We start from the raw sequence: 57,671 nt of genomic DNA on the forward strand, positions 1-57,671 counted from the left end.
GATGGGCCGACGCGCCAGTTCGAGCTTGCTCCGAACAAGGACGTGCCTCCCGGTTATGCCTTCGATTATATCAACCCCGAGGCTCTTCTCGACAAACTGTCGGTGCGCGACGGTAAGATCGTCACCCAGACGGGCATGCAATATCAGGTGCTTTACATCCCTCAAACCGTTCATCGGCTGTCCTTGCCGGTCGTCGAGAAGCTTGGCGCGCTGGTGCGTGCCGGGGCGACTTTGGTTGCGATGCGTCCGAAGGGCGGCATCGGCCTGAACGACGAAGGTGCCGCTTATTGGAAGGGAGTAGATCTGCTTTGGGGACATGATGGGGAGGTTCGCCAGCTCGGTCAGGGTATGGTCTATGCCCAAAGCTCTCTGGCCGATGTCCTGCGAACCAGGCGGATAGCACCTGATGTGGACGATAACGGCGCGCAGCTGTTGTTCCTGCACAGGCGTGCGTCAGACAGCGACATCTATTTCCTGTCGAACCAGTCCTCGGCAGACATCAATCCGCAGGTCGCGTTTCGTGTAGATGGCCGGATCCCGCAATGGTGGTCTCCCGAGGATGGCAAGGCCCGGGATCTGTCGTTCAGGCGGTCCGGAGGCAAAACGGTCGTCGATCTGAAGCTCGACCCCCAACAGGCGGGATTTGTCGTCTTCAAAGGTCGGACGGACAAGCTGTCCCGGACCGTCGCCGGCCCGCGCGTCGCGGCAACGATGACGCTCGACCGCGGCTGGAGCATCCGGTTCGAGAATGGCTGGGGTGGGCCGCCGGGACGTCAATCCTTCAAATTGGGTGACTGGTCCAAATCCACCGAACCGTCGATACGCTATTTCTCGGGCGTGGCGGCCTATGACACGATGATCGACGTGCCGGGCAAGATGATCGGTACAGGGCGCCATATGGTTCTCGATCTCGGCAACGTCCGGGATCTTGCTCAGGTTGAAATCAACGGCCGCGCCGTAAGTATCAGTTGGCATGCCCCTTATCGCGTGGACGTGACGGGCTTCCTGAAGGCGGGGTCCAACCGGATCGTCGTCAGGGTTGCCAACCTCTGGGTCAACCGCCTGATCGGCGACAAGCAACCGGGTGCCAAGCCCTTTGCTTATGCGCCCGCGTCAACGTACCGGGCCGACAGCAAACTTCTTCCATCGGGGCTCATCGGTCCTGTCCGCCTTACAGCCATGGACCCGGCGGACTGAGGTGATTGGCTATCGCTCCTCAGAGCCCCTTCTGCATCATGGAATATTATAGGTGTGCAAATGAAAAGCGTCAGATTCGGGCTCGTTGCAGCGCTGCTTTCCGGAATAGCGCCCTGCTTTCCGGCAACTGCGCAGGATCCGGCAGACGCCAAGGCCGCGGCGACCGAGGCCAAGATGACCGACGTCGAGCGCTTCCAGCTTCTCCATGGCATCATGCCGATCGCAATTCCCGGTTTGCCGCCGATCCCCCCGGGTCTCAAATCCACCGCAGGGTTTGTTCGCGGCATACCCCGCCTGGGCATTCCCGATATCTATGAAAGCGATGCCAGCCTGGGTGTCGTGAACCCGTTCCAGTCTCGCAAGGGCGATATATCGACTGCCCTGCCGTCCAGTCTCTTGCTGGCAGCGACATTCTCCCCCGATCTCGCTTTTGCGAGTGGCGCGCTGGCCGGCAATGAAGCGCGGTCCAAGGGTTTCAACGTGCTCCTTGCCGGCGGGGTTAATCTGGCGCGCGATCCACGCAACGGCCGCAACTTCGAATATGCGGGTGAAGATCCGTTGCTCGCCGGCACCATCGCCGGCGCTTCGATCAGCGGCGTACAGAGCGAGCATGTCGTCTCGACCGTCAAGCATTTCGCGTTGAACGACCAGGAGACGTTACGTCAATCTATCGACGCGAGGATCGAGGAGAAATCGTTTCGGGAAAGCGATCTGCTCGCCTTCGAGATCGCTATCGATCGGGGTCATCCGGGCGCTGTGATGTGCGCGTACAATCAGGTCAACGGCGCCTATGCGTGCGGAAGCGATTTCCTCTTGAACAAGGTCCTGAAGGCGGACTGGAAATATCCGGGATGGGTCATGTCGGATTGGGGAGCGGTTCACGACGTCAGCTATTTCGCAAAGGGGCTCGATCAGCAGTCGGGTGCGCAACTGGACAAGGAAACATATTTCGACAAGCCGCTGCAGGATGAAGTGGCAGCCGGGCGCGTGCCAAAGGCACGGGTGTCCGACGCGGTGCGTCGCATCCTGCGATCGCTCTATGCGGTCGGTGCCGATGCGCCGCTTCGGGAAAGGCCGATCGACTTTGCCGCCCACGCGAACGCCGTGCGGAAAATTGCCGATGCCGGTATCGTCCTGCTCAAGAACGAAGGCGGCATACTGCCTCTTGCTGCCAACGCAAAGTCGATCGCGGTCATTGGAGGCCATGCCGACGTGGGCGTGATCTCCGGAGGCGGATCGAGCCAGGTCACGCCGGCCGGGCAGGTCTTGCTGCTGCCGCTCGGCGGACGCGGGATAATGAGCAACTGGTCGAAGATCCTCTACATGCCGTCGTCGCCGCTCAAGGCGCTCCAGGCCGCACTGCCCCGGACGAACATCGAGTTCGACAGCGGCTACGTGCCCGAGGAAGCAGCGGCATTTGCCGCACACTCGGATCTGGCGATCGTTTTTGCGACCCAATGGCAGTCCGAAGGCGTGGATGGGAGCCTGACGCTGCCCGAAGGGCAGGATGCGCTGATCGATGCGGTGGCGACCGCCAATCCGAATACGATCGTCGTGCTCGAGACCGGGAATCCCGTCAAAATGCCGTGGCTGGGAAAGGTGAAGGGCGTCCTCGAGGCCTGGTATCCGGGGCAGGGGGGAGGCGAGGCGATCGCCGACGTTCTGACGGGCGCCGTCAATCCTGGAGGCAGGCTGCCCATCAGTTTCCCAGCAGACGAAAGCGATCTTCCACGGCGGACGATTCCCGGTCTCGGATTGCCTGAGAAGACGGCCCTCCCGATCGACTATGATGAAGGCGCGAACGTCGGTTATAAATGGTATGCGGCCAAGGGCGTGAAGCCGCTCTTCGCTTTCGGTGAAGGTTTGAGCTACACCAGATTTGCGCATTCCGGCCTGAAGATATCGGGCGGCTCCGATCCCAGTGTGACGCTCACGGTCAAGAATATCGGCGAGCGTAGCGGCTTTGACGTGCCCCAGGCCTATTTGGTGTCGATTAACGGCAAGCCCGTGCGACGACTGATCGGTTTCTCGCGCGTCGAACTGGCGCCGGGGCAAAGCCGCACCGTAACGATGAAGGTCGATCGCCGTCTCCTTGCCGACTGGACCGACAAGGGCTGGGCCATCGCTGGGGGCCAATACGACATCGCGACAGGGCAATCTGCACTTGATCTGGATGAGGTCATGAGCGTCAAACTCGCTGCGCAGATGGTTTCTCGCTGATAGCTCTATGATCCCGAGGCACCAGGAGCCTCATGGTCTTCATCTTGGACATCGCAAAAGCCGGGAATGGCTGAGAAGAGCAGGGGGCAGATTTTCGATCAGGGGACCCGACCGGCTGCCCGTGTCGCGACCGGCCGTTCAACCAGTGATGCGTGAATGGCCGGCTCTGGTCCGCTTTCGAGCGTGCTTCCTCCGGGCTATCGTGGCCCGAGGAGAAGTGTCATGGGATTATCGGAATTTGATCCCGCTGCACGCGAGCGAGTATCATGGAACGCGGGATGCAAAGTCGGTGCGAAACGCGCGCTAGAGCCCCGTCAGATATGGGCAATCCGCTTCTTTCTTGATCAGCATGGGTAAACCCTGGACCGGTGCTTTTTGACCTTGCCATCGACAGCGAACTTCGCGGCTGTGACCTGGTGAAGATCAAGATCGGCGACATCCTTTGTGACCGAAAAGTTCGGACGCGGGCGATTGTCGTTCAGCAAAAAGCCGGGCGTCCTGTTCAGTTCGAATTGATGGACGATGCTCGCGCCAGCCTGCTCCGGTGGTTGGAGTTGCGGGGCGGATCACTGGAGGATTATGCCTTCCCGAGCCGCACTGATCATTCGGCCCACATGGGTAGCCCATGGGACAGGCGGAGCCTTCGGTCATTTTACCTTGCCGTCCTCCGCCGCCTTCAGCACGCGCAGCACATTGCCGGACCAGATTTTCTGGATATCCGCCTCCGAATAGCCCGCCTTCAGTAAGGCGTTGGTGATCTTCGGCAGGTCTACCACATCCTCAAGGCCGACCACCCCGCCGCCGCCGTCCCAATCGAGGCCGATGCCGACATGGTCCGGTCCCACCACCTTGAGCGCATGGAGCATATGCGCCATGAAATCATCGAAGGTCGCCTTATCCTTTTCAGGATAGAGCCGGTCGATCTCCTGCCGCTTGGACAGCAATTCGGCGCGCTTTTCGGGCGAGAGTTTCGCGTCTTCGCGCATCTGACCCATCAGCGCGGCCATCGCCTTCTGTCGTTCGGGATTGGGCTTGGATGCGCGCAGATAGGCGCCATAGGCGTTCATCTGGATGACCCCGCCCTGCGCCGCCAGCGCTTTCAGATGCGCGTCATCGATGTTGCGCGGATGATCGTAGATCGCCTTGCAGCCCGAGTGAGTCAGCAGCACCGGCGTCTTGGACAGGGCCAACAGATCGTCCAGTACCTGATCCGAACTGTGCGACGCGTCGGGCACGATGCCGAGCCGGTTCATCTCCGCCAGCAATTGCTTGCCCAGTGGGCTGAGGCCGCCATAGCGCGGCCTTTTTGAAGGATCGGTGGAACTGTCGGCAAACTGGTTATGCGCGAAATGGGCAAAGCCCGACACCCGCACGCCGATGTCGTAGAAGGTTTTGAGCAGCGACACATCCTCGCCCAGCGGATAGGCGTTCTCGATCGAGATATAGACGATCCGCTTGCCCGTCGCCGCGATCGGCGCGGCGTCCTTCGCTGTCAGCGCAAGCTGGAAGTTGGCGGGATCGGCGGCCACCATCGACCGGATCGACATGCCGCGCAGCAGCGCGAAGTCACGCGCCTTGCGGAACCCCTCGACCGTCAGCGGTCCCTGCGGCGTGTAGATCGCCCAGAATCCGCCATCCAGGCCGCCCTTCTTCATCCGGGGCAGGTCGACCTGGGTATAGTCACCATGCACATCATGCTCCTCCTCGATCGACCAGCCGGGCAGGTCGAGCGAAGCGGGCGTGTCGAGGTGGCTGTCCAGTGTCAGCATCTTCTGGTGCAATTGATAGACTTTTTTCGGCACAGCCTGCGCTGATGCTGCGGTGGGGAGCAGCGCGATCAGCGCCGCTCCGGCAAGAAGGCAAACTCGCATCAAATCTCCCCGGAAATGGTGAACTGGAAGGTGCGCGGCGACAGCGGCCGGAACGCGCCGTCACCCGATACCGCGGAGGATATGAAGGACAGCCTGTCCTTGTCGAAGATATTGTCGACATTGAAACGCGCCTTCAGGCTCTTCAACGGGCCGACGCTGAAACCATCGCCAATGTCGACATAGGCGCTGAATACCGTATAGCCCGGCACGCTCGACCCCGCGCTGTTGGTGAAGGTCGACCAGCGCCGCGACGTATATTTGCCCGAGACATTGGCCACCAGCCAGCTGGCCGGTTCCACCGTCACGCCGCCGCCGACGATCCATTTCGCGCTGTCGGGCAGGAACTTGCCCGCGATCGGGATCACGGTCGATGCGATGATGTCGTCCTTGAACTTGGCGTTGTTATAGGTGACGTTCAGGTTGCCATAGGCAAGGCCGTTCAGGAAAGAGGGCTTGTAGGTGCCCGCAAATTCCACGCCATAGGCGCGAACGCGTCCGACATTCTGGTAGAATGTCTCGGTCGACGCGCCGCCGCCCGGGACAAAGGTGGTGATCGACTGAATGCGGTTGGCGAATTTGGTATAGAAGGCCGCGATGGAGGCATAAAGCTGCCCCTGATTGGTGCGGAAGCCCAATTCCATATTCTTCGACCGTTCAGGCTTGGGCTGCGGCACCAGAGCCGAAGTTCCGGGGCGGGTGACGGCATAGATGTCGTCCATCCCCTTGGGCAGCGCCATATTCTCGGCATAGGAGGCGAAGATCTGCGATCGGCCGTCCAGCTTGTAGAGCAGGCCCGCCATGGGCAGGAACATGTCGTTATAATGCGCGCTGTTGATCGACGGCCCCCAACCCGGCACGCCGACGCCATTCAGAACGCGATAATAATCGTCGAAGTCGCGATACCCGCTCAGCCGGTAATCCAGCATCAGCCCCTTGAAGCCCAGATCGAGCACCAGCCTGTCATCGGCCAGCTTGATCGTGTCTTTCAGGAAGAGCTGCAAGGTGTCGCGCTGCGACCGATAGTCGCGGCGCAGATAGACCAGTTCGTCCAGATTGGGCGCGCCGTCGGGCGCGCCGTCGGTGGTGTTGTAGCGCGCCTGGGTGCGGTGATATTTGTCGACCTCTGCCCAGATGCCTGCTTCCAGCGCGTTGCTGCCAATCTCCCAGTGCAGCTTGCTGGTGATGCCATAGCGGTCGCCGCCAACGCCGGACTTGCCATATTGCACGCCCCTGGGGGCGGTGACGGCCAGCCCGGCCTGCAACTGCGGCCTGTAGCGGCCGAGCGAATTGGCGTAGCTGTCGGGCGACACGCCATAGCCGTCCTTATCCTCCCAATATAGGGTGGATTCCGCCCATACTCCGTCCGCAATCCCGGCATGGACGGTCGCGCCATAGAGCCGATCCTTGCGAACGTTGATGGCAAGGTTATAAACGGACGTGTAAGCGCTGTTGGAATAGTAGACGCCCGGTACTGTGGGATTGAATCCGGGGGTCGTGTTCGGCACATTTTCGATATAGGCATAGTCGCGCCCACACTGGCCCAGTGCATTTTTCACGGTGCAGTTATATTGGGCGCGGGTGATGGTGGGCGAGTCATAGTCGAGGAAATCGTTCGACACGAATTTCAACCGCGCCCAGCTGTCGCCACCCAGATCGGCGTGGATCTGTCCTTCCCAATGTTCGCGGTCGACGGTGCCGGGGCCGCGCCACAGGTCGCTGTTGAGCTTGGTGCGGCTGACATAGGCCTTGAACGGCCCGATCTGCCCGGTGCTGGCGCGGATGAAGGTGCGCTTCATGTCGAAATCGCCGAAGCTCTGCGACACGAACAGGCCCATCTCGTCCTGCGGGGCGATGCTGTTATACTGCACCACGGGACCAAGGGAGGAATAGCTGGGCAGGCCGACATCGCCCGCCCCGACCGAGGCGACGACCGCGCCCAGATTTTCATTGTCGACATAACGGAACACCGGGCTGCCGCCAAAGGCATCGCTGCGCCCGGTGGGGATGCCGTCGACCACGAAGCCGATCTGGTCGAGGTTGAAAGCGCGGGTCTGGACGCTGTTGCCGAATTCGTAAAGGCCTAGCGCGCCGTCGGTCTGCACGTTGAAGCCGGGTAGCTGCTCCAGCATCTTGAGGCCCGAAATGCCCGAAGGCGCCGATAGCAGCGCCTCCCGCGTCACCGCCACGACATTGCTGATCTTGTCCTCGCCAATCGCTTCGGACGATTGCGAGACGCGGCGCCCCGTGACGGTGATCGCGTTGCTCTCGTCGGCCGAAGCGGGATCCTGTGACCAGGCGGCGGAGGGCAGGCCTGCCACGCAACAGGAGAGTAGGAGTGCCGCATGAGATGCGCGGCGGAAAGCAGGAATCGAAGGCATATTGGCTCCCTGTTGGCCCGTCTGGGGGCGTCACGAGCCTCTCAGGAGCGCGTTCCCAAGGATGCGCCTTTCCACTCCAGTCGCTTCCCTGCTGGCGAACGCTCGGCCTGCCGGACGGGTCTATTGCATAGTTGCAATTTGAAACGAAGCGATGAGGAAAATCCGCTACTCGCTTATGCCTAATCCGAGGATACGGCCATCAGAACAGATCCGTCGGCAGGCAGAGCAATGACGGGTCGTCGCCTGACGAAGTGCGCATCATGCAGTGTACGACGATCATGGGCGACTGGTGGTCGCGACATCGTCGGGTCCTTTCAGGCAAAAGGCGTGGCGAACTCAAGACGAATGCCACCGGGAATGAAGATGAGGAAATGGCGCGTCGAGGAAGTCGGGCTGATGGGGCCGGGCGCGGCATCGACCACCACTTCGGGATGCGCCGTTACTGCGTCCCACGCCGCATCCAGCGCGGCATCGTCGGCGACTGACAGCGAGAGATGATGGAGGCCGATATTGGCGCGCCGGTCGAAGGCCCGGGCGGTGAGCGGGTCAGCCGCGCGCCACAGCGTCAGCAGGATCGCGCCGTCGGACACGAAGATGGACGGATAGTCCGGAACGCCGCCCGTCTCCGCGAAGCCCAGCGTGCCGCAGAAGAAGGCGCGCGCCTGATCGAGATCGGGTACGGTGAGGCCGATGTGATGGACACCCTGGGTGAGCTTGCCGGTCATGATTCCTGTCCTTCCAGTTGGGTAATGCGGGCACGCAGCGCCGCGATTTCGTCGATGAGGGGTTGGGAAGCCCGCCGGACCTCTACCCCGGTGAAGCGCGGGGTGATGTGCTGCGGACAGTTCCAGTCGAAGCCGATGACATCGATCAGGAAGGCGCGCTCGGGCTCTGCCGCATAATCAGGCGGCATCAGCGCGGCGATGTCCGCCGGGTCTTCGCTGGCACGGGCATGTCCAATCATCTTGAGCCGACGGCGGTTTGGATAATCCATCAGGAACAGCGCGACGCGGTCGTCGGCGGCGACATGGGCGGTGGAGAGATATTGCCGATTACCGCGATAGTCCGCGAAACCGATACGATTGCCCGTCACATGCCGCAGGAAACCCGCCGGACCGCCGCGATGCTGGACATAAGGCCATCCATCCTCGGAGACGCTCGCCATGTAGAAGCTGTCGCGGGCCGAGATGAAGTCCAGTTCGCGGTCGGTCAGCCTGTCGACCGGACCGGCACCGGCTTCCATACGGGCATAGGAAGCACGTGATCCGGCAGCCGCCTGCAAGGCTCGGGCGCCGAGACCGAAGAGGGTATGGAGGAAAGTCTGTGCCATGGGCTGGAAATAGCGCGTTGCTACAATGGCGATAATCCGCGATGATTGGTCTTCACTATTTCAATTTGAGGAATAATGGATCGTTTCGAGAGCCTTTCCGCCTTTGTCGCGGTGGCAGACCAGCGCGGCTTTGCAGCGGCAGCGCGGGCGCTGGAAATGTCGCCGCCGGCCGTCACCCGTGCGATCGCGGCGCTCGAACGTCATCTTGGTGTCACTCTGTTCCATCGCTCGACGCGGGCGGTGTCGCTGACGGACGAGGGGGCCGCCTTTCTCGACCGGGCACGGCGCATATTGTCCGAATTGCGCGAGGCGGAGCAGATCGCGATGGGAGGGCGGTCCGTGCCGCGTGGGCAGCTCTATGTGACCGCTCCGGTGATGTTCGGGCGTCTGCATGTGCTGCCTGTCATCAACGCGCTGCTGGCGACCCATGCCGGACTGACAGCACGCATGATGCTGCTCGACCGCAATGTCCGCATCATCGAAGAGGGGATCGACGTGGCGGTGCGGATCGGCGCGTTGACCGACAGCGCGCTGCGGGTGGTGACGATAGGATCGGTGCGGCAGACCATCGTGGCAAGTCCGGCCTATCTTGCCGAGCATGGTGTGCCCAAGAACCCTGCCGATCTCTCGAGGCATCGCTGCGTTGCGGGCAGCGGGGTGCGCGTCGGCAGCGCCTGGCCTTTTGGACCGCGAGGCGAGACAATCGCGGAGGCGGTTCCCCGGCTGACCGTCAATAGTATCGACGCGACCATCGCCGCGGCGGAGGCGGGCGTGGGGCTTGCCAATGTGCTGAGTTACCAGTCCGCAGCGAACATCGCGAGCGGGCGGCTGGCCGAGGTGCTGGCGGATCATGCGCCGCCGCCCATACCGGTGAGCCTGCTCTACGACCCCGGAAGGGCCGCCATGCCTGCGGTTCGCGCCTTCATCGAGGCGATGCGGGAGCAGGCAAGGCAGATGGCGTGGCGTTGATGAAGAATCGCTGTTGAAGCGCGGTTGAATCCCGCCAAAGTTGAGCGCTGCTAAATCCAGCTCATCGATGAAGGCCTCAACCACTCGCACCGGGTTATCCTCGGCGACATAATCATCAAGCGATACAGGCAGAAAGCTATCCTGCCGCCGATCTTGCCCGTCGACGAAATGCCTCATGACCAAGTCTCCCGAAACGCCAGGAAACCCAATCACAAGCAGGCGTTTTTACAGAGCATCGGTCGATGTCCTTCAGCTTGCTCCCCTAATCGCCTCCGGCGTCAGGATCAGGGTGAGGAGAATGAGGGCGATGCCAATATATCCCCAGGCGCCCATGCCTTGCCAGGCGATCTTCATGCTGCCAGCGTTGGAGCGTGACGATCTGGCCAGCCGCATCGCGCAGATCATCGTGCCGGTGACGGCCATCGCCGTCAGCAATGCGCCGAAGAGGAACCAGACGGCTTTCGTCCACAGGCCGCCGAACGTGCCGAAATGCAGCGGATCGGCCATTTCGGAAAGGCGCTGATGCGCGCTCAGTGCGCGTCCATCCAGCCGCGCGACAACCCGCGACGTCGCCGGATCGACCACCACCGCATTGGCGCGGTCGCGTACCAGCCAGGCGGATGATTGGCCCAGAAAGATGACGCCATTGTCGGGTGTGATGCGGATTTCCCGAATATCGAGCGCAGGATCGGCTCTGCGCGCAATGGCAACCAGCCGGTCCAGCGCGACGCTGGTCGGCATCGCACGAGCCGCGATCACGCTTGCTCCCTCAGCCGACATGGCCCGGGCGGTGGCCCCCCATCCCTCGGGCGCCACCCGTGATGATGGCTACTTTTCCTTGCATCCGGCCCATTTCAACCACTCCCAATCTGCTCGGACGCGAGGGTCCACTCGTTGATGTCCCCGATCAGGCGTCGGCCAGGATCAGGTCCGACGCCTTTTCGCCGATCATGATCGCGGCGGCGTTGGTGTTCCCCGAGACGATGCGCGGCATGATCGAGGCGTCCGCCACCCGCAGACCCGCGATGCCCCGTACGCGCAGGCGCGGATCGACGACAGCATGCTCGTCGGCGCCCATCGCGCATGTGCCCACGCCGTGGAAGATGCCGTAACCGAAAGTGCGGGCATGTTCGAGCAGTGACGCCTCTTCATTCTCGTCCGGATGGTCGCCGGCAGGCCCTTCGATTATTGATGCGAGCGCAGGCTGGCGGGATATCTCACAGCTGATGCGAAGACCCGCGGCGATCTTCCGGCGATCCTCGGCAGCGTCGAGGAAGTTGAGCAGGATGCGCGGCTGACGGGTCGCGTCGCCGCTGGCGACATGGATCGATCCGCGGCTTGCCGGACGCAATTGGCAAGCAGCGATGGTGACGCCGGGAAAGCTGTCGATCTCGCCCGTGGCGGGATCGGCCGAGGCGCTCACCATATTGACCTGTATGTCCGGGATGTCGAGCACCGCCTCGCTGCGGACAAACCCCATGACAGTGGCAGGCGGCGCGGATAGCGCCCCCTTCCGGGCGAACAGATATTTCGCCACCTCGCCCATCAGGCCGACGCCGCTCACCGCCGTGTTGATCGACGGGGTGCCCGGCCGCAGGCGGAAGCGCAGCATGGTGCACCAATGGTCCTGAAGGTTCTTGCCCACGCCCGCCAGCGGGTGGCGCACCTCGATGCCTGCCGCACGCAGGATCGCCGGATCGCCGATGCCCGAAAGTTCGAGCAACTGCGGGGAATTGACCACGCCTCCGCACAGGATGACTTCCCCCCGGCAGGCGATCTCGCGCGTCTCGCCGCCCTTGCGGACACGCACCCCCTTCGCCCGGCCCTCCTCGATGAGGATGCCGGTCACCAGAGTGTCGGTTTCGACCTTGAGGTTCTTGCGGTGCATGATCGGGTGGAGATAGGCGACCGCGCTCGACCGGCGCCGCCCGCGCCGCTGGGTGGCCTGGATATAGGCAAAGCCCTCCGGATCGCCCCGATTATAGTCATCGACCAGCCTGTGTCCCGCCTGCGAGGCGGCTGCGAGAACGGCGTCCGAAACGGGATCGCGGGGGACGTCGGAAACCGTCAGCGGGCCACCGGCGCCATGGGCGTCGTCCGCCCCCCGGCATTGGTCCTCGCTGCGCTTGAACAGAGGCAGGACATCGCTCCATCCCCAGCCGGTGCAACCAAGCTGCGACCACAGGTCGTAATCCGCCGCCTGTCCGCGCACATAGATCATGCCATTGATGGAAGAGCTGCCGCCGAGGACGCGTCCGCGCGGGTACGGCGCGGACCGGCCCGCGTTGATCCCGCCCAGTTCCGACGTGTAGTTCCAGCTAAGCGGCGGAGCCTCCATCGTATAGCGGTATCCGGCGGGAATGTGGATCAGGCTGTTCAGGACAAACTGCCGGGGATTGCGGAACGGACGATCATCGCCCCCGGCCTCGATCAGCAGGACGCGGTTGCCCGTCCGCGCACTGAGACGGTTGGCCAGGACGCAGCCCGCCGACCCCGCGCCGACTATGATATAGTCGAACTCCATGTCGTCCTCCCGTCCGTCCTGCGAATCTGTCAGGCGGCGACCGCGCCCATCGCCTTTTCCAGGCGGAAACCTTCATAGCCGCCCTCCGCCACCGCTGCGCACCTGTTGCGGTAGGCATCGAGACCGGCGAGATAGAAGGAAAAGACGCGCGGTTTGCCGGGAATATTGGCACCCATGGCCCAGGAGTCCGCATTTACCATCAGCGTGTAGTTGGCCACCTCGCCCACGTGCGCAACCCATTCTTGTTGGGCTGGTTCGCTGGCCTCAATTGTCGTGTAGCCGTTCCGACGCATCTGCTCGATGCAATCGCCGACCCATTCGACCTGCTGCTCGATCGCCAAGGGAGCGTTGACTATGATCGAAGGGCTCTGCGCGCCGTCGATCATGAACAGGTTGGGAAAGCCTGCGATGGCGATGCCGAGGTAGGTCTGCGGTCCGGACGACCACACGTCCCCGAGCGAAAGGCCACCTTTACCGGTGATCTTCAGCTTGAGCACGGCCCCGGTCACAGCATCGAATCCAGTCGCCAGGACGATATCGTCGAATGCATGGACTGCACCACCCGCGACGATCCCTTCGGCACAGAACCGTTCGAGCGGCGCTTTCCTCAGGTCCACCAGCTGGACGTGCGGGAGATTGAAGGTTTCATAGTAGTTGGTGTCAAGGCACGGCCGCTTGGCACCGAACGGATATGCCTGCGAGGTCAGGACAGCAGCTGTCTCCGGGTCGTTCACCTTGGCCCGGATCTTGCGCTTGATGAAATCGGCGGCAAGGTCGTTCGCTTCCTGGCTGAGCAGGATGTCACGGAAGGACTGGATGAAAGCGAAGCCGCCCAACGTCCAGCAGCGCTCGAACTCGGCCTCGCGCTCCTCGTCACTGACCTCAAGCGCACTGCGCGTGCTCAGCATCCAGCTCAGCCCTCCCGAAGAGGCGCGACGCACCTCGCGGTCCCTGGCGAATTGCCCGTGCTTCTGCCGAATCTCGTCCGCCGAGAGCGCGCGATTTTCGGCCGGCAGGCTGAAGGCCGGGGTGCGCTGGAAAACCGTCAGGCTGGCCGCTTCCTGGCCGATGACCGGGATGCTCTGCACGCCAGACGAGCCGGTGCCGATGATTCCGACCCGGCGGCCGGTGAAGTCGACAGGATCCTCCGGCCAGCGGGCGGTATGGAACAGGCGGCCCTTGAATTCCTCCATGCCGGCAAAGGGGGGCGTGTTCACCGAAGTCAGCGGTCCCACCGCGAGAATGAAGTAGCTGGCACGGAAGGTGCCGCCGCGATCGGTCTCGACCAGCCAGCTTTGCCTGTCCTCTTCGAAGGTAGCTGCCGTGGCCGTCGTCTCGAACAGGATGTCGCGGCGCAGGTCCAGCGTGTCGGCGACATAGGACAGATAGTTCTGGATCACGGGCCCCTTGGAATAGCGCTCCGGCCAGTCCCACCCGCGCTCGATCTCGTCCGAGAACTGATACTGGTAATCGGTCGATTCCACGTCACAGCGCAGGCCCGGATAGCGGTTCCAGTACCACGCCCCGCCCACGTCCTTGCCCGCCTCGATCAGCTTGGCCGACAAGCCCTTCTCCCGCAGGTTGTGCAGCATGTACAGCCCGGCAAAGCCGGCGCCGACCACGATCGCGTCTACTTCATTCGTCATTGGACACATCCTTTGGAAGCCGGTGAGATAAGACCATGCTGCTGCATGTCGGCGAGGTGCTTGTGCAGATACGCCTCCGTCAGGGCCGGTGGCGCTTCGCTGCCGTCGTTCCGCAGCGCGTGGGCGAAGGCCCCTCCCGCACGGACCTGGCTCCGCGTCATGGGCGCGGCGAAGGCGGAAAGAATCGGCAGGGCGCTGGACTGACGAGCCTGGGCGGGCAGGCGCTCCAGCCGTGCCTCAAGCTGCGCCAGCCATTCCGAATGGCTGCTTGCCCGATCGAGGGGGTAGCCGGCCGATTCGATCCAGTCGGCGATGCGGTCGAGCGAGGCCGAACCCGTTTCGATGGAGGGAGCAACGTCGAAGCTGCGATAGCCTGGCTCGCCGGCCAGTGCGAGATCGACCATGGCGCGGGCGACATGGTCGACCGGCAAGCCTTCAAACCCTGCCGGGTCGGCGGCATCGGCATAGAAGGAAGGCGGGCGTACCCCCGCCAGCACGAGACTGGCCAGAAGGCGGATGAACAGGTCCGGGACGTTGATCTGCCCGACGAATTTTCGATGCGCCATCAGCATCCCGCACCGGAACACATTGACCGGCAGGCCGAACTGCTCATGCGCATGGCGCAGCAGCACCTCGCCGGCCCATTTGCTGGCGGCATAGCCGACAGCATAGTCATCGCCGAGCGCAATCCGGGGCAGGGCGGCGCGTATGTCGGCCGTTTCCAGATCGGCCCCGCCGACGCCGGGCAATCCCGAGACCGCCCGGGAGGAGACGAAGTCGATCGGTTTGATCCGCCCGGCAAGCGCCAGTTCGATAAGGGCGAGAGTCCCTGCCACATTGGGTTGGAACAGGTCCTTGTAGGACATGCGGTGGTTGACCAGTGCGCCGACATGGACGATCCGGTCCACCCGTTGGGCGAGATCGTCCCGAACGGCTGCATCGATGCCAAGGCCCCGCTCGCCCAGATCGGCGGCAATGACCTCGAGATGGTCGGCCGCAAGCTCGCTGAACCGCTTCGCAAGTTCGGCGTCATCTGCGCCGTAGGCGTCTTCGAGCCGGCGCCGCGCATCCGCCTCGTCCACGCCCCGGACCAGGGCGATCACCCTGCCGCCCAGCGGGGCGAGGCGCTCCAGCCATTCGAGCGTGACGAAACGGCCCAGAAATCCGTTCGCGCCGGTCACCAGCACCACGCGCGTCAAGGCCGCATCCTTGGCGGGACTCGCGCCCCTGCCCACCCCGTCCGGCAGCAGGCGCGCGGGGTCGAGGTCCGCAGCCTCAAGCACCTGCGCATTTTCGCCATGGACAGCGGCGAAGGTCAGGCTGTCCTCCTCCTGGCCGCCGCGAAGCATTTCGGCCCAGCGCCGCGGACCGCCGCTGGGGCTGAGGATGGCGCTGGCCGAGATGGCGGTTCCGAAGACATCTTCCAGCAGCATGGACAGGGTGATCGCGTCGAAGGAATCGCCGCCAAGGTCAAGAAAGCTGGGGTTGCCCGACAAATCGATATCGTCACGCCCCAGCGTAGCACGCAGGGCAAGCGCGATGCGCTCCTCGATCGTCAGACCCGAGTCCGGATTGCGCAGCATCAGCACCTCTTCGCGCTGGCGCGCCGCAATGCCATCATAGAGCGATTCCAGGCGCTCCTGATATTTGCGGTTGAACGCGGCCCTGAGCGGCTTGCGAATGGTGGACAGCAGACCGCTTTCGATCGTGAAGGGTTCATCCTCGATGATGAAATCGCGCGGGATTTCGAACTTGCGCAGACCGGCCTTGTGCGCGGCCTCGGCCAGGCCGGCGTGAAGCAGGCTGCGCAGTTCCGTCTCGTCAGGGGCATGGCCCAGCCGCCCGGCCGCAAGGTCGCGGTCGGGCACGATCACCGCGACCAGATTGGGCCGGAACGAGGTGCCATAGAGATAGATCTGCCTGATCCAGGGAACCGACCCGGCATATTCGATCTCCAACTGGCTCAGCGCGACATATTCGCCCTGGGAAAGTTTCAGCACATTATTCCGCCGGTCGATCCAGACCAGTTCCTCGCCCTCGCGCAGTTCGAACACATCGCCGGTCAGGATCCAGCCATTCTCGTCGCGGATCCCGGCCGTGGCCTTGGCATCCTTGTAATAGCCGGGAATGGCGCTGCGCGTCTTGACTGCCAGTTCGCCGCGCGGCCAGGGGCGGTCGGTATTTGAATAGCCGAGCTCAGGCACGTCGCGCAGCTCGAAATCCGTGACGAAGCGGCGGTCGAGCCGGCCGTCGAAGGTCACGCCCGAGGTTTCGGTCGAGCCATAGCCTACGCATAGCGGAACGCCGAACGTATCCATGAAGAATTGGCGCAGCTCTCGCGATATCGGGGCGCCGCCGACCACTGCAAAGACCAGCCGGTCGCCCAGGAACGTCTTTGCCATGGCCTGGCGAACCGCGGTCTCCGCCTCGGTCCGGTCCTGGCCCCTGCTCACCCGGTGCAGGACCTCGCCAAGGAAATATTGGTAGATCTGCTCGATCACGCGAGGAAACAGGTTGAGGTGGGTCGGCCGGCTGATCCGCAGGTCGTCGAACAGCGAGGACATGTCGCTCTTCAGGGTGAAAAACACCGTCCCACCCTGGGCGAGGGTACGGAACACATGCGAGTAGCCGAGCGAGTGGTTCATCCCCGCGAAGATGAGCGCGATATTGGCCTGCGGCTTGTCCACCTGAAGGATCGGCAGGCGCACGATCGCCTCGCTGTAGATCGCCCCCTTGGGCTTGCCCGTGCTGCCCGATGTGTAGAGGATCGCCAGCATGGCATCCTGGCCAGCGGGATCCGCCGGGAGCGGTTCGAATGTCCGCTCCCGCCCAAAGGCGATCAGTTCGTCGATGGTGGCGAGGGCGATTGCGTGGCCGGCTTGGGCCAGGGCCGCGCGCGCGCGCGCGATGATTCCCGCATCCTCGTCGATGCGGAGATCGGCCGACAGCACGACGAAGCTGCGCAGGGAGGGCGTGGCGAGGGCGAAGGGGACCATCCGCTCCACATCGCGGATGTCGACCAGCATCGCTGCCGGCGCAATCTCGTCCAGGATCGTGCGGGTGTCCTCCGCCGCCTGGGACGCCAGCAGGGGCACGTGCACCGCCTGGGCGAAGATCGCCGCGAGTATGCCGGTGGTGATGTCAATTCCCGGCTGGCCGAACAGCGCAACGAATTCACCCGGCCGGACGATGTGCTCGTCATGCCGTCGCCAGGCTGTGGCAAGTCCGGTCACCCTTTGCCCAAGTTCGGCATAGCTGATCGTGGAGAACGCATCGAGATAGTCGCGCACCCGCGTGGCTTCTTCCGTCTCCACCATGCGCCAGGCGCGCTCGCCCAGCGCGGGATGATTGGCATAGGCATCGAACAGCAGCGAATAGGCCTGGGTCAGCGGAAATCCTGGCTGGACGATCGCAGCTGTGACGCGATCGTCAGGCTGGATAGCCCGGAGCTGCTCATCGACTGGCGGGCTCTCCCCGGGAAGGGTTGCCACGTCCGCCCATTCGTCCACCTCTTGGGTCATCCTCTTCTCCTCTTGGGCCGACTGAAGACGGCCCCTTTGTGAAGCATTCACTTCCTTTCATGTCAAGACGCAGACTGGACTATACGCCCGTGCCGGAATAACTGGACCAGGGGATGGCCCGCATATTCAGGCATTTTTCCAAGGCTTCCGGGCCCTCGACACGAAGGCCGAAGCAGGAAAAAAAGCTATTGGAAGGACGTGAATGCATGAATCTTCGACCTTCAACAGCCGGCGAACCGCCAGCCACAGCACGGCGGCGTCGAAGGCCAACGGAAGAGGTCCGCGCCCTTATCCTGGCCGCCGCACGTTCGGAATTCGCTGAAAAAGGAATGGCCGGGGCGAAGACGCGGAAAATTGCGGAGCTGGCAGGTATATCCGAGCGGCTTCTGTTCAAATACTTCGTCAACAAGGCTCAATTATTTAGAATATCGATAGTGGAGCCTTTTCGTGACAAGATAAATGACCTGCATGCCGAACTGGATTCGATGGCGCCGGATATCAGGGAAAGGAACTTGCACGGCGCGCAGGAAACCTATCTTTTCCTCAGCAAGAATAGCGACCTTTTGAAGGCCTTGATAAAATCGAGCGAAATTGGTCGTGAGATAGGATATAGCCTGTCGGATTTATTATCCGGATCGGCCGACAGAATTCGGGAGCAGCACGTCAATTCTCAAACGGTCCCGATAGTCGAGCCGGGACGGGCAGTTCGTTATGCCTTTGCAATGGTGGCCGGTTCCGTCCTTCTGCACGACTGGCTATACCCGGATTCCGAGATCGGAACCGAGAATGACATGGCGTCAGTGACTGCAATCATACACAAGATTCTTCATCCGAACCTCTAATACCAAGTCCTCACCTGTCATCCATTCGTTATGGTGAAATTTCTACTATTGGCGTCATTCCCCCCGCCGCGGCCGCCGCGAATGTCGCCGGTGAGTAGCCAAGTGCAGATCTTTGCCCCCGCGAACACCGCATCCCAATTGCCTCGGCAGGGCCAACGAATATGCGCAACTCGTCGAAAGCCTCATCCCACCGGGAACGCGGATCACGGTTCCGGCAGGTTCCATGCTGTTTGCGGTCGACCTGAACCGACCGACCCACGATAATCTAGTGCCGGCGATAGCGGCGGCGGCTGTCGGCCTTGGCCGGGCTTGTTCCTTCGTTACTGCACGTTTGCCCAGCGAAAAGCAGTACCTGGCGTTTCCCTCTCCGCCTCCGGCCGCGGCACTTCTAACCAAGATGTCCGGCGATCGCCCGAATCATGAGTTATCGCCATTCATCATTATGTTACAGTATTATGACATTGGTGAGACAATGCAGTATGTCACTGTTTTAATGCCAAAAAAATATAGAACCGGAGACTGAAGCGGTCTTGTTATGGTGTCATGATTCTGCAATATTCATAGCGATAATAGAAAGATTTTTTTGGAGAATATCGATGAGGAAGGTGGCGGCGATTCTTGTTCTGGCCTTGGCGGCACAAGGCTCGACTGAGGCATTTGCTGCTGATGAGACGATTGTCGTGGGTGTTTCTGATCGTGGTCTTGCATCGGCAGCGCTGCTTTCAGGCGATTACCGTGATGCGGCCCGTCGCTTGGAGTCGCTGCGTTCTGATTTTGCTGATGATCCGGCGCGTCTCATCAATCTTGGGAATGCTTATGCTGGCATGGGCAGACTCAAGTCCGCGCGAAATGCTTATCAAGCGGCTAGCTTCGCACCGGACACCGTTCTGATTACGGCGGATGGGCGACAAAGCTATTCGCGCGAAATTGCGCGCAATGCTATACGGCGTCTGAAGACGAATTTCGCCATGCGTTGAGTCAACTGGCAAGGCGCGCCTATTTCGCAGTGGCGCGCATGTTTCATAGAAGCCACTTGGCGCTGAGTTGATCGAGCGTCATAAAGTTGTCATCTTAATTTCTCTGATCTGTCATTTCGGTGAAACCTCCTTGTCTTTTATGACGCCTAGGTGCTCCAGCCAGGGCGACAGGGGGCGTTGTCCGATTCGTTTTCCCCTTGCGCTCCGCAACCAATTTTAAACCGGCTCAAGCCGGAGCGGAGACCTCATGGCCAAGCATAACCGTTTTCACACCCTTTTAATGGCGAGCTGTGCGTGCGCCGCACTGAGCGCCTGTGGCGCCGATGATATCGCTTCGCCCGGTACCGGCGGTAATGTGATCATCAACCCGACGCCCACGCCCACGCCCACGCCGACGCCGACTCCCACCCCGACTGCGATCACAGCCGCCGCTGGCTGTCCGACAATCGCCGATCCCAAAGGGCTGGCTGACGAAGGCACCATTTCCGGTTCCAATGGCGATACCTGGCGCGTCTGCACGCTGCCTTCGATCATCGCTAAAAGCATCACCTTGCCGAAGATCGCCGGGCTCGTCTATCAGATCAAGGGCCGCGTCGATGTCGGCTGCGATAGCGGTTTCGCGGCGCCAACCGCATCAGCGCCGCTCACTAGTTCGACCGTCGGTTGCACTGCGGCCAATGGCTTCTCGTTGACCGGTGGTCAGCTGACCGCCGATACCAATGTAACGTTGACCATTGATCCTGGCGTCGTTCTTTATGGTGGCACCGGCACTAGCTGGCTGGCCGTCAACCGCGGCAACAAGATCAATGCAGTCGGCACTGCGAGCTTGCCGATTGTCTTCACCAGTCGCGACAATCTCAACGGTAACGCCACCGAAAACTCGATCGGTCAGTGGGGCGGCGTTGTTCTGCTCGGCCGTGCGCGTACCACTGACTGCAACAGCGGCTCGGTCGCTGCCGACACTTGCGAACGTCAGACGGAAGGCTCGGCCGATCCGGCAACTTTCGGCGGTCGTGACGACGCCTATAATGCGGGCACCATGAAATATGTGCAGATCCGCTATTCGGGCTATGTGCTTGGCGCCAATACCGAACTCCAGGCGCTGACCGGGGAAGGCATCGGCAGCGGCACCACGCTGGACTATATCCAAAGCTTCAATAGCTCGGACGATGGCGCGGAATTCTTCGGTGGCACCGTGCGAATGAAGCACTATATCGCGGCCGGGGCGGACGATGACAGCCTCGACGCCGACACGGGCATCCAAGGGCGTTTCCAGTACGTTCTGTTGGTACAACGCCCAGGCCAGGGCGACGCTCTGATGGAAATCGACAGCAATGGCCTGGAAAGCGACACGCCGCGGCAGAACACGATTGTGGCGAACTTCACAGCGCTTCAGCCCAATGTCAGCAGCAATAATGAAGCGAATGACCAGGCGTCCATTCTGAACCGCGGCAATAGTGACCTGACGCTGGTCAACGGCATTGTCGCCACCCCGAATAATGAGTGCGTCCGCTTGCACGGCACCGGGACGGCTTCCACCCGCGCTACGCTGACGGCCCGTTCGGTTCTACTGCAGTGCAATGCGACGAAGTTCATCGGTTCGGGCAGCGGTTCGACCGCCTACACCGCAGCCGACGTCGCGTCGCTCTTCACCGGCAACAACAACAATGTGTCCTATACCTCGTCGCTAAGCGCCGTGTTCATCAACGGAACGAACGAAACGACGGGCGTAACCGCGACCGACGCGAAGACACTGGACGCCTTCTTCGACACGACGACCTATGTCGGCGCGGTCAAGGATGCGAACGACACCTGGTTCGCGGGCTGGACCTGCAACTCGGCCTTCGCGCCGTTCGACAACACGAGCACCGCTCGCCGCGCCTGCACCTCGGTGCCGCTGTAAAACCGGCCTGAGCTAATGCGGGGCGGGATGAGGTCTTCACTGGCCGCATCCCGCCCCGATGCTTGCACTTGATAAAATTAGGGGACTTCCGATGGCGACGCCGCTCAACTTCGCGGGCCTGCTGCTTCTTTCTTCCGCGCTGGTTGCGCCGGCTGCTCTAGCGCAGGAAGCGACCGCGCCCGCCGATGCCACCATCAGCCAACCGGAATCGGCCGATCCGGCGGAACAGCCCGGCCGTTCCGCCGCCGAGGCGACGCCCGACGTTTCGATCCCCGGTTCGGACATCATTGTGACTGGGCGGCGCGGCTCCAACATCCAGAAGAGCGTCCCAGCCGTGGTGTCCATCCTGTCCTCGGCGGACATCGCGCGCACGGGCGACGGCAATATCGCGGGTGCGCTTGGCCGCGTGACCGGCATGTCCGTGGTCGGCAACGGCTTTGTCTATGTCCGCGGCCTTGGCGATCGCTATTCGCTTGCGCTGCTCAACGGTTCGCCCTTGCCGAGCCCCGAGCCGCTGAAGCGCGTCGTCCCGCTGGACCTGTTCCCGACCAATATCGTCTCCTCCTCGCTGGTTCAGAAGAGCTATTCGGCCAACTATCCCGGCGAGTTCGGCGGCGGTGTCATCAACCTGACCACGACCGTCATCCCGGCAGAAAGCTTCGTGACGATCAGCGGCGGCATTGGCGCCAATGACGAAAGCAGCTTCCAGCCGGGCTACAGCTACTTTGGCAGCAAAAGCGACTGGACCGGTTTCGACAACGGCAGCCGCGATCTGCCACCGGCACTTGCAGCTTTTTTCCGCAGCGGTGAGCGCATCAGTTCGGGCAATGTCGATACGCCTGAAATTGCCGGCCAACTCGTTCGCTTCAGCAATGCGACGGTGCAGCGAATTTCCGATCTCGATCCCAATTATTCGGCAACGATCGCGGGCGGCACCTCGTTCGATCTGGGCGGTTCCACGCTCGGTGTGATCGCAACCGCTGGCTATAGCAACAAGTGGGTCGTACGCGACCAGCGTCAGCAGAATTCGATTACTCCGGACCTTTCCGCGCTCAACTCGGATTTTCAGCGAGTCACGACCGACAACCGCATCATCGTCAACGCCCTCATGGGCTTGGGACTGGAGTTTGGCGACAACAAGATTCGCTGGACGAACCTCTATATTCGCGACACGTTGAAGCATACTCGTCTCGGCATCGGCAATACACAGACCCAGCCGACCTCCGACATCATGGAGCAGGACACGGCCTGGTATGAGCGGCAGCTGATCGATACTCAGCTGGTGGGCGAATTCAAGTTCAGCCCCGAATTCAGTCTGGACGTGCGCGGCGGCTTCGCCAATTCGCAACGCGAGGCACCAGACGAACTGTCCTTTGAATATATTCGCACCAATTCGGATGCCGACCCCTTCGGCAACCTGTTTATCAACCGCCTGAACGGCAATACAGGTCAGACGGCCACCGTCAGCTATTCAGACCTCAATGAAGATCTATGGTCGGGTGGTTGGGATTTCACCTGGCGACCGTCACCGGCGCTGGGCGCGACGGTGGGCTACGCCTATGTCAGCACCAACCGCACCAGCTCGCGTCGCGACTTCCAGTTCCGCGCGTCGAGCGATATGCCCGAGGGCGTGGGGGTGTTGCGGCCCGATCTGCTGTTGGCGCCCGGGATCGTCGACTATTTCAATATCGGTTTGATTGAGACGAACGAAGGCAATCCGGCTTTCCGTGCGACACTGAAAAACCATGCGGGCTATGGCAAACTGAACTGGCAGATAACGCCGGAACTGTCGATTGATGCCGGCGTCCGCTATGAAACAGCAAAGCTAGCTGTCGCACCGTTACAGGTGTTCAGCACGCCTGGCGCCAGCACCGCCTCCACGCAGCTCAACAATAATTATTGGCTGCCCAGCGCGACGCTGACCTGGCAGGTTCAGGCAGACATGCAGGTTCGCCTGAACGCTTCCAAGACTATTGCTCGTCCGCAATTCCGCGAGTTGATCTATCAATTCTATTTCGATCCGGACAGCAACCGCCGGTACCAGGGCAACCCCCATTTGCAGGATAGCGAACTTTTCAACGCGGAAGCGCGCTACGAATGGTATTTCGCGCGCGATCAGCGTTTCTCGATTGCAGGCTTCTTCAAGAAGATCGACAAGCCGATCGAGACCTTCATCACACTCAACGGAGACAATTTCGTCACCAGCTTCGCCAATGCGCCAAAGGCAAATCTCTATGGGGGCGAAGTCGAGTTGCAGAAATATATCGACTTGTCGGGCGTAGGAAGCGATCCCTTTTTCGCCTCCCGCCGATTGGTTGCCATCGCCAACTATACCTATACCAAGTCCAAATTGAAGGTCGGCCCGAATGACGCCGTGGCGGTTTTCGGCGCGTCCTCGACTCTGGCGACCGACTATTTCCGAAACGGCGCATCGCTAACCGGGCAGTCGGACCATTTGGTGAATTTCCAGCTTGGCGTCGAGGATCAGGAAAGCCTCTCGCAGCAGACACTGATATTCTCCTATGCCAGCAAGCGCGTGACAAGCCGCGGCCTTGCCAATCAGAACCAGCCTGATGTTTATGAATATCCCGGCCTTAATCTGGACTTTGTCGCGCGACAGGGCTTGCGCGTGGCGGGTCGGCAGTTCGATGTGAAGTTTGAAGCCCGAAATATTCTCGGCAATAACTATAAGGAAACTCAGTCCAACGGGACTAACACCGTGATCTACAATAAATACCGTATCGGCCGAACCTTCAATTTTTCACTGTCGACCACTTTCTGATATTATTCGGTTCCTCATGGCGTGGCCGATCGGTGAGCGATCGGCCATAGCCTGTCAATCTTGCCTGCAAAGCGGCCTCCGTCGTGAGGCAAGCAACGCGGCTGGGAAAGGAAGTCGTCGTCCCTGCCCTAATGAGGGGCGGAGGGCGACCTACGCGGCCGAGCAGCTGCGTAAGCTGCATCGCTGTATTTCGGCGCGCGGGGACGATGTCGTCCTCCTCCTTCAGATGTAATCAGCGCCAAGGCTTCTCCCGATACCATTTGGTGATGATGTGCTTGACGCCGCTGCGCACCTTCATGCCGTGGTGCAGGCTGGCCGGATTATATGCGCCTTCCCTTAGCCGGTTGTTCCAGGCGAGCAGCTTGCCGGTTTCGGGTTGCACCGTCTTGCCAATCTTGGGGAAGCGGGTCGCGCCACCCGCGCCGGGTTCATTGAGGTAGACCATCAGCGTCCAGGTGCGGTTGCCAGCGACTGAGCAATATTTGTCGAAGTCAGGACCGTCCGGTTCGAAATAATCGGTATGCGCCTTGAATTCCTGACCCACGGCATAGCGCTGGCCCTGGATGGGCTCTCCATAAATAGGATTGATGCCGGCGAAGTCGGCCAGCTTGGCGTCGATGGTGGCGATGAAGGAATCGCCGTCGTCAAGGTCGCATGTCTCACTGGTGCGGAAGGCGCTGTCGCCATTGGCGTCCGCTATGGTGGAGGGACGACGGCAGGCTTCGATCCGGTCAATCAGATCGGCGCATTCCTGCTGCGAGAGGAAGCCGCGCTGGATGAACAGGGTGAGGTCGCGACTGGGGACGCGCTGTACACGCGCATGTCCGGCGATCCATAGCGGGTCTGCGTCGGGCGCAGAGGGAGGCATGCAGTCGGCCATATTCTGTCCTGAAGATGGGTGCGCCATGGCGCGAAGTCGGATTTGCTATTGCCCGTCGCGCGAAATGCAAGCCTTGATAATTCCCGCAGGGTGATTGTCATCATACAACCGCAAAAATGTTATCTTATAGTAACAGAAATTACCGAGCACTATTTTGGCAGAAGAGTGATTGAACTTGGGATACGTGCGTCATAGCAGAAAGCTGGCCGGCTGAACGTCCACCGTAGCGTTGCCAAGCCCACTTCAGCAGTTCCCTCACTTCGTTCTTATCATCGGTACAATCGGCGCTGTCCCAATCGGAACAGTACGGCGCGGCGAGTCAATTGGCTGCATTCCAAAGGGTGCAAGCGCGCTATAGCGGGAGTTGAACACGGGACAGAACTTCCACACTTGCGGAGCCTCTGTGGTTAGAGGTTCATCATGCGAAGCAAGCCACCAACGATTGGGATGGAAAACCAGCTTTTGCAGCTTCATATGGCTAATGCCGCCGCTTTCTGCGCCATGTTCCGCCAGGAACCTATTGGCTATGGCAAGTGGGGCGAATGGCATAATTGTTCTCCATTCCCCTTATGGTCTCCGCGAGTCGTTTGGGCAATGATGGTGCGTTTTCTGGGGCTAATTAGGTATATAGGTCCCAAAAAATTGGCCGCTGAACGACCGTGAAGGGTCGAGTTAATGGATTTGCGCGATGGAAGGCAGAGAAGGTGCCTTGCGGTCAACTTGCGATCGACACACGCGCTGCGGATTTCGCTGAGCCCGGCTTTGCCGAACGTGATCGCGGTCCTCAGGAGCCGTGCAATCAACCCCGGGGCGATTGTGACCGAGGTCGCAGAATCCATGTTTCACCGTGCCAATGCCGACATGGTCCGACGGGAAGTCCACCTCCTGTCGCTTGGCGGTTTCCCGGTCGCCTATGACGATTTCGGGACACGCGTTGCGTCGATAATCCAGTTCAAGGCACTGCCTGTCGAGGTCATCAACAGACATACCATCATTGAGGGATTTCGACGTCGGCTTCGGTCGTCTCCGGCCGCTCCCTTTGAAACCCGTGTATGCCAAGCCACCACTGGAGGGCCATGATGCCGCCTTTGGCGGGCTGGAGCAGCCCGATCATCAGGGTCAGCGATAGCGGCATGATGATCGCAAGGAGCATGGGCACGGATAGCTGCGCATCGTGCACCAGTGCGATGATCACTGGCGCCAACAGATGCCCAGTCAGGAAGATCGAGACATAGGCCGGGAAGTCGTCCGTCTGTTGATGCGACCAGTCCTGTCCGCAACGGGCGCAATGCGGAACGGGCTTGAGGAATCGAGAGAATAGCCTCTCATCCCCACATCGAGGACATCGGCCACGCAGTCCGCGCATCGTTGCTTCCCAACCCGTGACGGGCAGCGCCAGTGCCTCAGTCAGCACGGGCTCGGACGTACTCACCCGATCGGGATCGACTCCCATATTGTCGAAGGGCGACACCATGAAATCAGGCATTGATCATCACGGCCGCGGTTTCCGGGAATCGTTCAGGAAAGTTTGATCGCTTGGATTGCACAAGCCATATATACAATATTACTATTAATTGTTAACAATGATATTTGATGTATTAAACATCATGAGGCAAATATGATCACGTCGCAGCAAATGCGGGCCGCACGCGCTCTTCTCGGCTTGGACCAGCGTCAGTTGGCCGAATTGGCGGGATTGTCTCTCCCTACGATCCAACGGATGGAGGCGTCCGAAGGCCAGGTGCGGGGCGTGGTCGAGACTCTGGTTAAAGTGATCATGGCGCTGGAGAGCGCCGGTATTGAGCTGTTGGGCGAGAACGCGCCGAGCACAGGCGTCGGGCGCGGGGTCCGCCTTCGTGAACCTGCCAGTGGCGGCGTCAGGCGGTCGTCGTCCTCCATGCTGTACGACAAGATACCGGCTGAGGAAGCCGACAGGTGATGGCAGCCTCCTATACGCCCAAACTCCTCACAACGCTGCGCGAAGGCTATTCGGTCGCGAGCTTCCGGGCAGATGCCATAGCAGGATTGACTGTGGCCATTGTTGCGCTCCCGCTCGCGATGGCGCTCGGCATTGCCAGTGGAGCGACGCCCGACAAGGGATTGGTGACCGCTGTGATCGCGGGCTTCCTGATCTCGGCGCTTGGCGGATCGCGCGTCCAGATCGGCGGACCGACCGGCGCCTTCGTGGTCGTGATCTTCAACGTCATCGCCCAGCACGGCTATGATGGACTTCTGGTGGCCACGCTGTTGGCCGGGCTGATCCTCATCGCCGCCGGCGCCCTTCGCCTGGGGCGGATGATCAAATATATCCCGCACCCGGTTGTGACCGGCTTTACCGCTGGCATCGCGGTGATCATCGGGTCGAGCCAGGTGAAGGATTTTCTCGGCCTCTCGATCGAGCATGTCCCTGCTGAATTCATTCCGAGGTGGCAGGCCTATTTTGGCGCGATCGCCACCGTCAATTGGGTCACGCTTGGCATCGGCGTGGGCACGCTTAGCGTTATCGTCATGCTGCGCAAGCTTGCGCCGAAATGGCCCGGCTTCTTGATCGCTGTGGTGGCGAGTTCGCTCGCAGTTGCCCTGCTCAAACTGCCGGTCGACACGATCGGGTCGCGCTTCCCGGATATGTCGGCCGGTTTGCCGATGCCGTCGTTGCCGGAATTCTCCCTGGCCAAGGTCGCCGCAGTTCTCCCTTCCGCGTTCACGATCGCCTTCCTCGCTGGGATAGAAGCCCTGCTCTCCGCAGTCGTCGCCGATGGAATGGCCGGAACACGCCATCGCTCCGATCAGGAGTTGATCGGCCAGGGCGTGGCGAATTTGGGGTCGGCACTCTTCGGCGGCCTGCCGGCGACCGGTGCCATCGCACGCACGGCGACCAACATCCGTTCTGGAGCAAAGACGCCTGTTGCGGGAATGATGCATGCGGCTTTTCTGCTCCTGTTCATCCTCTTCGCCAGCGACCTGATGGCCTATGTGCCGATGGCGGCGCTCGCTGCAATCCTCTTCATGGTCGCCTGGGGCATGAGTGAGTACAAACGTTTCGTGGCCCTTCTGCGTATGCCGAACAGCGATCGTGCGGTACTTTTGCTGACTTTCGGACTGACGGTGCTGGTTGATCTGACAGTCGCAATCGGTGTCGGCGTAGCGCTCGCGTCATTGTTGTTCATGGCGCGCATGGCCGAAGCGGTCGAAGTTGACGCGGGGATCGCGCAAGAGTCCGAACTGGATGCAGAGGACATGCACCAACGCGATGCGCTTCCCCGCGGCGTCGAGGTGTTCCGGATCAACGGGCCGTTCTTCTTCGGGGTCGCCGGCGAACTGCTGGACACGTTGAGGCGGGTCGGTTCGTCGCCCAAAGTCCTTATCCTGCGCATGCGCCTGGTCCCGCTGCTCGATGCCAGCGGAGTGCAGGCGCTGGAGGAATTTGTCGAACAAGCCCGCATTTCCGGCGCGCGTGTAATCCTCTCCGGTATAAGGCCACAGCCGTTCGCCATGCTCAAACGCGCACGCCTTGGCCGGTCATCGGGCAAGCTCATCTACACGTCGAACTATGCAGAGGCGCTCATCGCCGCCGCAAAGATCGTCGAGGAAGCCTGACATGCCGGGAACTTTCAACTCATGCGCATAACGCGGGGGGCAGGCTTGTGCGCTGTCGATCGAAATGCGCAGGCCCAACGTGACGACGGTCCATTATCAGGAGAAGCAGATGAACGACCAAGATTATGTCTATGACGAAGAAACCGGGGAATGGATGCCAGCAGCGGAACTGGCAGTGCGCCATGCCGAAGCCGAGAGGGTCGAGGTGCGTGATGCCGTGGGAAACATACTCATCGATGGCGATCAGGTCACATTGATCAAGGATCTGGAAGTCAAAGGTGCTGGGCAGACGCTGCGGCGTGGCACACTTATCAAGTCGATCCGACTTACCGGCGACGCACAGGAAATCGACTGCAAATATGATGGCATTAAGGGACTGGTGCTGCGAGCGGAGTTTGTTCGGAAACGCACCTGATCATGAAGCAAACTGTCCGACACAGAGCATCAACAGGAAGCCCACCGTGCTGGCAACGCCGCCGATATAGGGGAAGGACCCGGAACGGGATCGCCGCAGCCGGATCATCAACTCGCCAAGCGCTGTGAGTGAATAAACCGGGAGTACCGGCGCGCAATCGAACCCAATTAGCGGACCGTCTGGACGCAGGAACGAAAATCGGCGGTTGAACGGCTACAAGGGGTCGGTTTCGCCGAAGGTGAACGCCGGATCGTGGGACAATCCTGCCGTTCGCGGATATGAGCAGGAATGGCGGGTCTTGGCGACACCCGAAATTCGATCCTTGACGCCAGTCATCCTGGTAATGGGTGAGATTGGCTGGGAACTCCTCCCAAAGATCTGCGGAATGCGGGATCGGGCCCTAGCTCGATAACCGCTAGCCAAGCCTAGCGTACGCAAACGTCTGACGAGCCTGGGAGACCCCCATTCTTCAAGTTTCGGTCCGCTCAGACAGTATCAAAGCATCGTCCATGTCGATCCCTGGTGCGACCAAAATCCTATCGCTCCAATAACATGTGAGCGGGATTTCATTGCGACGAATGAACATGATCCCCTAGTCTGTCAGTCGCACACCATCTGGAGCGCGCTCATGGCCGATGACCAGCCTCGTTACGAACCCTACGACAAGCCGGCAGGCGGTTGGGGTGCGGCCGCTGCTACGACAAAAGTCCTGATGCAGGAAAGCGTGGTCACTAAAGGATCGAAAGCGCTGCTCTCCATGAATCAGCCCGGCGGGTTCAAATGCCCGAGCTGCGCCTATCCCGACCCCGACTGCACCCAGACGCTTGAATTTTGTGAGAATGGCGCGAAAGCGTCGTGCGCGCATTCGGGACCAACAACTTCCCCGACTGTTCGAACATGTGCCACGAACCGACCAGTCGGGGCCTCCCGCATTCGATCGGCGTCGGCAAAGGCACGGTCACCATGGCCGATTGGGCCAAGGCCGAAGCGATCTTCGTGATCGGCCAGAATATGGGGACCAATTCTCCCCGCATGATGACCGATCTGGTCGAGGCTGAGCGGCGCGGCGTGCCGATCATCGCGATCAACCCGATGCCCGAACGCGCGCTGATCCGCTTCACGCCGCCGCAGGACGTGATCGAGATGGCGACCTTCGGCTCGACCAGGATCGCGAGCGATTATGTGCCGGTCAGGATCGGCGGCGATATCGCGTTGCTGAAAGGCATGATGAAGATCCTGTTCGAGCGGGATGCAGCCGGCGAGCAGGTCATCGACTGGATGTTCGTCAATATGCACACCACCGGCATCGATGCGGTGCGCGCCGATGCCATGGCGCAAAACTGGGACGATCTCGTGCGCGTGTCCGGCATCGAGGAGGCACAGATTCGGCACTGTGCCGAGATCTACATCCGGTCCAGCGCGACGATCATCTGCTACGGCATGGGGCTGACCCAGCACCAGCAAGGCGCGCGGTTGCTCCAGCAGGTCTGCAACCTGCTGTTCCTGCGTGGCAACTTCGGCAGGCCCGGCGCCGGGATCGCGCCGATCCGGGGTCATTCGAACGTCCAGGGCGATCGCACCGTCGGCATCGACGAGCAGCCTGCCGCCGCATATCTCGATCGCGTCCGGGATGTGTCCGGGTTCGATCCGCCGCGCGAGCATGGCCATCACACCGTCGATGCCGTCAAGGCGATGAGGGCGGGGACGGCCAAACTGTTCGTCGGCATGGGCGGCAATTTCGTGCGCGCCGTTCCGGACACCGAGCGCACCTATGAAGCCATGCGCAATCTCGACCTGACCGTCGGCATTTCGACCAAGCTCAATCGCGGGCATGTGGTCCATGGCAAGGAGGCGCTGATCCTGCCGGTCATTTCCCGGTCCGAGCGCATCGAGACAGAGGCGGGCGAGCAGTTCGTCACGATCGAGGACGCCATGTCCAAGGTCACCGCCTCGCGCGGCGTGCTCGATCCGGCCAGCCCGGACTGTCTGTCCGAAGTGGAGATCGTCTGCCGCATGGCCCGTGCCACGCTGCCCGACAGTAGCATCAAGTCGATCCCGGTAAAGATCCGGCTGGCGTGAGAATGGCTCGGGCGGCCCGATGACGCTGATAAGCCTTGCCGCGCTGCTCCACACCGCGATCGTCGCGGCGACGCTGCTGCACATACTGGCGCGACCGGACATCAACGCAACCACACGGATCGCCTGGGCGCTGGCTCTCTTCGTACTGCCTGTCCTCGGCGCGCTGGCCTATTTCCTGTTCGGCCGCATCCGGTTCGATGGCCCGCAAGGCGCCGCTCATCGCGAGGCCGAACTTGCGACCCGGCCAATGGTGCTGGACAGCGGCGAGCCGCATGACCTTGTCACCCAGGGACCGGCCAGCGGCTTTGCCAGCGCCATCAACGGGTTCGGCGTCACGCATGGCAACCGCGCGGAGTTGCTCGACAGCCCGGACGGGCAGCGCGCCCGCCTGATCGCCGATATCGATGCGGCACGGCGCTTCGTCCATGTCTTCTACTATATCTGGCTGGATGACGGCACCGGCCGGGCGGTCGCCGAAGCGCTGATCCGGGCGGCACGGCGCGGCGTACGCGTGTGCGCCGGAGTGGACGCGATCGGATCGGGCGCGCTCCTTAAATCCACCGTCTGGCAGGCGATGCGCGCGGCGGGCATCGAGACCATGGCGGCCTTGCCCATCGGCAATCCGTTATCGACGGTGCTCGTTCGCCGGCCTGATCTTCGCAATCATCGCAAGATCACGATCATCGACGGCGCTATCTGCCATTGCGGCAGCCAGAACTGCGCCGATCCGGCCTTCTCACCCAAGCCGAGATATGCGCCATGGGTCGATGTCATGACCCGGTTCGAGGGGCCGGTGGCGCGGCAGATGGACCTCCTCTTCGCGCAATCCTGGTTCGAACAGGGACCGATCGACCTGACCCCCTGGGACTACCGCACCGATCCTGTCGAAACCGGCGTCACGGCTCAGGTCGTTGGCACGGGTCCGACGACGGACAAGGGTGTGACCGCCCAGCTCCTTGCCCGCATCGTGGGCGAGGCCCGCCGTGAAATCATGATGACGACCCCCTATTTCGTGCCGGGCGATGTCGTATCGGAAGCCATCATCGGAGCGGCCATGGCGGGCGTGGATATCACGCTGACCGTGCCGCATCGCAATGATTCCTGGTTCGTCGGCGCGGCGAGCCGAGCCTATTATCCGCGACTGCTCGATGCGGGTGTCAGGATCCAGGAGTTCGATGGCGGCCTCCTCCATGCAAAGATCCTGACCGTCGATGGCGAGCTGACTTTCTTCGGGTCGACCAATCTCGATTTTCGCAGCTTCGACCTCAATTTCGAAAATGACATCATGGTGCGGGACAAGGAATTCACCGCCGCGATGCGGGCGCGCCAGCAGGAATATGGTCGTTCGGCGCGGCCGGTGACGCGAGGTCAGACAGAAGCCCTCCCTCTGCACACCCGCATCTGGCGCAATGCGCTTGCATCGCTCGGTCCGTTGATTTGACGTCCGGTCAGCTAGCGCTTCTCCCGGAATTTGGATCCCGATAGTATGGTTCGTCGAAGCACGGAGTATGACGCACATGGTTGGCACGCCGATCCCGAAGGACATCTTTACCGAACCGGAGAATGTCGATCCGGATACCCTCGCCAATCTCGGCCCGCTGAGGCGTTTGGCCGGAATATGGGAAGGCGACAAGGGCAATGACCTCAATCCGAAGGCGGACGGCCCGGAGCAGCGCCAATATTTTGAGCGGGTCGAGATGCAGCCGATCGATCCCCAGACGAATGGCCCCCAACTTCTCTACGGCCTGCGCTACCACACCCATATCGGCACGCGCGAAGAGGACATCACCTTCCACGACCAGATCGGCTATTGGCTGTGGGAGCCTGCAACCGGCCTCATCATGCAGACACTGGCTATCCCTCGTGGCCAGGTCGCGCTCGCATGTGGACAAGCCGGGAAGGACGACATGACGCTGAAAGTGAAAGCCGTTCGCGGCCAGACCGATTATGGCATCTGCTCCACGGACTTTCTGGAGCAGGCGTTCCGGACCGACAGCTACATGCTCGAAATCGATTTTGCCGCAGATGGCTCCTGGACATATACGAGCGAGACCATGCTGATGGTCAAAGGCCGCAACGAGCCGTTCACCCACCGCGACACGGGCAGCCTTAAGAAGGTGGGCGATGCCGATCTCAATCCCTGGCTCAGGATCGTTCGTGCCAAGGCCGGCGGGCCGGGCTGATGGGGGGAGCCGCGACGACGTTTCACTATTTCGACACCAGGACCTGGCTTGGCGCGGTGATTCTTGCGGCGCTGCTGATCGGAGCCGCGATCCTCATTTCCTGGCTGGTGCGACGCGCCTTCACGACGCTCATCGCACATGACCGGTCCGAACGCATCGACCAGATCACGATCTCGTTTCTCAGCCACCTGGCAATCCTGATCATATGGCTGCTGATCGGCGCGCTGTACGCCCATCTTGTTCCGGCGCTTAACCGTCTCAGCACCGCCTTGCTCGCCGGGGTCGGGCTGATGTCGGTGATCGTCGGCTTCGCCGCCCAGACGACGCTGGGCAATCTGGTCTCTGGCGTTAGCCTTGTATTGTACAAGCCATTCCGCCGTGGGGACCGATTGCAGGTCGTCGCGCCCAATAAGGATCAATTCGACGTCGGTGTTGTCGAGGATATCACGCTGGGTTTCACCATCCTGCGCACGGATGATGGCCGCGAGATCATCATAGCCAATGGCACGATGGCGCAGCAGACAATGATCAAACTGCCACGCAGCGAGAAGGATGGCGCATGAGAGCCGTGATCGCCGCCTCAGCTTTCGGAATGCTTGGTCGATCGCCTAATTCACGATGAGGGAACGGGGGCGTCTGTCAGGAGCAGGCATTCGGACATCTATCCCGGAACGCCCGGCTCTGGTCGGCACAGGCTTCAAGGAAACTCCTCCGTCTTACATCGGCAAGCTGCGAAGTGAGTATGGCGCCCATTCACTTCGCCGGACGCCATTCACTTCGCCGGACGAAGGCGTCGATCATCTATAGGGCGACCGGGAACCTTCGTGCCGTCCAGATCCCTCTCGGTCATAGCAAGATCGAGAACATGGTTCGCTATCTCGGCATTCTTGGCGAGGGGCCATTCAGCGTAACCACAAGCGGAGCACTCCTCCGACCAGCGCCAACGCAAGAACGCTCGTCGCCCAAATTCCGACGAACCATCCAAGCCGGCACAGCCAAAGCGGCATCAATGATAGCCCTCCGCCCCTACCTTGCCGCGAAACACCCAATAGGACCACGCAGTATAGGCCAGGATGACGGGCACCATGATCGAGGCCCCCACCAGCATGAACATCTGGCTGCGGTGAGGCGCGGCCGCTTCCCAGATCGTCACCCGCGCTGGAATTACGTCGGGCCAGATCGAAATGCCAAGGCCGACGAGGCAAAGTCCGAACAAGGCAAGCGCCCAAAAGAATGGCTGCGCATCACGCTTCCGACGCAGGCTGCGATAGAAGAGCAATGTCATGATCACTGTGGCAAGCGGCACCTGCGCCGTCGCCACTATGCCGGGGAAGCTCAGCCAACGCTGATAATATTTTGTCTCCAGCCCCAAGGTCGCGAGACTGATTGCGCCGATCATGATCAGAAGGCCGATGCCCAGTCGACCGGCATAGGTCACCGCCTGCCGTTGCAATCCGCCCTCGGTTTTCCAATTTAGCCAGCAGGCACCGAGCAGGGCATAGCCCACCAGCAGACTAATGCCGGTCAGCAGGCTGAACGGTGACAACCATTCCCACCAGCCGCCGGCATAGCTGCGACCCTTGACCGTGATACCCTGAAGAAGCGCGCCAAGCGCAATTCCTTGCGCGAAGGTGGTAATGACCGAGCCGGTGGTGAACGCCTTGTCCCAGAAGGCGCGGTGCGCCGGATCGCGCCATCGAAACTCGAAGGCGACACCTCGAAAGACGAGTCCCAGCAGCATCGCGATCATTGGCGCGTAAAGCGCTGGCAGGATGATCGCATAGGCTAGCGGGAATGCAGCGAGCAGACCGCCAACGCCCATCACCAGCCAGGTCTCGTTTCCGTCCCACACCGGCGCGATGCTATTCATCGCGGTGTCACGGTCCTGGCCGACCTTGAAGAGAGGAAAGAGGATGCCAATGCCGAGATCGAAGCCATCCATCACGACATAGGCAATGATCGCAAAGCCGATGATGCAAGCCCAGATGACAGTGAGATCGATCATGCCGAAGCTCCCTCGATGATAGCTGGGGCGGGGGTGATGCCTGCGCTGCGGATCGGTGCGTCATCGGGCGGGGTTTCATGCGCTTGGGGCGGCTTCTTCATCAGATGCAGGAGATACCAGATGCCCATGCCGAAGACGGTGAAATAGACGATCGCAAATGCGAGCAGCGACGAGGCGACGGCGGGAGCATCCAGAGGCGAAGCGCTCTGTGTCGTCCTTAGCAAGCCGTAGATCGTGAACGGCTGGCGCCCGACTTCGGTTACCACCCAGCCGGCCAGCACGGCGACAAGTCCGGACGGTCCCATCAGGACCGCGAACCGATGCAGCATCGGCCAGTCGTAAAGCGCCTTGCGCCAGCGCGCGATGAGGCTCCACAGCCCGATTGCGAGCATGGCAAACCCAATGCCGACCATGACGCGAAAGGCCCAGAAGACGATGCCGGCGGGCGGTTGGTCGGCTTTCGGTACAGTGTCGAGACCCTTCAGGGGCGCGTCGAGTTCGTGCCTGAGGATCAGCGACGAGGCCTTTGGTATCTCGATGGCGTAGTCGACCCGCTGTTCCTTGCTGTTCGGGATGCCGAACAGGATCAGCGGAGCGCCGTGCGGGTGACTCTGGTAATGGCCCTCCATTGCCATGACCTTCACCGGCTGATGCTCGAGCGTATTCAGTCCGTGCATGTCGCCGGCGAAGATCTGGATCGGCGCAACGATCGCTGCCATCCACATCGCCATCGAGAACATCTTGCGCGCGCCCGGATTGGCGCGGTCCTTGAGAAGATGCCAGGCACCCACCGCGCCGACGATGAAGGCGGTCGTCAGATAGGCCGCGAGGACCGTGTGGAACAGGCGATAGGGGAAGCTGGGATTGAAGATGATCGCAAGCCAGCTTGTCCCGGGCAGGAACTGACCGTTGGCGCCGATCTCATAGCCAGTCGGCGTTTGCATCCAGCTGTTGACCGCCAGGATCCAGAAGGCGGAAATAAAGGTCCCCAGCGCCACGGCTAGCGTAGCGACAAAGTGCAGCTTGCGCCCGACCTTGTTGATTCCGAACAGCATGACGCCGAGGAAGCCGGCCTCCAGGAAGAAAGCGGTCAGTACTTCATAGGCCATCAGCGGCCCGATAACTGGACCTGCCTTATCGGAAAACACCGACCAGTTCGTACCGAACTGGTAAGACATGACGATACCCGAGACGACGCCCATCCCGAACACGACAGCGAAAATCTTGAGCCAATAGCGGAACAGATTGGCATAAACGCCCTTGCCGGTCTTCAGCCACAGGGCTTCCAGTACCGCCAGATAGCTTGCCAGCCCGATGGAAAAGGCGGGGAACAAGAAGTGGAAGCTGACCGTAAAGGCGAATTGCGCCCGCGCAAGAATGATGGCGTCCATGGATGTCCCCGTTCAGCTGGCGAGTGCGGACCAGCTCTTGAATAGCATGTAGATGGCGACAATGAGCACGAAGATCGCGAACAGGCTGTTCAATCGGCCCTTTTCGGCAGCCATCACCTGGGATGTGCGTGTGCCGATGATGCTTCCGACGATGCCGCCCGCGATGAAAACGCTGGCGAGGCCCCACAGGACATAGCCAGAAACAGCATAGTTGAGCGCGGTGGTCAGGCCGAAGGCGGCGACCGCCACCAGCGAAGTGCCGATAGCGCGCAGGATCGGCATATGTGTCGACGCAATCAGGCCCGGTACGATGAGGAAACCCCCGCCAATTCCGAAAAAGCCGGAAAATGCCCCGGTGCCGAGACCATAGCCAACCACCTTGCCAACGTTCTCCCGGTTACATTGCGCGCCTTCTATGCCCTGATCGCCGCGTCCGCGGAACATCAGGAACGCCACCACGACCATCAGGATAGCGAATAGAAAGAGCAGCCTGTGTCCGTCGATGCTCTTGCCGAGGGTCGAGCCGCCGAGCGCGCCGATGACGCCTGCCGCCGCATAGATCCCGCCGCACCGCCAGTTCACCGTCCGGGCATGGGCATGGTTCCAGAGACCGGCGAGCGCGTTGACCGCGACCGCCAGAGCGCTGGTGCCGATAGCCTCGTGCGGATTGCGGATCCCCACGAGATAGAGCAGCAAGGGCACGGCGAGGATCGATCCGCCGCCGCCGACGAGCCCGAGCACGAACCCGACGAGCGCGCCCGAGAGACCGCCAAGGGCATATTGCATCGGCTCCAGCATGGCTCAGTGCGCCGCCCCGATTGCATGCGGCGCGACCATCCATTCGCGCCCCTTGAGCATGCCGTGCCAGTAGACCGGCGGAAGGATCGTGTCTTTCAGCAACCACGACAGGCGGGAGGGACGCGTCCCGTCGATCAGCCAGTTGGGGAAGCTGGGTAAGAGTTTGCCGCCATAGCCGAATTCGGCGAGGACGATCTTGCCTGCCTCGACCGTCAGCGGGCAGGAACCATAGCCGTCATAGTCCGCGACCGGTTCCTTGCCTTCAAGAGCAGCGAGAACGTTTACCGCGACGACCGGTGCCTGCTTGCGTGCGGCGGCTGCGGTCTTGGCGTTGGAGGCGGAGCAGGCGTCGCCCAGTGCGAACACGTTGGGATAGCGCAGGTGCTGAAGCGTCGCCTCGTCAACCTCGATGAAGCCGGACGCGGCCGCGAGCGGACTCGACCGGACAAAATCCGGAGCGACCTGGGGCGGTACGACATGGATCATGTCGAAGCGTTCATCGACCCGTCGCGTGCCATCGCCATCCTTGCGCTCGAAGGTGGCGACCTTCGCCGCGCCATCGATGGCAACCAGCTTCGATTCGAAATTCAGGTGCGCGCCATAACGCTCGACATATTCCATGAGCGCAGGGACATAGGCTGCGACGCCGAACAACACCGCACCGGCAGTGTGGAACTGCACGTCGATGTCCTTCAGGACCCCGGCCTTTTCCCAGCGATGACAGGAGAGATACATGGCCTTTTGCGGCGCGCCGGCACATTTGATCGGCATCGCAGGCTGGGTGAACAGCGCCCGCCCGCCCTTGAATTCCTTGACAAGCCGGTTGGTATAGGGCGCGAGATCGTAGCCGTAATTGGAGGTGACGCCGTTCTTCCCGATCGTTTCGGCCAGACCTGGTATGGCATTCCAGTCGAGCGTGATGCCGGGACAGGCGACCAGGACCCGATAGCCGACGTCGCGACCGTCACAGAGGATCACCTTGTTCTCGTCGGGGACGAAGCCGGAGGCGGCGGTGCGGATCCAGGTGACCTGCCTGGGCATGACCCGCGCTTCGGCGCGGCGCGTGAATTCCTTGTCGAACACCCCTGCGCCCACCATCGTCCAGCCCGGCTGGTAATAATGCACCTCCGACGGCTCGATGACGGCGATATCAAGTTTGGGATTGCGCTTCAGGAGGCTGGACGCCGTTGCAATTCCGGCAGCACCGCCACCGACGATCACGACATCGTGAATCCTGGGAGAGGAAGCCGAGTTCTCCTGCGATTGGGCAAGCTCGTAGAGCTTCGTCGATCGAGCGCCGGAGCGACAGAAAGCCAGGATCGGCTTGGGAAGGACCGCAATCGCCTCCGCCATGGCGTCGACATTGGCGTTGGCGATCGCGCCTGAAGCTGCGGGCACATGGGCGAAGCGCAGGCCCGCTTGCTGGGCAGCCTCGCGGATCTGGTCTGCCGTAATTTGCCCCGGTTCCTCGCCGTCGGGCCGGTTGCAGATGATGGCCTTGAACCCCTGGGCTGCAATCGAGGGGATATCGGCGATCGTAAGCTGGGGCGATACGGCGAAGTCTGTGTTCAGCGGTTTGATGTCCATGATTGCTCCTCCACCCGCTGCCGCGCGGGGCTGTTATCTCATTATGTGGTGATGCGGTGGATGGTCATGCCGGCCAGCATGGCGACCACGAATATCCCGGCCTCGAACGGGGCGATCAGCAAGTCAGCCAGCGCCGGTCCGGGGCACAGGCCCCCGATGCCCCAGCCGATGCCGAACAGAGCTGCGCCCGCCAGCAGCTTCCCGTCGATCAGGCGGGTGCCGGGCAGGTCAAAGGCGTTGCACGCGACGGGCTTCGTCATGCGTTGCTGGATCAGCCAGGCTATCGCCATCGGAACCATCGCCCCCGCCATCACAAAAGCGAGCGTGGGATCCCATGCGCCGAAGAGGTCAAGAAAGGCACGCACACGTGCAGGGTCGGCCATGCCGGAAACGGCAAGTCCAGCGCCGAACAGCAGGCCAGACGCGAGCGCGAGCGCAACCTGCCTCATAGCCAGCCTCCCAGGCGCATCACGCCAACCGTTGCAAAGCCGCTGGCCATGAAAGTGAAGGTTGCCACTATCGACCGCGGCGACAGCCGCGAAAGGCCGCATACCCCGTGGCCGCTGGTGCAGCCCGACCCGAGCCGGGTGCCCAGGCCGACAAGCAACCCCGCCCCGATGAGTTGCAGGATGCCCGCGCCGAAGCGGGTTTCAACACCACCGCAAACCAGTGTTACCAGCATCGCGCCCAGTGGCAGTCCGACCACGAAGGCGATGGCAAGCGCACGCGGCGCCCCAGCGGTGGCGATGGCGGTCGCGCGGGCCAGCATGCCGCTGACCCCCGCGATCCGGCCAAAGCCCAGCAACATGATGGCGGCGGCAAGGCCGATCATCAGGCCGCCCAGAAATCCGGCAACGGGCATTGCATCGGGAAAGCCGGGCAAGGTCATAGCGCGTTGACCGGGATCTTGAGGTAGGTGATGCCGTTGTCCTCAGGCGGCGGCAGGTGCCCGGCGCGCATGTTGACCTGGACCGAGGGCAGGATCAGGCGCGGCATCGCGAGCGTCTTGTCGCGGGCCTCGCGCATCGCGACGAATTCGTCTTCGCTCACGCCGTCGTGAATATGGACGTTGGAACTGCGCTCCGCCTCGACCGTGGTTTCCGACACATAGTCCGTGCGCCCTTCGGGCAGATAGTCGTGGCACATGAACAGCCGGGTTTCCGGTGGCAACGACAGGAGCCGTTTGGCGGACTGGTAAAGGGTACGGGCATCCCCGCCGGGAAAATCGGCGCGGGCCGTGCCATAGTCCGGCATGAACATGGTATCGCCGACAAAGACGGCGTCACCGATCACATAGGCAATGCAAGCCGGCGTGTGGCCCGGCACATGGAGCACGGTGACGTCGAGATTGCCAATGCGGAAGTGGTCGCCATCCTTCCACAGATGATCGAAATCGGAGCCGTCGCGCTCGAAGTCCGTGCCGGCATTGAACAGCTTGCCAAAGGCTTCCTGCACGGTGACGATATGCTCGCCGATGGCGATCTTCCCGCCCAGCTTCTCCTGCAGATAGGGCGCTGCCGACAAGTGATCGGCATGGGCGTGGGTCTCCAGGTGCCAGTCGACCAGCAGTCCCTTCTCCCCAACATAATCGAGAACTGCGTCTGCCGCGCAGAAGGATGTCCGACCCGAAGCCGGATCATAGTCCAGCACGCTGTCGATGATCGCGGCGCGTCGGCTTTCGGCATCGTGAACGACGTAAGTCACCGTGAACGTCGGTTCGTCGAAGAATGCCTTGATCTGCGGGACGCCAGTCTGCGCGGCCGAGATTTGCAACGATGCAGCTTCAAGTGAGGAGTCGATCACGGAAAACCTCATAAATTCACATTTACATATATTGTGTAATCGAATAATTCTATTGCGTCAAGAAACTAGAGTGTCGAAGGAAGCATTATGGAAACCAGTCAAAGGATCGAGGGCAGGCCCCCGCGTATCGGAGAACCCGCGCCCGATTTCCGCGCGCGCTCGACAACCGGCGAAATCCAGCTCTCCAAGCTGCGCGGACGATGGGTGATCTTCTTCTCTCATCCCGCGGATTTCACGCCTGTCTGCAGCACGGAATTTGCCGAGCTCGCCCGGCGCCAGTTGGAGTTCGATGCGCTCGAAACCTCGCTATTGGGGCTGTCTGTCGACAGCCTTTACGCGCACATGGCGTGGGTCAGGGCGATCCGCGAGACGCTGGGAGCCGATGTCCGATTTCCCATCATAGAGGATCCGAGCATGGCGATCGGGCGTGCCTATGGCATGATCGATGAACAATCGGCCGACAGCATGGCGATGCGATCGACATTCTTCATCGACCCGGAAGGAGTCATTAGAGCGATCACTTGCTATCCCCACAATGTGGGGCGTTCGGTGGACGAGATGCTGCGGCTGCTCAAGGCATTGAAGGCGGTGGAAGGAGCCGACACGCTGGCGCCTGAAGGATGGCGGGATGGACAGCCGCTGCTCTCAGCACCCTCCGACGTCTCCGGAGATCGTCAGGATTGGTTTTGCCGTTTTGTGGACGCGCCATGAAAGCGGCATTTTACGAAGACCGCGACACTGCGACCATCGCTGCTGAAAAGCTGAAGGTCTTTGCTCAACCGCAGCGCCTTATGATTCTGTCGTGCCTGTTGCGCGGGGAACGCAACGTCTCGGAGATTGGCGAAGCGACCGACATCGCGCAACCCGCGCTCAGCCAGCAGCTGGGCGAGTTGCGCCGCGCCAACCTCGTTCAAACGCGCAAGGAAGCTAAATTGGTGTGGTATGCGCTTGCTGACGAGGATGTCGCCCTATGTGTCCGCACAATGGAAGCGATTTTCGGAGGCATAGGCAAAATAGACGATGTTCGCGGCGCTGCGAAGCCGGCCCGCGGCCAGCCGCTGTCGGGCGGTGTCGCTGGTTTCGCTCAAATTTTGGATTGAAAACTTTCTGTCGCTAGAACGATTTCCAAGCGATCGGAACCGATTGCTGGTTAAGAAATCGCGGAAAACAAGGAATCCAGGGCGGCGATCCGATTCAATCAGATCGAAACCCGCTCTAGCGCCCAGGCGCCTGACTCTTGACTCTGCTGACTCCGCAAAAATCACATCGGCAGTCGGTGCAGGAGCCAGGGATTATCGAAACGGACACACCGTCAGGCTTCAGAGGGATACGGCGTATATCGTGCCGATCATCGGCGCAGCGATTAGGCCGGGCGGTCTTGCACCAGCCGGAGCGGCACGATTGCTGTGAACTGACATATTCGCACCCGGACCGGAACGGCGCATGTTGGGTCCGCGTCCGCGCCGAGCGCCCTACCGGTTTGCTTTGGAACAAAGCCCTCGTTCCCGCCCACGTCGCTAAGCGTCGCGTTGTACCGAGAGCCGACATCTACCGTTTGGCCACATCGGTGTCGTTTGAGGAACGGGAAGGCGCAAACCATTTTCTGAAATTACATGACTTCAGACATCTTCTTGCGTTGCGGGCCAGCATGCCCCAACCTGCCTCATAATTCACGATACCACTTGAGTTTGGATAACGAGCCTAAGCTTTCGCTCAATCGCTGGCACCTTCATCATCTTGCTCAGATAGAAACTTCGTGTCTGCCACGATGGCTCTGCTTCGCCGCCGCCATGACCTGCATGACATTGAGGGCCTCCTCAACTGGGACAGGACCAGGTCCTCCCATCGCGATTGCGTCTCTGATTGCTGCATAGAACTGTCGATAGTCTCCCGGAATTGATGCGACGGGCATCCCGCCCTGTTCACATTCCGCCACTTCAAAAAGCGTGCCTGGTTCCCGGTCCACGCCAAATTCGGGGCATGATGGGTTGCCCCCTGCCTTTAATTGCTGCTCTTGGGGATCCATGCCGCGCTTGATGAAACTTCCCGATGTGCCATGGACGGCCATGCGCAAGCTGTTGTCGAGTGTCAGCTGGCTGGCATGCAAGACAACACGAAGGCGCGGATAACGCAGCAGGATGTGGAAATAGTCATCGGCCAGACCTCCGTATTTCTGGATCCCCAGATCGGCGTAGACTGCTGCTGGCATACCAAATAGTAACAAGGCCTGATCGATCAGATGTGGGCCAAGATCGTTGAAGATGCCTGCGCCGGGTCGTTCGCGCCACCGGTCGCGGAGTTCGGGACGAAAACGGTCGAAATGGCTTTCGAACTGCATGATTTCACCCAGCCTGCCTGACGCAATCAGCGATCTCAGAGTGAGAAAATCGCTGTCCCAGCGACGATTGTGGAACACCGACAGGAGCCGATTGGCCTGCCGTGAATGTTCGGCAACGCTCCGCGCGTCTTCGAGTGTGAGAGCAAAAGGTTTGTCGATCACGACATGTTTGTTGGCATCGAGAGCGGCATGGGCTTGCGGCACGTGGAGCGGGTCGGGAGTGGCGATCACGACCAGATCGATGTCAGGATCGGCCAGAGCTTGATCAAGCCCCTCGAACACTCTTGCCGCGGGAAGATCCGTGTGGACCTTGGCGGGGCTTGTGGAGACCACCGCGGCGAGTTCGATCCCCGGCGTGGCCGCAATCAAGGGCGCGTGAAACGTCCTGCCGGCATAGCCATAGCCGACCAGAGCGACCCTCACGACTGGATGAACCACAAGCACGCCCTCCCACAATATGATCGGCACTCGATCCCCGGAATAAGAAACCCGCAGCCAGGGAAGTTCCCCGACTGCGGGCATAGGTGCTCCCCGGCAGGGTTTCTACATCTTGACGCGAACCCCGACGTGAACGCCTGGCCAATCGTGTCATAGGCGCCCGAATAGGGGATTGAGAAGGTCGTCGTTGGCTTCGGCGAGGGCGGCGGATCCTTGTCGAACAGGTTACTGATGGTGAGGAAGGCCTCGAAGCGCTCCATGACCTTCGTCGTGAGGGTCACGTCGGTATAGGCCACAGCCGGGATATCGTTCTCGGGAATGCCGATCCCTTCGACCAGGTTGGTATCGATCAGCGATTTGCCGATGATCCGTTCCTGCAGGAACACGCCGAAGCTGTCCGAATTGTAGTTGATCTGGAAGATCCCGCGCCAGCGCGGATTGGTCGCAGCGCCGCGCTGGTTGATCACGGACCCCACGGCGGGACGGATGTAATCGGCGCTGTTGATGTTGACAAAGCCGCGCAGGGCTAACTGGCCCGATCCCAGATTTGTGCGATATTGCGCTTCGATGTCCCAGCCTTTGACCCGCTGCGGATTGAGGTTGAACGGCGGCGTGATGACCGTGAGCGCACCGTTTGACAGGCTCTGCAAGGCGCAGAAGGTCTGATCACCGGCCGCGCAGAGATTGACCTGCTGCTGGGCCAGCAACCCGGCAATCGCGTTGTTCACGTCGATCTTGTAGTAGTCGACCGATGCCTGGAAGCCGGGAAGGAAGCCGGGCTTCAGTACCACCCCGGCAGTAAGAGTCCGCCTTTTCGGGAGTCAGGTTCGGGTTGCCGCGGGTCAGCTGGAACAGTGGAATCGTGTTTCCGCCGAAGGTGATGGTGGCACTCGAGAACTGGCTGCCGTTATAGAGGTCGATCATCGAAGGCGCCCGAATGTCGCGCGAGCGGGTCAGGCGGAAACGGATGTCGTCGACCGGCGCCCAGTTGGCGCCAAGCTTCCAGGTCGTCGCATCGAATGAGCTGGACGAAGGCGCCGACGTGGAGACACCTCTGGCGAAGGTGTAGACCCGGCCATCTGCGCTGTACCTCGCGCGGCGGACGGCTCCGTTGAGATCGAGCTGATGGAAGAACGGCTTGCCTTCGACCAGCGGAACCCCCACCTCCAGATAGCCCTCAACCACCTTGATCGCGCCGCTGAACGGCTGCGGATTGAAGAAGCGGAATGCGCCTTGGCGCCGTTCTGGGCCGATGGCGTGCCAAGGATGCCGGTGAAGCTGTTGACCGTCTGCGACAGGGCATCCGATGTCTGGTTGGCCTTGTCGCTGCGATATTCGATACCTGTTGCCAGTGAGATCGGCGAGTTGCTGGCAAGGAAGGCACCGCCGAGTTCACCGCGCAGGTTCAGAGCGATGTTGTGCTGGGATCCACTCGTCGTGATGCTTCCCGTTCTTCCATTCGGCCTTCTGTTCAATGTGAACCCTGAGGGCCGCCGCCTTGAAGGTCAGAATTGCCGGATCTCACTCCCATTCTTGCGGGGCCACTGCGGTTCTGCAAGCAGTAGGGCAATTAACGTGATGCCTCACTCTGAGAGAGCTTCGCAACAGCCGAAATATGGCGTCGCATGGAAATGTCACGGGGATAACCGACCGGCCGGCTTGTACGACCGGGCTTCGTCCACGAGGCTCTGCATCCGGGCGATCTTGTCCTTGCGTACCTGGTCGCGGCGGATCAGGTCGCGCACATAATCGCTCGCATTGCTGTAGCGGCCGGTTTCGGCCTGCGCCTCGACCCATTGCTTCATCGGATCGGGAAGGGAAATGTTCATGGTGGCCATGGGCGGACTCCTTGTCCAGAATATGCCAAGGACCGCCAATTCTTGTTAAATTCACCAGTCCCGACCCAAGGTCTAATTGTCCCTTTCCGCAAAAGGTTCATCCTGTTCCCAACTTTCAGACGAGTCCGGGAGAGGATGGATGTTACAGCAGGCAATGGCGCGGTTCGCGGGGAAGACGCTGGTTCGCGACACCTATGACAATTTCATCGGCGGCCAATGGGTGAAGCCGGTTCGCGGGGAATATTTCGACAATCTTTCGCCGGTGACGGGCCAGAGCGTGTGCAAGATCGCTCGCTCGACCGCCGAGGATATCGAGCTGGCGCTCGACGCGGCGCACAAGGCGAAGGAGGGTTGGGGCCAGCGATCGGCGACCGAGCGGGCTAACATCCTCAATCGCATCGCGCAGCGGATGGAGGAGAATCTCGACCTGCTCGCCATGGCCGAGACGATCGACAACGGCAAGCCGATCCGCGAGACGACCGCGGCCGACATTCCGCTCGCCATCGACCATTTCCGCTATTTCGCGGCCTGCGTGCGGTCGCAGGAAGGTTCGATCGCCGAGATCGACCATGACACGGTCGCCTATCATTTCCATGAGCCGCTGGGCGTGGTGGGGCAGATCATCCCCTGGAACTTCCCGATCCTGATGGCGGCGTGGAAGCTGGCCCCGGCGCTGGCGGCGGGTAATTGCGTGGTGCTGAAGCCTGCCGAGCAGACGCCGATGTCGATCATGGTGCTGATGGACCTGGTCGGCGACCTGATCCCCGAAGGCGTGCTGAACGTCGTCAACGGATTTGGCGTGGAGGCCGGCAAGCCGCTGGCCACAAGCAAGCGGATTTCGAAGATCGCCTTCACCGGGGAAACCACCACCGGGCGGCTGATCATGCAATATGCCTCGGAAAACCTGATCCCGGTGACGCTGGAGCTGGGCGGCAAGTCGCCCAATATCTTCTTTGCCGACGTGATGGAGGCGGACGACGACTATTTCGACAAATGCCTGGAAGGCTTTGCGATGTTCGCGCTCAACCAGGGTGAGGTCTGCACATGTCCGAGCCGGGCGCTGGTGCAGGAAAGCATCTACGAGAAGTTCATCGAGCGCGCCGTCGCCCGCGTGCAGAAGATAGTGCAGGGCAGTCCGCTCGACCCCGCGACGATGATCGGGGCGCAGGCGTCGAACGACCAGCTGGAGAAGATCCTTTCCTATATCGACATCGGCAAGGATGAGGGTGCCAAGGTGCTGACCGGGGGTACGCGGGCGCATCTGGGCGGCGAGCTGGAGCAGGGCTATTATGTGACGCCGACCGTGCTGGAGGGGCACAACCGGATGCGCATCTTCCAGGAGGAGATTTTCGGTCCGGTGCTGTCGGTCACGACCTTCAAGGACGAGGCGGAGGCGCTCGCCATCGCCAATGACACGCTGTACGGCCTGGGCGCGGGGGTGTGGAGCCGCAACGGCAACACCGCCTATCGCATGGGCCGCGCAATCCAGGCCGGGCGCGTGTGGACCAATTGCTACCACGCCTATCCGGCGCATGCGGCCTTTGGCGGATACAAGCAGTCGGGCATCGGGCGCGAGACGCACAAGATGATGCTGGATCACTATCAGCAGACCAAGAACCTGCTGGTCAGCTATTCGACCAAGGCGCTGGGGTTCTTCTGAGGCGCGTGGCGGGTCGCATGCCGAAGGCGGATTGTTTCCCCCTTCACGCCTTCGGTTCCGGCGGGCGCCTCTCCCGGGCGCCCGCCTTTTCGTCTCCGTGCCGATGGTGGGAGGGAGAAGGGAGAACATGATGAACCTGCCGCCCCGCATCCTGGCCACGCCCGGCGCCGAGGCGCTGATCGCGCGGCTGACGGCGCGCCACGGGCCGTTGATGTTCCATCAGTCCGGCGGCTGTTGCGACGGGTCGGCGCCGATGTGCTTTCCGCGGGGCGAGTTCAGGGTCGGGGGGCAGGACGTGCTGCTGGGCCATGTGGCGGGCGAGGTGGACGGGGGGGTGCCGGTGTGGATCGGCGCGGCGCAGTTCGAATATTGGCGGCATACCCAGGTGACCATCGACGTGGTGCCGGGCCGGGGCGCGGGCATGTCGCTGGAAAGTCCGGAGGGGGTGCGCTTCATCGTGCGGTCGCGCGTCTTCAGCGATGAGGAGAATGCAGCGCTGGAAGCGGCGGGAGAACCCTTGCGCGGCGGATGATTAGGCATAGACAGTAAGAACAGGAGAACAGGCGGGGAGAGGAACATGACGGTGCTGGCATCGGAGATCGCCTTTGCGTCGAGCCATGCGGGCGATCCGGCCAGGGCCATGGCCGAAGTCGCCGGGCAATTGGGAAAGGAGCCGCTGGCCGGGATGCTGCTGTTTTGTTCGCACCGTTTCGACCGTGAGGCGCTGGCGCGGGCGGTCAATCGCAGCGCGGAGGGCGTGGTGGCGATCGGCTGCACCAGTTCGGGCGAGCTTACCGAAAATGGGTATGACGAGGACAGCCTGAGCGTCATCGGCTTTCCGGCCTCGGCCTTTCACATGAGCTCGATCTGCTTCGATGACATAGAGAATTTCGATCCCGCCGCCGCGCGGCAGGCGGTGCGGGGGCTGGCGGCGCGGGCGGAACGGGAAAGCCGCCATCTGGGCGAGAAGGTCAATCATGTCGCGCTGTTCCTGGTCGACGGCCTGTCGCACCGAGAGGAATTGCTGACGATGACGATCCAGGACGCGCTGGGCGATATCGCGCTGATCGGCGGGTCGTCGGGCGACGGGCTGGTCTTTCGCGAAACGGCGGTGTTCCATGGCGGGCGCTTCCACGCCCATGCGGCGGTGGTGGCGATCCTTTCCACGCCGCGCCCGATCCATGTCTTCAAGGCGCAGCATTACCAGCCGAGCGCGGCGAAGATGGTCGTCACCGGCGCCATCCCGCAGGACCGGATCGTGACCGAGATCAATGCGGAACCGGCCGCGCAGGAATATCTGAAACTCGCCGGCCATGGGGGCGAGGCGCTGGGCGTCGCCTTTTATGCCGCCCATCCGCTGATGGTGCGGGCCGGGGGCGATTATCATGTGCGGTCGATACAGAGCGCCAATCCGGACGGCAGCCTGACCTTCTATTGCGCGATCGACGAGGGGATCGTGATGACCGTCGGCGAGCCGGTGGACCGGATTGCGCGGATGGACGCCCTGTTTGCGGACATCGCGGCGCAGGTGGGGCCGGTGGACCGGATCATCGCCTTCGATTGCGTGTTGAACCGCATCGATGCCGAACAGCGGCAGATCAGCCGCGCGGTGTCGGAACTTTACGGGCGGCATCGGGTGATCGGCTTCAACACCTATGGCGAGCAATATCATGCGCTGCACGTCAACCAGACATTCAGCGGCCTGGCCATCGGACGGTGAGAGAGGTCGCCCTCTCTTCCGCCGAGCTGGAGGCGTTGCGGGAAGAGAACCGCAAGCTGCGCAAGATCAACGCGGCGCTGATCGACCGGGTCGAACGGTCGAGCGACATGGCGGGCAATGCCTTTTCGATGTTCGAGACCGCCATCTCGCTGGAAGCCATGGTGCGCGAGCGGACGGCGCAGCTGGAGGAGGCGCTGGCGAAGCTGGCGGAGGTCAATGCCGACCTTGCTGCCGCCCATGGTCATGCCGATGCGGCGCGGATGCGGCTGCGCGATGCGATCGATTCCGTCAACGAGGGCTTTGTGCTGTTCGATGCGGAGGACCGGCTGGTCCTCTATAACGAAGCCTATCTGGGTTTCTGGCCGGAGATTGCGGCGCACATCCGCGAGGGCATGAGTTTCGACGAGATCGCCCGGCTGGCCGCGGCGCATCATCGCCCGGTGGGGCAAGACCGCTGGGTGTCCGACCGGCTGGCGCGCCACAGCGTGGCGGAGGGCGGCCATGTCCAGGCGCTGTCCGACGGACGCTGGGTGCAGATCAATGAACTGCGCACCAGCGAGGGCGGCATCGTCGGCATCTATACCGACATCACCGAGGTGAAGACGGAGGATGCCCGCGACCGGGCGCGCGAACTGGCCGAGCGCAACATCGTGTTGCAGGCGACGCTCGACAATCTGTCGGAGGGCGTCTGCCTGTTCGACGCGGAGGGGCGACTGGCGGCGTGGAACGAGGCGTTGCAACGGCTGCTGGAATTGCCGGAGGAGTGGGCGCAGGAGGGCGGCACCCATGCCGCGCTGCTGGATTGGTGCCGGGGCCGGCTGGGCATGGATGACAGGGGCTGCCTCGACCGGGGCGGCGCGCGCCATCGCAGCGAGCTGGTTCATGCCGGGGGACGCAGTTTCGAGATCCGCAGCAACGCCATGGAACGGGGTGGGCAGGTGATCGGCTTCACCGAGGTCACCGACATGCTGCGCGCGCAGGCGGCGCTGCGCGAGACGGCGGAGACGCTGGAACGGCGCGTGGCGGAACGCACGTCGGAACTGGAGGCGGAGGTAGCGGAGCGGCGCCAGATCGAGGCGCAGCTGATGGATGCCAAGACGGCGGCGGAAAAGGCGAACCTGTCCAAGACCAGCTTCCTTGCCGCGGCCAGCCACGACCTGTTGCAGCCGTTGAACGCGGCGCGGCTGTTCGTCGCGGCGCTGGGCGACCGGCGGCTGGCGCTGCCCACACGGGCGCTGGTCAACCAGACGTCGACCGCGCTCGATTCGGTGGAAGACCTGCTGGAGGCGCTGCTGGAGATCAGCCGCCTGGATGCTGGCGCGATCCAGCCGGAGATCAGCGATTTCCGCATCGACCGGCTGCTGGACACGCTGCGGACGGAATTCGCGCCGATGGCCCGTTCGGCGGGGCTGACGCTGACGGTCGAGGGTCTGGCCGACGAAGGAGGGCCGATCTGGGTACGGTCCGACATTCGACTGTTGCGCCGTATCCTCCAGAACTTCCTGTCCAACGCCTTGCGCTATACCCAGCGCGGATCGGTGCGCGTCACCTGCGTGGCGGAGGGGGAGGGGATAAGGCTGAGCGTCGCCGACAGCGGCCCCGGCATCCCCCCGGACAAGCAGCAACTGATCTTCGAGGAGTTTCGCCGCCTCGAAACGCATGGGGGCAGAGGCGCGGGTGGCAAGGGGCTGGGCCTGGCCATCGTCCGGCGGGCGAGCGACATGCTGCGCCATGAGGTGACGCTGGAATCCGTGCCGGGGCAGGGTTCGACTTTTTCGATCCGCGTGCCGCGCGGCGGGGCGGTGGTGGAGGAAGGGGAGGGCGGTGCCGCGCAGCGCAGCGACCGTTCGATGCGCGGGCTGAAGGTGCTGGTGGTCGACAATGAACGCGCGATCCAGACCGGCATGGCCACGCTGCTGGGCGGCTGGGGCTGTGCCGTGGCCACGGCGGCGGGATTTGAGGAGGCGGTGGCGGCCTTCGCGGACGAGGACGCGCCCGACGTCATCCTGGTCGACTATCATCTGAACGACGGCGAGACCGGGGATGGCGTGATCGAGCGGCTGCACGGCCATTTCGGGCGGGCGGTGCCTTCGGTGATGATCTCGGCCGACCGGGGTGAGGCGCTGAAGGCGCGGATGGACGGCTGGGGCATTCCGCTGCTGGGCAAGCCGGTGAAGCCGGCGCAGTTGCGCGCCCTTTTGCGGACGATGTTGAAATAGGGCTGAAACAGGGCGTGCCCGGCGATCGGATTCAGGAAGGACGCAGGTTTCGGCGCTTCATTTCGTCCAGCACCGCCTGTTCGAAGCCGCTGGGCCGTTTCGTGTCGCCGATCCTGCGGCGGATGGCGAGCAGTTGCTGGTCCGTCAGATCGGCCGCGTCGGCAGCGTCTTTCAGATGATCGTGCACGGCGAATCTCCGGATCACGGCGGTGAGAAGTGTCGCACGAAAGCCGGGCAGGGGCAATTTACCGGAAAGTTCTAGTACGATCGGAGAGCAGGGGGAGGCCGCCCCGTCCGGGGAGCGGCCCGCCCATCTTCATGCCGCCAGGTCGAAGCGGTCGGCGTTCATCACCTTGGTCCAGGCAGCAACGAAGTCGTTCACGAACTTGTCGCCCGCATCGGCGGAGGCATAGACCTCCGACAAGGCGCGCAGTTGCGAGTTCGATCCGAACACCAGGTCGACGCGCGTGCCGGTCCATTTCTGTTCGTTGGACGTGCGGCAGGTGCCGGTGAAGATGTCCTTCTGCCCCTCGGCTTCCTTCCAGGCCGTGCCCATGTCGAGCAGGTTGACGAAGAAGTCGTTGCTGAGCGTGCCGGGACGGTCGGTGAACACGCCATGCGGCGAACCGCCATGATTGGCGCCCAGCACACGCAGGCCGCCGACCAGCACCGTCATTTCCGGGGCGCTGAGCGTCAGCAACTGGGCGCGGTCGATCAGCAGTTCCTCGACCGGGACATTGAACGGCACGGGCAGATAGTTGCGGAAACCGTCGACCTTCGGTTCCATCACCTCGAAATTCTGCACGTCGGTCTGTTCCTGCGACGCGTCGGTGCGGCCCGGAGTGAAGGGCACCTCGATCGAGCGCCCGCCATCCCTCGCCGCCTTCTCGATCGCCGCCGATCCGGCCAGCACGATGAGGTCCGCGAGCGAGACCTTCTTCGCCCCCGCGACGTCGAACTCGGCCTTGATCTTCTCCAGCGCGGAGAGGACGCGGCCAAGCTGCTCCGGCTGGTTCACATCCCAGTCCTTTTGCGGGGCAAGGCGGATGCGCCCGCCATTGGCGCCGCCGCGATGGTCCGACCCGCGATAGGTGGAGGCGGAGGCCCAGGCGGTCGTCACCAGTTCAGCCACGCTGAGGCCCGACGCCAATATCTTCTGCTTGAGCGAGGCGATGTCCGAAGCGTCGACCAGCGGATGGTCGACCGCCGGGATCGGATCCTGCCAGATCAGGTCCTCGGCCGGTACTTCGGGGCCGAGATAGCGCGCCTTGGGCCCCATGTCGCGATGGCACAGCTTGAACCAGGCGCGGGCGAAGGCATCCTCGAACGCGGCGGGGTCATTGCGGAAGCGTTCGGAGATCTTCCGATATTCCGGGTCCATCTTGAACGCCATGTCGGCGGTCGTCATCATCGTCGGCACGCGCCGGTCGGGGCTGTGCGCGCCCGGCGCCATATCCTCCGGCTTCTGATTGACCGGCTGCCACTGCTTGGCGCCCGCCGGGCTCTTCACCAGTTCATATTCATAGTCGAGCAGCATGTGGAAGAAGCTGTGGTCCCAGGTCCGGGGCGTGGGCGTCCACGCGCCCTCGATGCCGCTGGTGATGGTGTGGTCGCCCACGCCGCTTTCATAGCCGCTCTGCCAGCCCAGGCCCTGCTGCGCTATGTCGGCGCCCTCGGGTTCCTTGCCGACCTTGGACGCGTCGCCCGCGCCATGCGCCTTGCCGAAGGTGTGGCCGCCCGCGGTGAGCGCGACGGTTTCCTCATCGTTCATGCCCATGCGCAGGAAGGTTTCGCGGATGTCGCGCGCCGATTGCAGCGGGTCGGGATTGCCGCCCGGTCCTTCGGGATTGACGTAGATGAGGCCCATCTGGATCGCGGCGAGCGGGCTTTCGAGGGCCATGTTCTTTTCGGGCTGGATGCGGGTCTCATTGCCCTCCTGCCCGACCCAGAATTCCTCCGTGCCCCAATAGACGTCCTTTTCCGGCTCGAACACGTCGGCGCGGCCGCCGCCGAAGCCGAAGACCGGGCCGCCCATCGATTCAATGGCGACATTGCCGGCGAGGATCATGAGGTCGGCCCAGCTCAGCTTCTGCCCATATTTCTGCTTGATCGGCCACAGCAGGCGGCGGGCCTTGTCGAGATTGGCATTGTCCGGCCAGCTGTTGAGCGGGGCGAAGCGCTGCGAGCCGGAGGAGGCGCCGCCGCGGCCGTCGCCGGTGCGATAAGTGCCCGCCGAGTGCCAGGCCATGCGGATGAAGAAGGGGCCGTAATGGCCGTAATCCGCCGGCCACCAGGGCTGGCTGTCGGTCATGAGGGCCGTCAGATCCCTTTTCAGCGCGTCATAATCGAGCGTCTTGAAGGCTGCGGCATAATCGAAATCGTCGCCCAGCGGATTGCCGGACAAGCCGTTCTGCTGGAGAATGTCGAGCGAAAGCTGGTTGGGCCACCAGTCGCGATTGGTGCGCCCCAGCAGGGATCGAAGCGCCGCCGGCTCCTTCATGGGGCAGGCCAACGGATCATTGCTCGTCTTTGCGTCCATTGCACGGGTTCCTTTCAGCTTCTCCGGATGGGGGGGATTTTAGGCCATGGCCGGCAAAGGGGGAACTGCGACGGCCATGTTATTTTTCCGATGACTGTATGGAATTTATTGCATGAAAGGGGAGGCGCCCGCCCCTGATCCTTCAAGCGGGGTGAACGACTCCGCCCGATGGCCGCTCGCCTAGATGCTGAACGCGAAATGGCTGGCGCCCTTTTGCAGCCGCCGCCAGTTTTCCGCATTCATGTGCACCAGCGTGTGATGGTCGCCGCCCTCGAACCAGACATCCTGACCCATCAGCATGTCGTCGTCGATGATGGTCTTCAGCCCGTAGGCCGCGCCGACCGGGGGCAGCGCGCCGAGGTCGCAATCAGGAAACAGCGCCGCGGTCGTATGCTCCTCCGCCAGGGACACGTCGCGGGCCAGCCATTGCTGCAGGAAGTTGAAGCTCACATGTTTGGAAGAGGGGAGGACGGCCAGCAGATATTCGTCGCCCGCCTGCACCAGCACGGCCTTCGCCACCTGCCGGCCGGGGACATGCGCTGCCTGCGCCGCCCGCGCCATCTCTGTCGAGGGTTCATGCGGCCATTCGTCGAACCTGGTGCCGCAGCGGTCCATATAGCCGCGCAATCTCTGGGAAATCGCCATGACATCCTCCATCGGCCTGTGCCCGGGGGCATGGTCAGCGGGGCGTCGTGCGCGGTGCCGGAAATGGGGGCCGGCACAAGGGCGGGCGGCGAGTCTGGCCAATGCCGTCTATAGGTGAAGAATAGCAGATTTGCCGACGACAAGCGATCCCGCCCTGGAACCCTCAATCGGCGCGGAAATGCACCCGATTGGCCTTGATCACCGCCTGGGTGCGGCTGAGCACGCCCAGCTTCTGGAGAATGGCGGAGACATGCGCCTTGATGGTGGTCATCGACACGCCGAGATCATGTGCGATCTGCTTGTTCAGCCGGCCGCGCACCAGATGCGCCAGCACCGTTTTCTGCTGCGGCGTGAGGCTGTCGATACGGCGGGCGATCTCATCCTCCTCCGCGGTGGGAGCGATCGTCTCGCCCATGGCCTCCGGCAGGTAGATCTCGCCCGAGACCACGCGATGGAGCGCGTCGACAATGGCGCTGCGCTTCAGTGACTTGGGAATGAAGCCCGCGGCGCCGGCGGCCAGCGCCTCCTGCACGATCGGGCGGTCGAAGGCGCCCGACACCATCACCACGGGCAGGATCGGAAAACGATCGCGCAGCAGTTTGAGGCCATCCAGGCGGCGGACATCGGGTATGTTGAGGTCGAGCAGGATGAGGTCGAAATTGTCCTGCTTTTCCAGCAAGGCGACGGCCTCTTCCATGCTTGCCGCCTCGAAGATCTCGCAATTGTCGAAGCTGATCGCGATCACGCTGCGCAGCCCGTCGCGCACGAGGGGGTGATCGTCGACGATCAGTACCCGCTCCATGATTGCCTCGCCACCCATATACTGGCCCACCCCTTGCCCCGGATAATCGGACAAGTCATGGGCCGTGGCAAGCCGCATCGCGCCAGGCGGGACCGCCCGGATGGAGGGGATGTGGTTGCCGCGGCCCATGACGATCATCGTGCTTATCCCTTATTTAGGCAGCTTGAACACCCAGAGCGAACCGCCCTGGTTGATGTCCTTGAAGCTCTTGGCGACTTCGCCGCCCCAGAGCGGCACCGCGCCACCCCAGCCGGACATCACCGCCACATATTGCTCGCCATCCTGTTCCCAGGTGACGGGGCTGCCCACCACGCCCGATCCGGTCTGGAACTTCCACAGTTCCTGGCCCGTCTTGGCGTCGAAGGCCTTGAGATACCCCTCCGGCGTGCCGGTGAAGACGAGGTTGCCCGCGGTCGAGAGCACGCCGCCCCAGAGGGGCGCCTTGTTCTTATATTCCCAGACGATCTTGCCCGTCTTGGGGTCCATGGCGCGCAGCGCGCCGATATGATCCTCCGCAATGGGCTTGATGGTGAAGCCGGCGCCCAGATAGGCTGCGCCCTTCTTGTAGGCGATCGGCTCGTTCCAGATGTCCATGCCCCAGTCGTTGGACGGGATGTAGAAGAGGCCGGTGTCCTGGCTGTAGGCCATGGGCATCCAGTTCTTTCCGCCCAGGAAGCTGGGGCTGGCGAAGACCGACGATCCCTTGGCCGCCTCGCCCGGTGCGCCGGGGCGATTGGCGTCGTTGTAGTTGGGCCGGCCGTTCTTGTTGAAGCCATTGGCCCAGGTCGTCTGCATGACGAACTTGTTGGCGCTGACGAACTTGCCGTTGGTGCGGTCGAGCACGAAGAAATAGCCGTTGCGGTCTGCCTTCGCGCCCAGCTTCATCGCCTTGCCGTTGACGGTGGCGTCGAAGGGGATGAATTCGTTGACGCCGTCGAAATCCCAGCCGTCATGCGGGGTCGTCTGGAAATGCCATTTGATGACGCCGGTGTCGGGATCGATCGCCAGCGTCGAGCTGGTGTAGAGATTGTCGCCGGGGCGCAGATGGCTGTTCCACGGCGCGGGGTTGCCGGTGCCAAAGAAGAGCAGGTTGGTTTCCGGATCATAGGTGCCGCCCAGCCAAGTGGCGCCGCCGCCGGTCTTCCACAGGTCGCCCTGCCAGCTGGCGTTGGTCTTGCCGGTGATGCCGTTGTCCCTGCCATTGAGGGTGCCCATATGCCCCTCTATGGTCGGGCGGCGCCAGACCAATTCGCCGGTGTTGACGTCGCGCGCCTCGACCGCGCCGACAATGCCGAATTCGCCGCCGCTATTGCCGTAGATCACCTTGCCCTTCACCACCATGGGTGCGGCGGTGGCCGAATAGCCGGCCTGATAGTCCGCGATCTGCTTGTTCCAGATGACCTTTCCGGTGTGGCGGTTGAGCGCGACCATGTGCGCGTCCAGCGTCGCGAAGATGATCTTGTCGCCATAGATCGCCGCGCCGCGGTTCACCACGTCGCAGCAGGGCATGATCGCTTCGGGCAGGCGGGCGTCATATTGCCACTTTTCCTCGCCCGTGCGCGCGTCGAAGGCGAACACGCGCGAATAGCTGCCGGTGACGTAGATGGTGCCGTCATAGACGATCGGCTGCGCTTCCTGCCCGCGCTGCTTTTCCCCGCCGAGCGAGGAGGCGAAGGCGGGTACCAGCCTTGCGACATTGGAGGCGTTGATCGCCTTCAGCGGGCTGAAGCGCTGCGCCTGCGGACCCATGCCATAGGTCAGAACGTCGCCCGGCGTCGCCGCGTCGTTCATGAGGTCCGCATCGGTTGGACCTTCGGCCAGCAATGGCGCGGCGGCAACCGCCAGGCTCAGGATCGCGGCGCCGGACAGGGCTCGCGTCAAACGTCCTTTCATTCTTTCCTCCCTCTGTTGAAAGGGCGTGCTCGGCGCCCCCGACCGCTGCAGATTATTGCACCTGTTGTGCGCAGCAATTGGACCTTGGGTCGGCCCCTTCCCCCCGACTCTCTGGAACGGGGAGGGGCAGGTGCCCGATCTCAACCCGCCGCCAGCGCGGGTGTCCATTCCACGCCATAGGGGGCGAACAGTGCCTTCATCTCGCCGCTGGCGGCCATGGCGACGACGATCTCCTCCACCGCGTCGCCCAGGGTGCGGCTGTTTTCCCTGACCGCCATGCCGATGTCCCATCCGGGCGAGGTGAAGGCGGGCAGGGGCCCCTTGCGCAAGGCAAGGCCCTTCGCGCCGCGGTGCAGCCCTTCCTCGATCTGTGCGCGGCTGGCGAGGACGGCGTCCGCCTTGCCCGCCGCGACGGCCGCGACCGCTTCGGCGCCGCTGGGATAATGCGCGACATCCTTCGCCAACAGGCCGCCGAAGGAACCGATCAGGTAGAAGTCGGGAATGGAGTCGAGTTCGGCCGCCAGCCTGTGCCCGCGCCATCCGGTGGGCGGCGCTTCCAGATCAATGGCGTCCGGCATGCCGGCAAGACGGAAGCTCTCGCGATAATAGGGCGCGATGATCGCCACCTGGTCGTTGCGGGCGGCGAAGGTCCGGTCGAAGGGGATGTGCAGCATCAGGTCG

General features: G+C 62.1%; 47 protein-coding genes and 2 pseudogenes (2 of these 49 running past the window's edge). 22 read left to right on the forward strand and 27 right to left on the reverse strand.

Going from position 1 to position 57,671, the window contains the following annotated elements:
• Window positions 1-1,197 carry the final stretch of a glycosyl hydrolase gene (locus MRBLMC3_RS22690; protein WP_363832605.1) on the forward strand. The gene continues 2,139 nt to the left of window position 1, outside the view, so only the last 1,197 of its 3,336 coding nucleotides appear in the window; its start codon lies beyond the left edge, outside the window; the stop codon is at window positions 1,195-1,197.
• A 60-nt stretch (window positions 1,198-1,257) separates the two neighbouring features.
• Window positions 1,258-3,417 (forward strand): beta-glucosidase, encoded by a 2,160-nt coding sequence (locus MRBLMC3_RS22695; protein WP_363832607.1) that lies wholly within the window; start codon window positions 1,258-1,260, stop codon window positions 3,415-3,417.
• A gap of 647 nt (window positions 3,418-4,064) precedes the next feature.
• On the opposite strand, the gene MRBLMC3_RS22705 is transcribed toward MRBLMC3_RS22695, so the two are convergent.
• From MRBLMC3_RS22705 to MRBLMC3_RS22720, 4 genes are all read right to left on the reverse strand, one after another.
• Window positions 4,065-5,288: a dipeptidase gene (locus tag MRBLMC3_RS22705; protein WP_363832610.1), complete on the reverse strand. Its 1,224-nt coding sequence runs from the start codon at window positions 5,286-5,288 to the stop codon at window positions 4,065-4,067.
• Window positions 5,288-7,666, reverse strand: coding sequence for a TonB-dependent receptor (locus MRBLMC3_RS22710; protein WP_363832612.1), 2,379 nt, complete (start codon window positions 7,664-7,666; stop codon window positions 5,288-5,290). The genes MRBLMC3_RS22705 and MRBLMC3_RS22710 overlap by 1 nt, the downstream gene beginning before the upstream one ends.
• 314 nt (window positions 7,667-7,980) lie before the next feature.
• The gene (locus MRBLMC3_RS22715) at window positions 7,981-8,391 is read right to left on the reverse strand and encodes a VOC family protein (protein ID WP_363832615.1); all 411 of its coding nucleotides are present in this window, start codon (window positions 8,389-8,391) and stop codon (window positions 7,981-7,983) included.
• Window positions 8,388-8,996 (reverse strand): pyridoxamine 5'-phosphate oxidase family protein, encoded by a 609-nt coding sequence (locus MRBLMC3_RS22720; protein WP_363752717.1) that lies wholly within the window; start codon window positions 8,994-8,996, stop codon window positions 8,388-8,390. Before MRBLMC3_RS22720 ends, MRBLMC3_RS22715 begins: the two co-directional genes overlap by 4 nt.
• A gap of 75 nt (window positions 8,997-9,071) precedes the next feature.
• On the opposite strand from MRBLMC3_RS22720, the gene MRBLMC3_RS22725 reads away from it, so the two are divergent.
• Window positions 9,072-9,965 carry a LysR family transcriptional regulator gene (locus MRBLMC3_RS22725; RefSeq protein WP_363832618.1) on the forward strand — a complete coding sequence of 298 codons (894 nt, stop codon included), beginning with the start codon at window positions 9,072-9,074 and terminating at the stop codon, window positions 9,963-9,965.
• 249 nt (window positions 9,966-10,214) lie between these two features.
• Here MRBLMC3_RS22725 and MRBLMC3_RS22730 read toward each other — a convergent pair whose 3' ends face one another.
• From MRBLMC3_RS22730 to MRBLMC3_RS22745, 4 genes are all read right to left on the reverse strand, one after another.
• A complete protein-coding gene (locus tag MRBLMC3_RS22730; protein WP_363832620.1) occupies window positions 10,215-10,724 on the reverse strand; it encodes a PepSY-associated TM helix domain-containing protein in 510 nt (169 codons plus the stop codon).
• Between the two features lie 148 nt (window positions 10,725-10,872).
• Complete coding sequence (locus tag MRBLMC3_RS22735) at window positions 10,873-12,489, reverse strand: GMC family oxidoreductase (protein ID WP_363832623.1); 1,617 nt, start codon at window positions 12,487-12,489, stop codon at window positions 10,873-10,875.
• Between the two features lie 29 nt (window positions 12,490-12,518).
• Window positions 12,519-14,135, reverse strand: a complete 1,617-nt coding sequence (locus MRBLMC3_RS22740; protein WP_363832625.1) for a flavin-containing monooxygenase — start codon at window positions 14,133-14,135, stop codon at window positions 12,519-12,521.
• Window positions 14,132-17,656 (reverse strand): thioester reductase domain-containing protein, encoded by a 3,525-nt coding sequence (locus tag MRBLMC3_RS22745; protein WP_363832627.1) that lies wholly within the window; start codon window positions 17,654-17,656, stop codon window positions 14,132-14,134. The genes MRBLMC3_RS22740 and MRBLMC3_RS22745 overlap by 4 nt, the downstream gene beginning before the upstream one ends.
• Before the next feature lie 113 nt (window positions 17,657-17,769).
• Between MRBLMC3_RS22745 and MRBLMC3_RS22750 the strand changes: the two genes are divergently transcribed.
• The 4 genes from MRBLMC3_RS22750 to MRBLMC3_RS22765 all read left to right on the forward strand — a co-directional run bounded on the left by MRBLMC3_RS22750 (window position 17,770) and on the right by MRBLMC3_RS22765 (window position 24,160).
• The gene (locus tag MRBLMC3_RS22750; RefSeq protein ID WP_363832630.1) at window positions 17,770-18,498 is read left to right on the forward strand and encodes a TetR/AcrR family transcriptional regulator; all 729 of its coding nucleotides are present in this window, start codon (window positions 17,770-17,772) and stop codon (window positions 18,496-18,498) included.
• 596 nt (window positions 18,499-19,094) lie between these two features.
• Entirely contained in the window at window positions 19,095-19,475 is a 381-nt protein-coding gene (locus MRBLMC3_RS22755) for a tetratricopeptide repeat protein (RefSeq protein ID WP_363832633.1), read from the forward strand.
• A gap of 247 nt (window positions 19,476-19,722) precedes the next feature.
• Window positions 19,723-21,378: a hypothetical protein gene (locus MRBLMC3_RS22760; RefSeq protein ID WP_363736702.1), complete on the forward strand. Its 1,656-nt coding sequence runs from the start codon at window positions 19,723-19,725 to the stop codon at window positions 21,376-21,378.
• 91 nt (window positions 21,379-21,469) lie between these two features.
• Window positions 21,470-24,160: a TonB-dependent receptor domain-containing protein gene (locus MRBLMC3_RS22765; RefSeq protein ID WP_363832636.1), complete on the forward strand. Its 2,691-nt coding sequence runs from the start codon at window positions 21,470-21,472 to the stop codon at window positions 24,158-24,160.
• Between the two features lie 232 nt (window positions 24,161-24,392).
• Here MRBLMC3_RS22765 and MRBLMC3_RS22770 read toward each other — a convergent pair whose 3' ends face one another.
• On the reverse strand, window positions 24,393-25,040 hold the full coding sequence (locus tag MRBLMC3_RS22770) for a prolyl hydroxylase family protein (RefSeq protein ID WP_363832639.1): 648 nt from the start codon (window positions 25,038-25,040) through the stop codon (window positions 24,393-24,395).
• Between the two features lie 675 nt (window positions 25,041-25,715).
• Between MRBLMC3_RS22770 and MRBLMC3_RS22775 the strand changes: the two genes are divergently transcribed.
• A complete protein-coding gene (locus MRBLMC3_RS22775; protein WP_363832642.1) occupies window positions 25,716-26,120 on the forward strand; it encodes an EAL domain-containing protein in 405 nt (134 codons plus the stop codon).
• Here MRBLMC3_RS22775 and MRBLMC3_RS22780 read toward each other — a convergent pair.
• Window positions 26,032-26,526, reverse strand: coding sequence for a DUF983 domain-containing protein (locus MRBLMC3_RS22780; RefSeq protein ID WP_363832645.1), 495 nt, complete (start codon window positions 26,524-26,526; stop codon window positions 26,032-26,034). The two genes, MRBLMC3_RS22775 and MRBLMC3_RS22780, sit on opposite strands and share 89 nt — an antisense overlap.
• A gap of 132 nt (window positions 26,527-26,658) precedes the next feature.
• Here MRBLMC3_RS22780 and MRBLMC3_RS22785 point away from each other — a divergent pair, with 132 nt between their 5' ends.
• From MRBLMC3_RS22785 to MRBLMC3_RS22820, 8 genes and pseudogenes are all read left to right on the forward strand, one after another.
• On the forward strand, window positions 26,659-26,979 hold the full coding sequence (locus tag MRBLMC3_RS22785) for a helix-turn-helix domain-containing protein (RefSeq protein WP_133655018.1): 321 nt from the start codon (window positions 26,659-26,661) through the stop codon (window positions 26,977-26,979).
• Window positions 26,979-28,637 (forward strand): SulP family inorganic anion transporter, encoded by a 1,659-nt coding sequence (locus tag MRBLMC3_RS22790; RefSeq protein ID WP_363832648.1) that lies wholly within the window; start codon window positions 26,979-26,981, stop codon window positions 28,635-28,637. The genes MRBLMC3_RS22785 and MRBLMC3_RS22790 overlap by 1 nt, the downstream gene beginning before the upstream one ends.
• A gap of 109 nt (window positions 28,638-28,746) precedes the next feature.
• Window positions 28,747-29,052 carry an alkylphosphonate utilization protein gene (locus MRBLMC3_RS22795; protein WP_363736695.1) on the forward strand — a complete coding sequence of 102 codons (306 nt, stop codon included), beginning with the start codon at window positions 28,747-28,749 and terminating at the stop codon, window positions 29,050-29,052.
• 855 nt (window positions 29,053-29,907) lie between these two features.
• Complete coding sequence (locus tag MRBLMC3_RS22800) at window positions 29,908-31,131, forward strand: molybdopterin-dependent oxidoreductase (protein ID WP_363832651.1); 1,224 nt, start codon at window positions 29,908-29,910, stop codon at window positions 31,129-31,131.
• Window positions 31,132-31,150: 19 nt separating this feature from the next.
• Window positions 31,151-32,572: a phospholipase D-like domain-containing protein gene (locus MRBLMC3_RS22805; protein WP_363832654.1), complete on the forward strand. Its 1,422-nt coding sequence runs from the start codon at window positions 31,151-31,153 to the stop codon at window positions 32,570-32,572.
• Between the two features lie 67 nt (window positions 32,573-32,639).
• The gene (locus MRBLMC3_RS22810) at window positions 32,640-33,314 is read left to right on the forward strand and encodes an FABP family protein (RefSeq protein ID WP_363832657.1); all 675 of its coding nucleotides are present in this window, start codon (window positions 32,640-32,642) and stop codon (window positions 33,312-33,314) included.
• Window positions 33,314-33,877 (forward strand): mechanosensitive ion channel domain-containing protein, encoded by a 564-nt coding sequence (locus MRBLMC3_RS22815; RefSeq protein ID WP_363736691.1) that lies wholly within the window; start codon window positions 33,314-33,316, stop codon window positions 33,875-33,877. The genes MRBLMC3_RS22810 and MRBLMC3_RS22815 overlap by 1 nt, the downstream gene beginning before the upstream one ends.
• Before the next feature lie 200 nt (window positions 33,878-34,077).
• Window positions 34,078-34,200: pseudogene (locus MRBLMC3_RS22820) on the forward strand (integrase); the annotation flags it as partial.
• Between the two features lie 16 nt (window positions 34,201-34,216).
• On the opposite strand, the gene MRBLMC3_RS22825 reads toward MRBLMC3_RS22820, so the two are convergent.
• Genes MRBLMC3_RS22825 through MRBLMC3_RS22860 form a run of 8 tightly spaced genes read right to left on the reverse strand, consistent with a single transcriptional unit; the run spans window position 34,217 to window position 40,898 of the window.
• Complete coding sequence (locus tag MRBLMC3_RS22825) at window positions 34,217-34,321, reverse strand: DUF2474 family protein (RefSeq protein ID WP_363736689.1); 105 nt, start codon at window positions 34,319-34,321, stop codon at window positions 34,217-34,219.
• Window positions 34,321-35,319 carry a cytochrome d ubiquinol oxidase subunit II gene (cydB, locus tag MRBLMC3_RS22830; protein WP_363832659.1) on the reverse strand — a complete coding sequence of 333 codons (999 nt, stop codon included), beginning with the start codon at window positions 35,317-35,319 and terminating at the stop codon, window positions 34,321-34,323. Before cydB ends, MRBLMC3_RS22825 begins: the two co-directional genes overlap by 1 nt.
• Window positions 35,316-36,710 (reverse strand): cytochrome ubiquinol oxidase subunit I, encoded by a 1,395-nt coding sequence (locus tag MRBLMC3_RS22835; RefSeq protein WP_363832662.1) that lies wholly within the window; start codon window positions 36,708-36,710, stop codon window positions 35,316-35,318. Before MRBLMC3_RS22835 ends, cydB begins: the two co-directional genes overlap by 4 nt.
• Before the next feature lie 12 nt (window positions 36,711-36,722).
• The gene (locus MRBLMC3_RS22840; protein WP_363832663.1) at window positions 36,723-37,508 is read right to left on the reverse strand and encodes a sulfite exporter TauE/SafE family protein; all 786 of its coding nucleotides are present in this window, start codon (window positions 37,506-37,508) and stop codon (window positions 36,723-36,725) included.
• Window positions 37,509-37,511: 3 nt separating this feature from the next.
• Complete coding sequence (locus tag MRBLMC3_RS22845; RefSeq protein WP_363832666.1) at window positions 37,512-39,095, reverse strand: TIGR01244 family sulfur transferase; 1,584 nt, start codon at window positions 39,093-39,095, stop codon at window positions 37,512-37,514.
• 41 nt (window positions 39,096-39,136) lie between these two features.
• Entirely contained in the window at window positions 39,137-39,544 is a 408-nt protein-coding gene (locus tag MRBLMC3_RS22850; protein ID WP_363736683.1) for a DUF6691 family protein, read from the reverse strand.
• Window positions 39,541-39,984, reverse strand: coding sequence for a YeeE/YedE family protein (locus tag MRBLMC3_RS22855; RefSeq protein ID WP_363832669.1), 444 nt, complete (start codon window positions 39,982-39,984; stop codon window positions 39,541-39,543). The genes MRBLMC3_RS22850 and MRBLMC3_RS22855 overlap by 4 nt, the downstream gene beginning before the upstream one ends.
• Entirely contained in the window at window positions 39,981-40,898 is a 918-nt protein-coding gene (locus MRBLMC3_RS22860) for an MBL fold metallo-hydrolase (RefSeq protein WP_363832672.1), read from the reverse strand. Before MRBLMC3_RS22860 ends, MRBLMC3_RS22855 begins: the two co-directional genes overlap by 4 nt.
• A gap of 87 nt (window positions 40,899-40,985) precedes the next feature.
• On the opposite strand from MRBLMC3_RS22860, the gene MRBLMC3_RS22865 reads away from it, so the two are divergent.
• Both MRBLMC3_RS22865 and MRBLMC3_RS22870 read left to right on the forward strand, forming a co-directional pair.
• Window positions 40,986-41,609, forward strand: coding sequence for a peroxiredoxin (locus tag MRBLMC3_RS22865; RefSeq protein ID WP_363736680.1), 624 nt, complete (start codon window positions 40,986-40,988; stop codon window positions 41,607-41,609).
• Entirely contained in the window at window positions 41,606-41,998 is a 393-nt protein-coding gene (locus MRBLMC3_RS22870; protein ID WP_363736679.1) for an ArsR/SmtB family transcription factor, read from the forward strand. Before MRBLMC3_RS22865 ends, MRBLMC3_RS22870 begins: the two co-directional genes overlap by 4 nt.
• A 641-nt stretch (window positions 41,999-42,639) precedes the next feature.
• Here MRBLMC3_RS22870 and MRBLMC3_RS22875 read toward each other — a convergent pair.
• From MRBLMC3_RS22875 to MRBLMC3_RS22885, 3 genes and pseudogenes are all read right to left on the reverse strand, one after another.
• Window positions 42,640-43,704 (reverse strand): oxidoreductase, encoded by a 1,065-nt coding sequence (locus MRBLMC3_RS22875; protein WP_363832674.1) that lies wholly within the window; start codon window positions 43,702-43,704, stop codon window positions 42,640-42,642.
• Window positions 43,656-44,859 (reverse strand): annotated as a pseudogene (locus tag MRBLMC3_RS22880) (TonB-dependent receptor). The gene MRBLMC3_RS22875 and the pseudogene MRBLMC3_RS22880 overlap by 49 nt, the downstream one beginning before the upstream one ends.
• A 449-nt stretch (window positions 44,860-45,308) precedes the next feature.
• Window positions 45,309-45,512, reverse strand: a complete 204-nt coding sequence (locus MRBLMC3_RS22885) for a type II toxin-antitoxin system ParD family antitoxin (protein ID WP_363736676.1) — start codon at window positions 45,510-45,512, stop codon at window positions 45,309-45,311.
• Window positions 45,513-45,651: 139 nt separating this feature from the next.
• Between MRBLMC3_RS22885 and adh the strand changes: the two genes are divergently transcribed.
• The 4 genes from adh (at window position 45,652) to MRBLMC3_RS22905 (ending at window position 51,111) form a co-directional block, all read left to right on the forward strand.
• Window positions 45,652-47,172 carry an aldehyde dehydrogenase gene (adh, locus tag MRBLMC3_RS22890; RefSeq protein ID WP_363736674.1) on the forward strand — a complete coding sequence of 507 codons (1,521 nt, stop codon included), beginning with the start codon at window positions 45,652-45,654 and terminating at the stop codon, window positions 47,170-47,172.
• A 130-nt stretch (window positions 47,173-47,302) separates the two neighbouring features.
• Window positions 47,303-47,704: a DUF779 domain-containing protein gene (locus MRBLMC3_RS22895; protein ID WP_414714682.1), complete on the forward strand. Its 402-nt coding sequence runs from the start codon at window positions 47,303-47,305 to the stop codon at window positions 47,702-47,704.
• 45 nt (window positions 47,705-47,749) lie between these two features.
• Complete coding sequence (locus MRBLMC3_RS22900; RefSeq protein WP_363832679.1) at window positions 47,750-48,892, forward strand: FIST N-terminal domain-containing protein; 1,143 nt, start codon at window positions 47,750-47,752, stop codon at window positions 48,890-48,892.
• The gene (locus MRBLMC3_RS22905) at window positions 48,889-51,111 is read left to right on the forward strand and encodes a hybrid sensor histidine kinase/response regulator (RefSeq protein WP_363736668.1); all 2,223 of its coding nucleotides are present in this window, start codon (window positions 48,889-48,891) and stop codon (window positions 51,109-51,111) included. Before MRBLMC3_RS22900 ends, MRBLMC3_RS22905 begins: the two co-directional genes overlap by 4 nt.
• A 31-nt stretch (window positions 51,112-51,142) precedes the next feature.
• Here MRBLMC3_RS22905 and MRBLMC3_RS22910 read toward each other — a convergent pair whose 3' ends face one another.
• From MRBLMC3_RS22910 to MRBLMC3_RS22935, 6 genes are all read right to left on the reverse strand, one after another.
• Window positions 51,143-51,298, reverse strand: a complete 156-nt coding sequence (locus MRBLMC3_RS22910; RefSeq protein WP_363736666.1) for a hypothetical protein — start codon at window positions 51,296-51,298, stop codon at window positions 51,143-51,145.
• Window positions 51,299-51,427: 129 nt separating this feature from the next.
• Entirely contained in the window at window positions 51,428-53,650 is a 2,223-nt protein-coding gene (gene katG, locus MRBLMC3_RS22915; protein ID WP_363832681.1) for a catalase/peroxidase HPI, read from the reverse strand.
• 180 nt (window positions 53,651-53,830) lie between these two features.
• A complete protein-coding gene (locus MRBLMC3_RS22920) occupies window positions 53,831-54,295 on the reverse strand; it encodes an aminoacyl-tRNA deacylase (RefSeq protein WP_363736659.1) in 465 nt (154 codons plus the stop codon).
• A 163-nt stretch (window positions 54,296-54,458) separates the two neighbouring features.
• A complete protein-coding gene (locus MRBLMC3_RS22925; RefSeq protein WP_363736657.1) occupies window positions 54,459-55,235 on the reverse strand; it encodes a response regulator transcription factor in 777 nt (258 codons plus the stop codon).
• A gap of 12 nt (window positions 55,236-55,247) precedes the next feature.
• A complete protein-coding gene (locus MRBLMC3_RS22930; RefSeq protein ID WP_363832684.1) occupies window positions 55,248-56,990 on the reverse strand; it encodes a methanol/ethanol family PQQ-dependent dehydrogenase in 1,743 nt (580 codons plus the stop codon).
• 140 nt (window positions 56,991-57,130) lie between these two features.
• Window positions 57,131-57,671: the 3' portion of a substrate-binding periplasmic protein gene (locus MRBLMC3_RS22935; protein WP_363832686.1), read on the reverse strand. The gene runs 323 nt beyond the window's last position; the window shows 541 of its 864 coding nt (coding positions 324-864); the start codon falls outside the window, past its right edge; its stop codon occupies window positions 57,131-57,133.

Origin of the sequence: Sphingobium sp. LMC3-1-1.1, assembly GCF_040676285.1 — a bacterium.
Classification (GTDB): domain Bacteria; phylum Pseudomonadota; class Alphaproteobacteria; order Sphingomonadales; family Sphingomonadaceae; genus Sphingobium.

What these genes read in the sequence shown, in the direction of transcription:
- MRBLMC3_RS22695 (WP_363832607.1), top strand. Translation starts at nt 1,258, where the DNA reads ATGAAAAGCGTCAGATTCGGGCTCGTTGCAGCGCTGCTTTCCGGAATA.
- MRBLMC3_RS22705 (WP_363832610.1), bottom strand. Translation starts at nt 5,288, where the DNA reads ATGCGAGTTTGCCTTCTTGCCGGAGCGGCGCTGATCGCGCTGCTCCCC.
- MRBLMC3_RS22710 (WP_363832612.1), bottom strand. Translation starts at nt 7,666, where the DNA reads ATGCCTTCGATTCCTGCTTTCCGCCGCGCATCTCATGCGGCACTCCTA.
- MRBLMC3_RS22715 (WP_363832615.1), bottom strand. Translation starts at nt 8,391, where the DNA reads ATGACCGGCAAGCTCACCCAGGGTGTCCATCACATCGGCCTCACCGTA.
- MRBLMC3_RS22720 (WP_363752717.1), bottom strand. Translation starts at nt 8,996, where the DNA reads ATGGCACAGACTTTCCTCCATACCCTCTTCGGTCTCGGCGCCCGAGCC.
- MRBLMC3_RS22725 (WP_363832618.1), top strand. Translation starts at nt 9,072, where the DNA reads ATGGATCGTTTCGAGAGCCTTTCCGCCTTTGTCGCGGTGGCAGACCAG.
- MRBLMC3_RS22735 (WP_363832623.1), bottom strand. Translation starts at nt 12,489, where the DNA reads ATGGAGTTCGACTATATCATAGTCGGCGCGGGGTCGGCGGGCTGCGTC.
- MRBLMC3_RS22740 (WP_363832625.1), bottom strand. Translation starts at nt 14,135, where the DNA reads ATGACGAATGAAGTAGACGCGATCGTGGTCGGCGCCGGCTTTGCCGGG.
- MRBLMC3_RS22745 (WP_363832627.1), bottom strand. Translation starts at nt 17,656, where the DNA reads ATGACCCAAGAGGTGGACGAATGGGCGGACGTGGCAACCCTTCCCGGG.
- MRBLMC3_RS22750 (WP_363832630.1), top strand. Translation starts at nt 17,770, where the DNA reads ATGGCCCGCATATTCAGGCATTTTTCCAAGGCTTCCGGGCCCTCGACA.
- MRBLMC3_RS22755 (WP_363832633.1), top strand. Translation starts at nt 19,095, where the DNA reads ATGAGGAAGGTGGCGGCGATTCTTGTTCTGGCCTTGGCGGCACAAGGC.
- MRBLMC3_RS22760 (WP_363736702.1), top strand. Translation starts at nt 19,723, where the DNA reads ATGGCCAAGCATAACCGTTTTCACACCCTTTTAATGGCGAGCTGTGCG.
- MRBLMC3_RS22765 (WP_363832636.1), top strand. Translation starts at nt 21,470, where the DNA reads ATGGCGACGCCGCTCAACTTCGCGGGCCTGCTGCTTCTTTCTTCCGCG.
- MRBLMC3_RS22770 (WP_363832639.1), bottom strand. Translation starts at nt 25,040, where the DNA reads ATGGCCGACTGCATGCCTCCCTCTGCGCCCGACGCAGACCCGCTATGG.
- MRBLMC3_RS22775 (WP_363832642.1), top strand. Translation starts at nt 25,716, where the DNA reads ATGGATTTGCGCGATGGAAGGCAGAGAAGGTGCCTTGCGGTCAACTTG.
- MRBLMC3_RS22780 (WP_363832645.1), bottom strand. Translation starts at nt 26,526, where the DNA reads ATGCCTGATTTCATGGTGTCGCCCTTCGACAATATGGGAGTCGATCCC.
- MRBLMC3_RS22785 (WP_133655018.1), top strand. Translation starts at nt 26,659, where the DNA reads ATGATCACGTCGCAGCAAATGCGGGCCGCACGCGCTCTTCTCGGCTTG.
- MRBLMC3_RS22790 (WP_363832648.1), top strand. Translation starts at nt 26,979, where the DNA reads ATGGCAGCCTCCTATACGCCCAAACTCCTCACAACGCTGCGCGAAGGC.
- MRBLMC3_RS22795 (WP_363736695.1), top strand. Translation starts at nt 28,747, where the DNA reads ATGAACGACCAAGATTATGTCTATGACGAAGAAACCGGGGAATGGATG.
- MRBLMC3_RS22805 (WP_363832654.1), top strand. Translation starts at nt 31,151, where the DNA reads ATGACGCTGATAAGCCTTGCCGCGCTGCTCCACACCGCGATCGTCGCG.
- MRBLMC3_RS22810 (WP_363832657.1), top strand. Translation starts at nt 32,640, where the DNA reads ATGACGCACATGGTTGGCACGCCGATCCCGAAGGACATCTTTACCGAA.
- MRBLMC3_RS22815 (WP_363736691.1), top strand. Translation starts at nt 33,314, where the DNA reads ATGGGGGGAGCCGCGACGACGTTTCACTATTTCGACACCAGGACCTGG.
- MRBLMC3_RS22825 (WP_363736689.1), bottom strand. Translation starts at nt 34,321, where the DNA reads ATGCCGCTTTGGCTGTGCCGGCTTGGATGGTTCGTCGGAATTTGGGCG.
- cydB (WP_363832659.1), bottom strand. Translation starts at nt 35,319, where the DNA reads ATGATCGATCTCACTGTCATCTGGGCTTGCATCATCGGCTTTGCGATC.
- MRBLMC3_RS22835 (WP_363832662.1), bottom strand. Translation starts at nt 36,710, where the DNA reads ATGGACGCCATCATTCTTGCGCGGGCGCAATTCGCCTTTACGGTCAGC.
- MRBLMC3_RS22840 (WP_363832663.1), bottom strand. Translation starts at nt 37,508, where the DNA reads ATGCTGGAGCCGATGCAATATGCCCTTGGCGGTCTCTCGGGCGCGCTC.
- MRBLMC3_RS22845 (WP_363832666.1), bottom strand. Translation starts at nt 39,095, where the DNA reads ATGGACATCAAACCGCTGAACACAGACTTCGCCGTATCGCCCCAGCTT.
- MRBLMC3_RS22850 (WP_363736683.1), bottom strand. Translation starts at nt 39,544, where the DNA reads ATGAGGCAGGTTGCGCTCGCGCTCGCGTCTGGCCTGCTGTTCGGCGCT.
- MRBLMC3_RS22855 (WP_363832669.1), bottom strand. Translation starts at nt 39,984, where the DNA reads ATGACCTTGCCCGGCTTTCCCGATGCAATGCCCGTTGCCGGATTTCTG.
- MRBLMC3_RS22865 (WP_363736680.1), top strand. Translation starts at nt 40,986, where the DNA reads ATGGAAACCAGTCAAAGGATCGAGGGCAGGCCCCCGCGTATCGGAGAA.
- MRBLMC3_RS22870 (WP_363736679.1), top strand. Translation starts at nt 41,606, where the DNA reads ATGAAAGCGGCATTTTACGAAGACCGCGACACTGCGACCATCGCTGCT.
- MRBLMC3_RS22885 (WP_363736676.1), bottom strand. Translation starts at nt 45,512, where the DNA reads ATGGCCACCATGAACATTTCCCTTCCCGATCCGATGAAGCAATGGGTC.
- adh (WP_363736674.1), top strand. Translation starts at nt 45,652, where the DNA reads ATGTTACAGCAGGCAATGGCGCGGTTCGCGGGGAAGACGCTGGTTCGC.
- MRBLMC3_RS22895 (WP_414714682.1), top strand. Translation starts at nt 47,303, where the DNA reads ATGAACCTGCCGCCCCGCATCCTGGCCACGCCCGGCGCCGAGGCGCTG.
- MRBLMC3_RS22900 (WP_363832679.1), top strand. Translation starts at nt 47,750, where the DNA reads ATGACGGTGCTGGCATCGGAGATCGCCTTTGCGTCGAGCCATGCGGGC.
- katG (WP_363832681.1), bottom strand. Translation starts at nt 53,650, where the DNA reads ATGGACGCAAAGACGAGCAATGATCCGTTGGCCTGCCCCATGAAGGAG.
- MRBLMC3_RS22920 (WP_363736659.1), bottom strand. Translation starts at nt 54,295, where the DNA reads ATGGCGATTTCCCAGAGATTGCGCGGCTATATGGACCGCTGCGGCACC.
- MRBLMC3_RS22925 (WP_363736657.1), bottom strand. Translation starts at nt 55,235, where the DNA reads ATGATCGTCATGGGCCGCGGCAACCACATCCCCTCCATCCGGGCGGTC.
- MRBLMC3_RS22930 (WP_363832684.1), bottom strand. Translation starts at nt 56,990, where the DNA reads ATGAAAGGACGTTTGACGCGAGCCCTGTCCGGCGCCGCGATCCTGAGC.